52 protein-coding genes and 2 tRNA genes (1 of these 54 cut by a window edge) are annotated in these 56,455 nt (G+C 58.9%); 37 read left to right on the forward strand and 17 right to left on the reverse strand.

The annotated features are described in order from the left end of the window. Positions 1-86, forward strand: an 86-nt coding sequence (locus ACP7E4_RS24670; protein WP_426114669.1) for an IS3 family transposase, incomplete at its 5' end; no start/stop codon positions are given. A 113-nt stretch (positions 87-199) separates the two neighbouring features. Here the strand turns inward: ACP7E4_RS24670 and ACP7E4_RS24675 are convergent. After that, on the reverse strand, positions 200-757 hold the full coding sequence (locus ACP7E4_RS24675) for a hypoxanthine-guanine phosphoribosyltransferase (RefSeq protein ID WP_331151637.1): 558 nt from the start codon (positions 755-757) through the stop codon (positions 200-202). Between the two features lie 185 nt (positions 758-942). Between ACP7E4_RS24675 and upp the strand changes: the two genes are divergently transcribed. Beyond that, positions 943-1,581 (forward strand): uracil phosphoribosyltransferase, encoded by a 639-nt coding sequence (gene upp, locus ACP7E4_RS24680; protein ID WP_426118260.1) that lies wholly within the window; start codon positions 943-945, stop codon positions 1,579-1,581. Beyond that, positions 1,581-2,858 carry a uracil-xanthine permease family protein gene (locus ACP7E4_RS24685; protein ID WP_426118262.1) on the forward strand — a complete coding sequence of 426 codons (1,278 nt, stop codon included), beginning with the start codon at positions 1,581-1,583 and terminating at the stop codon, positions 2,856-2,858. The genes upp and ACP7E4_RS24685 overlap by 1 nt, the downstream gene beginning before the upstream one ends. A 79-nt stretch (positions 2,859-2,937) precedes the next feature. Here ACP7E4_RS24685 and hemH read toward each other — a convergent pair whose 3' ends face one another. Both hemH and ACP7E4_RS24695 read right to left on the reverse strand, forming a co-directional pair. Beyond that, positions 2,938-3,963, reverse strand: coding sequence for a ferrochelatase (hemH, locus tag ACP7E4_RS24690; RefSeq protein WP_426118264.1), 1,026 nt, complete (start codon positions 3,961-3,963; stop codon positions 2,938-2,940). 13 nt (positions 3,964-3,976) lie between these two features. Beyond that, positions 3,977-4,879, reverse strand: a complete 903-nt coding sequence (locus ACP7E4_RS24695) for a TIGR01777 family oxidoreductase (RefSeq protein ID WP_426118266.1) — start codon at positions 4,877-4,879, stop codon at positions 3,977-3,979. 293 nt (positions 4,880-5,172) lie between these two features. On the opposite strand from ACP7E4_RS24695, the gene ACP7E4_RS24700 reads away from it, so the two are divergent. From ACP7E4_RS24700 to ACP7E4_RS24755, 12 genes are all read left to right on the forward strand, one after another. Next, positions 5,173-6,159 carry an NAD(P)/FAD-dependent oxidoreductase gene (locus ACP7E4_RS24700; protein ID WP_426118268.1) on the forward strand — a complete coding sequence of 329 codons (987 nt, stop codon included), beginning with the start codon at positions 5,173-5,175 and terminating at the stop codon, positions 6,157-6,159. Further along, on the forward strand, positions 6,156-6,371 hold the full coding sequence (locus ACP7E4_RS24705) for a TIGR02450 family Trp-rich protein (protein ID WP_065833270.1): 216 nt from the start codon (positions 6,156-6,158) through the stop codon (positions 6,369-6,371). The genes ACP7E4_RS24700 and ACP7E4_RS24705 overlap by 4 nt, the downstream gene beginning before the upstream one ends. Before the next feature lie 225 nt (positions 6,372-6,596). Continuing rightward, complete coding sequence (locus tag ACP7E4_RS24710) at positions 6,597-7,559, forward strand: YbgA family protein (RefSeq protein WP_426118270.1); 963 nt, start codon at positions 6,597-6,599, stop codon at positions 7,557-7,559. A gap of 3 nt (positions 7,560-7,562) precedes the next feature. After that, positions 7,563-8,492 carry a MerR family transcriptional regulator gene (locus tag ACP7E4_RS24715; RefSeq protein WP_426118272.1) on the forward strand — a complete coding sequence of 310 codons (930 nt, stop codon included), beginning with the start codon at positions 7,563-7,565 and terminating at the stop codon, positions 8,490-8,492. A gap of 9 nt (positions 8,493-8,501) precedes the next feature. Further along, positions 8,502-9,950: a deoxyribodipyrimidine photo-lyase gene (gene phrB / locus ACP7E4_RS24720; RefSeq protein WP_426118274.1), complete on the forward strand. Its 1,449-nt coding sequence runs from the start codon at positions 8,502-8,504 to the stop codon at positions 9,948-9,950. Next, the gene (locus ACP7E4_RS24725; protein ID WP_426118276.1) at positions 9,943-10,365 is read left to right on the forward strand and encodes a nuclear transport factor 2 family protein; all 423 of its coding nucleotides are present in this window, start codon (positions 9,943-9,945) and stop codon (positions 10,363-10,365) included. The genes phrB and ACP7E4_RS24725 overlap by 8 nt, the downstream gene beginning before the upstream one ends. Further along, positions 10,362-11,150 carry an SDR family NAD(P)-dependent oxidoreductase gene (locus ACP7E4_RS24730; protein ID WP_426118278.1) on the forward strand — a complete coding sequence of 263 codons (789 nt, stop codon included), beginning with the start codon at positions 10,362-10,364 and terminating at the stop codon, positions 11,148-11,150. The genes ACP7E4_RS24725 and ACP7E4_RS24730 overlap by 4 nt, the downstream gene beginning before the upstream one ends. Next, entirely contained in the window at positions 11,147-12,394 is a 1,248-nt protein-coding gene (locus ACP7E4_RS24735) for an NAD(P)/FAD-dependent oxidoreductase (protein ID WP_426118280.1), read from the forward strand. Before ACP7E4_RS24730 ends, ACP7E4_RS24735 begins: the two co-directional genes overlap by 4 nt. Then, the gene (locus ACP7E4_RS24740) at positions 12,391-13,191 is read left to right on the forward strand and encodes a DUF1365 domain-containing protein (RefSeq protein ID WP_426118282.1); all 801 of its coding nucleotides are present in this window, start codon (positions 12,391-12,393) and stop codon (positions 13,189-13,191) included. The genes ACP7E4_RS24735 and ACP7E4_RS24740 overlap by 4 nt, the downstream gene beginning before the upstream one ends. Beyond that, on the forward strand, positions 13,178-14,446 hold the full coding sequence (locus ACP7E4_RS24745; RefSeq protein ID WP_426118284.1) for a class I SAM-dependent methyltransferase: 1,269 nt from the start codon (positions 13,178-13,180) through the stop codon (positions 14,444-14,446). Before ACP7E4_RS24740 ends, ACP7E4_RS24745 begins: the two co-directional genes overlap by 14 nt. Further along, the gene (locus ACP7E4_RS24750; RefSeq protein WP_426118286.1) at positions 14,439-14,978 is read left to right on the forward strand and encodes a DUF2878 domain-containing protein; all 540 of its coding nucleotides are present in this window, start codon (positions 14,439-14,441) and stop codon (positions 14,976-14,978) included. Before ACP7E4_RS24745 ends, ACP7E4_RS24750 begins: the two co-directional genes overlap by 8 nt. A 26-nt stretch (positions 14,979-15,004) precedes the next feature. Then, entirely contained in the window at positions 15,005-15,319 is a 315-nt protein-coding gene (locus ACP7E4_RS24755; RefSeq protein ID WP_426118288.1) for a YkgJ family cysteine cluster protein, read from the forward strand. A gap of 166 nt (positions 15,320-15,485) precedes the next feature. Here ACP7E4_RS24755 and ACP7E4_RS24760 read toward each other — a convergent pair whose 3' ends face one another. From ACP7E4_RS24760 to hemA, 6 genes are all read right to left on the reverse strand, one after another. Continuing rightward, on the reverse strand, positions 15,486-16,004 hold the full coding sequence (locus ACP7E4_RS24760) for an acyloxyacyl hydrolase (RefSeq protein ID WP_426118290.1): 519 nt from the start codon (positions 16,002-16,004) through the stop codon (positions 15,486-15,488). A gap of 113 nt (positions 16,005-16,117) precedes the next feature. Next, complete coding sequence (gene murI / locus ACP7E4_RS24765; protein WP_426118292.1) at positions 16,118-16,918, reverse strand: glutamate racemase; 801 nt, start codon at positions 16,916-16,918, stop codon at positions 16,118-16,120. Further along, positions 16,911-17,681 carry a molybdopterin-synthase adenylyltransferase MoeB gene (locus tag ACP7E4_RS24770; RefSeq protein WP_426118294.1) on the reverse strand — a complete coding sequence of 257 codons (771 nt, stop codon included), beginning with the start codon at positions 17,679-17,681 and terminating at the stop codon, positions 16,911-16,913. The genes murI and ACP7E4_RS24770 overlap by 8 nt, the downstream gene beginning before the upstream one ends. Then, entirely contained in the window at positions 17,675-18,508 is an 834-nt protein-coding gene (gene prmC / locus ACP7E4_RS24775) for a peptide chain release factor N(5)-glutamine methyltransferase (protein WP_426118296.1), read from the reverse strand. The genes ACP7E4_RS24770 and prmC overlap by 7 nt, the downstream gene beginning before the upstream one ends. Further along, entirely contained in the window at positions 18,509-19,591 is a 1,083-nt protein-coding gene (gene prfA / locus ACP7E4_RS24780) for a peptide chain release factor 1 (protein ID WP_426118298.1), read from the reverse strand. After that, complete coding sequence (gene hemA, locus ACP7E4_RS24785) at positions 19,588-20,865, reverse strand: glutamyl-tRNA reductase (protein ID WP_426118300.1); 1,278 nt, start codon at positions 20,863-20,865, stop codon at positions 19,588-19,590. Before hemA ends, prfA begins: the two co-directional genes overlap by 4 nt. Before the next feature lie 226 nt (positions 20,866-21,091). On the opposite strand from hemA, the gene ACP7E4_RS24790 reads away from it, so the two are divergent. The 8 genes from ACP7E4_RS24790 to ychF all read left to right on the forward strand — a co-directional run bounded on the left by ACP7E4_RS24790 (position 21,092) and on the right by ychF (position 28,010). Beyond that, entirely contained in the window at positions 21,092-22,819 is a 1,728-nt protein-coding gene (locus tag ACP7E4_RS24790) for a tetratricopeptide repeat protein (RefSeq protein WP_426118302.1), read from the forward strand. Between the two features lie 4 nt (positions 22,820-22,823). After that, on the forward strand, positions 22,824-23,441 hold the full coding sequence (lolB, locus tag ACP7E4_RS24795; protein WP_065833286.1) for a lipoprotein insertase outer membrane protein LolB: 618 nt from the start codon (positions 22,824-22,826) through the stop codon (positions 23,439-23,441). A gap of 2 nt (positions 23,442-23,443) precedes the next feature. After that, positions 23,444-24,295 carry a 4-(cytidine 5'-diphospho)-2-C-methyl-D-erythritol kinase gene (gene ispE / locus ACP7E4_RS24800; protein WP_426118304.1) on the forward strand — a complete coding sequence of 284 codons (852 nt, stop codon included), beginning with the start codon at positions 23,444-23,446 and terminating at the stop codon, positions 24,293-24,295. 37 nt (positions 24,296-24,332) lie between these two features. Further along, positions 24,333-24,407 (forward strand) — tRNA-Gln (locus tag ACP7E4_RS24805). A 45-nt stretch (positions 24,408-24,452) separates the two neighbouring features. Beyond that, positions 24,453-25,394 (forward strand): ribose-phosphate pyrophosphokinase, encoded by a 942-nt coding sequence (locus ACP7E4_RS24810; protein WP_002552145.1) that lies wholly within the window; start codon positions 24,453-24,455, stop codon positions 25,392-25,394. Positions 25,395-25,530: 136 nt separating this feature from the next. After that, positions 25,531-26,139 carry a 50S ribosomal protein L25/general stress protein Ctc gene (locus ACP7E4_RS24815; RefSeq protein WP_426118307.1) on the forward strand — a complete coding sequence of 203 codons (609 nt, stop codon included), beginning with the start codon at positions 25,531-25,533 and terminating at the stop codon, positions 26,137-26,139. 164 nt (positions 26,140-26,303) lie between these two features. Continuing rightward, positions 26,304-26,888 (forward strand): aminoacyl-tRNA hydrolase, encoded by a 585-nt coding sequence (gene pth, locus ACP7E4_RS24820; protein WP_065833289.1) that lies wholly within the window; start codon positions 26,304-26,306, stop codon positions 26,886-26,888. 21 nt (positions 26,889-26,909) lie between these two features. Continuing rightward, complete coding sequence (ychF, locus tag ACP7E4_RS24825; protein ID WP_426118309.1) at positions 26,910-28,010, forward strand: redox-regulated ATPase YchF; 1,101 nt, start codon at positions 26,910-26,912, stop codon at positions 28,008-28,010. A gap of 127 nt (positions 28,011-28,137) precedes the next feature. Here ychF and ACP7E4_RS24830 read toward each other — a convergent pair whose 3' ends face one another. Together ACP7E4_RS24830 and ACP7E4_RS24835 are read right to left on the reverse strand one after the other, a co-directional pair. Further along, a complete protein-coding gene (locus ACP7E4_RS24830) occupies positions 28,138-29,046 on the reverse strand; it encodes a DMT family transporter (RefSeq protein ID WP_426118311.1) in 909 nt (302 codons plus the stop codon). A gap of 172 nt (positions 29,047-29,218) precedes the next feature. Further along, positions 29,219-29,842, reverse strand: coding sequence for a glutathione S-transferase family protein (locus ACP7E4_RS24835; RefSeq protein ID WP_426118313.1), 624 nt, complete (start codon positions 29,840-29,842; stop codon positions 29,219-29,221). An 83-nt stretch (positions 29,843-29,925) separates the two neighbouring features. Here ACP7E4_RS24835 and ACP7E4_RS24840 point away from each other — a divergent pair, with 83 nt between their 5' ends. After that, positions 29,926-30,771: a helix-turn-helix domain-containing protein gene (locus tag ACP7E4_RS24840; RefSeq protein WP_426118315.1), complete on the forward strand. Its 846-nt coding sequence runs from the start codon at positions 29,926-29,928 to the stop codon at positions 30,769-30,771. Between the two features lie 321 nt (positions 30,772-31,092). Beyond that, complete coding sequence (locus tag ACP7E4_RS24845) at positions 31,093-31,722, forward strand: LysE family translocator (RefSeq protein WP_426118317.1); 630 nt, start codon at positions 31,093-31,095, stop codon at positions 31,720-31,722. A gap of 53 nt (positions 31,723-31,775) precedes the next feature. On the opposite strand, the gene ACP7E4_RS24850 is transcribed toward ACP7E4_RS24845, so the two are convergent. Next, positions 31,776-32,684: a LysR family transcriptional regulator gene (locus tag ACP7E4_RS24850; protein ID WP_426118319.1), complete on the reverse strand. Its 909-nt coding sequence runs from the start codon at positions 32,682-32,684 to the stop codon at positions 31,776-31,778. A gap of 144 nt (positions 32,685-32,828) precedes the next feature. Between ACP7E4_RS24850 and ACP7E4_RS24855 the strand changes: the two genes are divergently transcribed. From ACP7E4_RS24855 to ACP7E4_RS24865, 3 genes are read left to right on the forward strand one after another with little or no spacing between them, the layout of a single operon-like run. After that, positions 32,829-33,719, forward strand: coding sequence for an NAD(P)-dependent oxidoreductase (locus tag ACP7E4_RS24855; protein WP_426118321.1), 891 nt, complete (start codon positions 32,829-32,831; stop codon positions 33,717-33,719). A 3-nt stretch (positions 33,720-33,722) separates the two neighbouring features. Further along, positions 33,723-35,240: an aldehyde dehydrogenase family protein gene (locus ACP7E4_RS24860; RefSeq protein ID WP_426118323.1), complete on the forward strand. Its 1,518-nt coding sequence runs from the start codon at positions 33,723-33,725 to the stop codon at positions 35,238-35,240. A gap of 5 nt (positions 35,241-35,245) precedes the next feature. Then, positions 35,246-36,403, forward strand: a complete 1,158-nt coding sequence (locus tag ACP7E4_RS24865) for a M20 aminoacylase family protein (protein ID WP_426118325.1) — start codon at positions 35,246-35,248, stop codon at positions 36,401-36,403. A gap of 104 nt (positions 36,404-36,507) precedes the next feature. On the opposite strand, the gene ACP7E4_RS24870 is transcribed toward ACP7E4_RS24865, so the two are convergent. Then, positions 36,508-37,884: an L-serine ammonia-lyase gene (locus ACP7E4_RS24870; protein WP_426118327.1), complete on the reverse strand. Its 1,377-nt coding sequence runs from the start codon at positions 37,882-37,884 to the stop codon at positions 36,508-36,510. A gap of 119 nt (positions 37,885-38,003) precedes the next feature. Between ACP7E4_RS24870 and ACP7E4_RS24875 the strand changes: the two genes are divergently transcribed. Then, positions 38,004-38,918, forward strand: coding sequence for a LysR substrate-binding domain-containing protein (locus ACP7E4_RS24875; protein ID WP_065833295.1), 915 nt, complete (start codon positions 38,004-38,006; stop codon positions 38,916-38,918). 230 nt (positions 38,919-39,148) lie between these two features. Here the strand turns inward: ACP7E4_RS24875 and ACP7E4_RS24880 are convergent, their stop codons facing one another. Then, the gene (locus ACP7E4_RS24880; RefSeq protein ID WP_426118329.1) at positions 39,149-40,477 is read right to left on the reverse strand and encodes a DUF3100 domain-containing protein; all 1,329 of its coding nucleotides are present in this window, start codon (positions 40,475-40,477) and stop codon (positions 39,149-39,151) included. Positions 40,478-41,101: 624 nt separating this feature from the next. Beyond that, the gene (locus tag ACP7E4_RS24885; protein ID WP_426118331.1) at positions 41,102-43,159 is read right to left on the reverse strand and encodes a methyl-accepting chemotaxis protein; all 2,058 of its coding nucleotides are present in this window, start codon (positions 43,157-43,159) and stop codon (positions 41,102-41,104) included. Positions 43,160-43,471: 312 nt separating this feature from the next. Between ACP7E4_RS24885 and ACP7E4_RS24890 the strand changes: the two genes are divergently transcribed. Next, positions 43,472-44,581, forward strand: a complete 1,110-nt coding sequence (locus ACP7E4_RS24890; RefSeq protein WP_426118333.1) for a molecular chaperone DnaJ — start codon at positions 43,472-43,474, stop codon at positions 44,579-44,581. Positions 44,582-44,702: 121 nt separating this feature from the next. Beyond that, positions 44,703-44,779: transfer RNA gene (locus tag ACP7E4_RS24895), tRNA-Met, on the forward strand. A gap of 338 nt (positions 44,780-45,117) precedes the next feature. Here ACP7E4_RS24895 and ACP7E4_RS24900 read toward each other — a convergent pair. After that, entirely contained in the window at positions 45,118-45,639 is a 522-nt protein-coding gene (locus ACP7E4_RS24900) for a transporter suffix domain-containing protein (RefSeq protein WP_426118334.1), read from the reverse strand. A gap of 191 nt (positions 45,640-45,830) precedes the next feature. Here ACP7E4_RS24900 and ACP7E4_RS24905 point away from each other — a divergent pair, with 191 nt between their 5' ends. The 6 genes from ACP7E4_RS24905 (at position 45,831) to ACP7E4_RS24930 (ending at position 55,692) form a co-directional block, all read left to right on the forward strand. Then, positions 45,831-47,387 (forward strand): efflux transporter outer membrane subunit, encoded by a 1,557-nt coding sequence (locus ACP7E4_RS24905; RefSeq protein ID WP_426118336.1) that lies wholly within the window; start codon positions 45,831-45,833, stop codon positions 47,385-47,387. Then, on the forward strand, positions 47,380-48,528 hold the full coding sequence (locus ACP7E4_RS24910) for an HlyD family secretion protein (protein WP_426118338.1): 1,149 nt from the start codon (positions 47,380-47,382) through the stop codon (positions 48,526-48,528). Before ACP7E4_RS24905 ends, ACP7E4_RS24910 begins: the two co-directional genes overlap by 8 nt. Then, on the forward strand, positions 48,518-49,573 hold the full coding sequence (locus ACP7E4_RS24915) for a DUF2955 domain-containing protein (protein WP_426118340.1): 1,056 nt from the start codon (positions 48,518-48,520) through the stop codon (positions 49,571-49,573). The genes ACP7E4_RS24910 and ACP7E4_RS24915 overlap by 11 nt, the downstream gene beginning before the upstream one ends. A gap of 187 nt (positions 49,574-49,760) precedes the next feature. Continuing rightward, positions 49,761-52,142 carry a TonB-dependent siderophore receptor gene (locus ACP7E4_RS24920; protein WP_426118342.1) on the forward strand — a complete coding sequence of 794 codons (2,382 nt, stop codon included), beginning with the start codon at positions 49,761-49,763 and terminating at the stop codon, positions 52,140-52,142. A gap of 673 nt (positions 52,143-52,815) precedes the next feature. Beyond that, the gene (locus ACP7E4_RS24925) at positions 52,816-55,116 is read left to right on the forward strand and encodes a PAS domain-containing protein (RefSeq protein WP_426118374.1); all 2,301 of its coding nucleotides are present in this window, start codon (positions 52,816-52,818) and stop codon (positions 55,114-55,116) included. A 360-nt stretch (positions 55,117-55,476) separates the two neighbouring features. Next, on the forward strand, positions 55,477-55,692 hold the full coding sequence (locus tag ACP7E4_RS24930) for a DUF6434 domain-containing protein (RefSeq protein WP_426118344.1): 216 nt from the start codon (positions 55,477-55,479) through the stop codon (positions 55,690-55,692). On the opposite strand, the gene ACP7E4_RS24935 is transcribed toward ACP7E4_RS24930, so the two are convergent. Then, positions 55,689-56,455, reverse strand: partial view of a LysR substrate-binding domain-containing protein gene (locus tag ACP7E4_RS24935; RefSeq protein ID WP_426118346.1) — the 3' portion only. It continues 136 nt past the right edge of the window; 767 of the gene's 903 nt are visible here — the last part of the coding sequence; its start codon lies beyond the right edge, outside the window; the stop codon is at positions 55,689-55,691. The genes ACP7E4_RS24930 and ACP7E4_RS24935 overlap by 4 nt on opposite strands.

Here is a 56,455-nt window from a genome sequence, read left to right on the forward strand (position 1 = left end):
TCCGTTATTACAACTATGATCGAATCAAGATGAAGCTGGGCGGGCTAAGCCCTGTAGCGTACAGGGCCCAGTCCGCGATAGCCTAATCAACAGCTGTCCAACTTTTGGGGCGCACTTCAGTTTGCCTGGCACACCGCTTCGCGAGCAAGCTCGCTCCCACACAAGTTCGCTCCCACAGGATTGGGTTCAATCCAACGAATTACATCCCTTTAACCGCGTAAATCCCGGCCGCGTTGCGCCAGTAGCCTTTGTAATCCATGCCATAACCGAAGATGTAACGGTCGATGCACGGCAGGCCGACGAAATCGGCTTTCAGGTCAGGACGGGCTTTGCGGTCGTGGTCTTTATCGATCAGCACGGCGGTGTGGACGGCGCTGGCACCCGCGTGTTTGCAGAAGTCGATGATCGCGCCCAGGGTGTGACCTTCATCGAGGATGTCGTCGATGATCAGCACGTCGCGGTCGATGAACGAGACTTCCGGCTTGGCTTTCCAGAACAGATCGCCGCCACTGGTTTCGTTGCGATAACGGGTCGCGTGCAGGTACGACGCTTCCAGCGGAAAATTCAGATGAGTCAGCAGTTTGCCGGCGAAGATCAGCCCGCCGTTCATCACGCAGAACACTACCGGATTGCGGTCGGCGAGTTCGGCATTGATCTGCGCACCGACCTTGGCGATAGAGGCTTCGACTTCGGCTTCAGTGTAAAGGCAGTCAGCCTCGCGCATGATTTGACGGATATGCTCGAGATCAGCAGACATGACGCTCTCCAATGGGGGCAGTGTGTGAAAAGCGGGCAAAGGTACGCATCCGCTCGGATCAGGGCAAGCAATTCTGGACTAATGTGTCAGGATTCGTAAGAAAACGCCGTATCACCCGTAGGACAGTAACAGCTGAATAGATTAACCTAGGCCGTTTTTTTGCCCCCCGCCCGGAGCCTTTCCTTATGCCTGTCCGTGAAATCCGTCATCCGCTGATCCAGCACAAGCTCGGCCTTATGCGCCGTGCCGACATCAGCACCAAAAATTTCCGTGAGCTGGCCCAGGAAGTCGGCGCCCTGCTCACTTACGAAGCCACCGCTGACCTGCCGCTGGAAACCTACGACATCCAGGGTTGGGCTGGCACTGTCCAGGTCGAGAAGATCGCTGGCAAGAAGATCACCGTAGTGCCGATCCTGCGCGCCGGCATCGGCATGCTCGACGGCGTGCTCACGCTGATTCCGGGCGCCAAGGTCAGCGCGGTGGGCGTGGCCCGCAACGAAGAAACCCTCGAAGCGCACACCTATCTGGAAAAACTGGTCCCGGAAATCGACGAGCGCCTGGCGATGATTATCGACCCGATGCTCGCCACCGGCGGCTCGATGGTTGCAACGATTGATCTGCTGAAGAAAGCCGGTTGCAAGGAAATCCGCGCCATGGTGCTGGTCGCCGCGCCGGAAGGCATTGCCGCCGTCCAGCTTGCGCACCCGGACGTGACGATCTACACCGCGTCCATTGATGAGCGCCTCAACGAACACGGCTACATCATTCCGGGCCTTGGCGATGCCGGTGACAAGATTTTCGGCACCAAGCAAAAGGACGCGTAATGAAGCAGGACGAGTTCAACGATCCACTCTGGCGCACGGTTTTATCGGGCGCGCAGATGCTCTTCGTGGCGTTCGGCGCGCTGGTCTTGATGCCGCTGATCACCGGGCTGGATCCTAACGTCGCACTGTTTACCGCAGGCCTGGGCACGTTGCTGTTCCAGCTGGTGACCGGCCGACAAGTGCCGGTTTTCCTGGCATCGAGCTTTGCCTTCATCACGCCGATCATTCTCGCCAAGGGCCAGTTCGGCCTGGCCGCGACCATGGGCGGGATCATGGCGGCGGGTTTCGTTTATACCTTCCTCGGGCTGGCGGTGAAGATCAAAGGCACCGGTTTCATCGACCGCCTGCTGCCACCCGTTGTGATCGGGCCGGTGATCATTTCCATCGGCCTGGCCATGGCGCCAATCGCCGCTAACATGGCGATGGGCAAAGGCGGTGATGGCGCGGAACTGATTCCGTACAAGATCGCCATGTGGATTTCCATGCCCGCGCTGCTGACCACGTTGATCGTGGCGGTGTTCGGCAAAGGGATTTTCCGTCTGGTGCCGATCATTTCCGGCGTATTGGCAGGGTTCGCCCTGGCGTTTTATTTCGGCGTGGTCGATACCGCAAAAATCGCTGCCGCACCGTGGCTGGCGCTGCCCGCGTTCACGGCTCCGGAATTCAACTGGCAGGCGATTCTGTTCATCGTGCCGGTGGCGCTGGCTCCGGCCATCGAGCATATCGGCGGCGTGATTGCGGTCGGCAGCGTGACCGGCCGGGATTATCTGAAAAAACCAGGCTTGCACCGCACCTTGCTGGGTGACGGCATCGCCACCACGGCAGCCGGCCTGTTCGGCGGACCGCCCAACACTACGTATGCCGAAGTGACTGGCGCAGTGATGCTGACCAAGAACTACAACCCGAAGATCATGACCTGGGCAGCGATCTTTGCCATCAGCCTGGCGTTTATCGGCAAATTCGGCGCGCTGTTGCAGAGCATTCCGGTGCCGGTGATGGGCGGGATTCTCTGCCTGTTGTTCGGTTCGATCGCGGCGGTGGGCATGAACACGCTGATTCGCCACAAGGTCGATCTGGCCGAAGCGCGCAATCTGGTGATTGTCTCAGTGACGCTGGTGTTCGGTATCGGCGGCGTGTTGATCGGCACCGGCAACGGCCCCGACGACTTCGGCCTCAAGGGGATTTCCCTGTGCGCCGTGACCGCGATAGCGCTGAACCTGCTACTGCCGGGCAATGACAGCTGGAAGAATAAGCACCTGGATGATCAGTTGCCGTAACGGCAATCTGTGGGACCGGCTTCAGCCGGGAAGACATTTTCCCAGCTGAACCTGGTCACACGGTGCCGAGCTTGCGGGCTTACAGCATCACCGGCGCACGCTCGCACAGGCGGTTCAGCGCTGCCGCCCAGTTCGGATCGTCGTTCAGGCACGGAATCAACACCAGCTCTTCGCCCCCCGCCGCCTTGAACTGCTCAGCGCCCCGATCACCGATCTCCTCCAGAGTCTCGATGCAGTCGGCGACGAACGCCGGGCACATCACCCGCAACTTCTTCACCCCCTGCGCGGCCAGTTCTTCGAGATGCGCCTCGGTGTAGGGTTCGATCCATTTCGCCCGGCCAAGTCGTGACTGGAACGACACCGACCACTTGCCATCAGCAATGCCCATACGCTTGGCGAACGCTGCGGCAGACTGAATGCACTGCGCGCGATAACAGGTCGCCAGTACTTCCGGTGGCGCGGTCATGCAGCAATCCGGACCTTTAAGGCAATGACTGCGCGTCGGGTCAAGCTTGAGCAAGTGCCGCTCCGGCAAGCCATGAAAACTCAGCAACAGGTGATCATGCGGCTGCTGCAAATGCGGGCGGACGTTTTCCACCAATGCGTCGAGGTATTCCGGCTGGTCGTAAAATGCCTGCAGAACCGAGAACTGCATCTTCATGCCTTTGCTGCGTACGACCCGTTTGGCTTCTTCGATAACGGTGGTCACCGTGCTGTCGGCAAACTGCGGATACAGCGGTGCCAATGTGACCTTTTTGATGCCTTGACCGGCGAGGCGCATCAGCACCGTTTCGATGGAAGGCTCGCCATAACGCATGGCCAGCTCCACCGGCCCGTGCGTCCACTCCTTGGTCATCGCCTGATGCAGGCGTTTGCTCAGCACCACCAGCGGCGAACCTTCGTCCCACCAGATCGAGGCGTAAGCGTGAGCAGACTGCTCGGGGCGCTTGATCAGGATCAGCGACACCAGCAAACGACGAACCGGCCATGGCAGGTCGATAACGTAAGGGTCCATGAGGAATTGATTGAGGTAACTGCGTACGTCCGCCACCGAAGTGGAGGCCGGAGAACCCAGATTGACCAGCAACAGCGCGTGATCGGTCATGCAACATCCTATTTCAGTGGCGGCCCAGCAAATCGTCGAGGGCTGCGTGCAGTTCGGTAAATCGAAAGGTAAAACCAGCCGCTTCAAGCCGCGCCGGGCGAGCCTTTTGCCCTCCCAGGAGCAGCACCGACAGTTCGCCCATCAATACTTTCAGGGCAATGCCAGGCAACGGCATGAACGCCGGGCGATGCAGCACGCCAGCGAGGATCCTGGCGAATTCACGATTGCGCATCGGTGATGGCGCGCAGACATTATACGGACCCTGGGCGTCATCTTTTGTTAACAGAAAATCTATCGCGGCAATCTGGTCCTGAATGTGAATCCACGGCATCCACTGCCGACCGCCGCCAATCGGCCCGCCCATGCCCAACTTGAAGGGCAACAATAATCGCTGTAGAAAACCACCTTCGTTGGACAACACCAGGCCCGTGCGAATCATCACCACGCGAACGCCCAAGGCCTCGGCCCGCTGCGCGGTTTCTTCCCACGCGCCGCACAGCTTGCTGGCGAAATCTTCGTTGACCGGTTGCGAAGTCTCATCCAGTTCACGCTCGCCGCCGTCGCCATACCAGCCTACGGCGGAGCCACTAATCATCACCTGCGGTTTTTGCTCGCGGCGTTCAAGCCAGGCGAGCAGTTGTTCGGTCAGCCCGATGCGGCTGTCCCACAACAGCACCTTGCGCTTGCGGGTCCAGGGACGGTCGGCAATCGGTGCGCCAGCCAGGTTGATGACTGCATCCACGTGCTCTTCACCGAGATCGTTGAGATGCGCAATGCCCCGCACCGAATCGCCGCACAAACGCGTGACTTCTCTGGGGCGTCGACTCCAGACGGTGAGTTGATGACCTTGTTTTTGCCAGAGTCGGCAGAGCTGACGTCCTAGCAAACCAGTACCGCCGGTCAGCAATATGTGCATGGCAGGTTTCCTTGCGTGGCGTTCGGGGCTGTTGCGTAGTCTATTTTTCAGGACCCATGAATTCATAAGCCAAGGCCCTGCTTGAACGATAGGCCAAACCTGAGGAGCGTGAAGCGGGACTATCCGTTCGCATCGCCACTAAAGGCTTTGAGAAACACCCGACTTCAAGCTCGAGCCGTACGAGCAAGGTCAGCAGCCTGCGAACAGCAGACGGCTGCAAGTTATACCAAAAAACAATATTGTACAGGTTTTAACTACGGCGTAGTCTGTGCAGACAAGGTAACGAGGCCCCTATGACTGTACCTATCGCAATCATCGGTACCGGCATCGCCGGACTCTCCGCCGCCCAGGCGTTAAACGCCGCTGGGCATTCCGTACATCTTTTCGACAAAAGCCGCGGCAGTGGCGGAAGAATGTCCAGCAAGCGCAGTGATGCAGGCTCGCTTGATCTGGGCGCCCAATACTTCACTGCTCGCGACCGTCGCTTCATGACTGCTGTTCAGCAATGGCAAGCCCAGGGTTGCGTTGAACAGTGGACACCTTCGCTTTACAACTTTCATGCTGGCCAGCTCAGTCCGTCCCCGGACGAGCAAGTGCGCTGGGTCGGCAAACCCGGCATGAGCGCGATTACCCGCGCCATGCTCGGCGATCTGCCAGTGACGTTTGCCTGCCGCATCACTGAAGTCTTCCAGGGTGAACATCACTGGAATCTGCAGGACGCCGAAGGCCAGAGCCATGGTCCCTTCAGCCATGTAGTGATCGCCACTCCGGCGCCGCAAGCGACGACGCTGCTGGCTGCCGCGCCGAAACTCGCTGGCGTGGCCGCCGGGGTGAAAATGGACCCGACCTGGGCCGTCGCACTGGCATTCAACCCCCCCCTGGAAACCCCGCTGGAAGGCTGCTTCGTGCAGGACAGCCCGCTGGACTGGCTGGCGCGCAACCGCAGCAAACCCGGCCGCGCCGTGACGCTCGATACCTGGGTGTTACATGCAACCAGCAGCTGGAGCAAGCAGCATCTGGACATGCCCAAGGAAACGGTCATCGAGCACCTGCATGGCGCGTTCGCCGAGCTGATCGGCTGCGCAGTGCCCGCCCCGAGCTTCAGCCTGGCCCATCGCTGGCTGTACGCCCGACCCGCCAGCGCCCACGAGTGGGGTGCGTTGTCCGACTCCGATCTGGGCATCTACGTATGCGGCGACTGGTGCCTGTCCGGACGCGTCGAGGGCGCCTGGCTCAGCGGCCAGGAAGCTGCACGACGTCTCATGGAGCACCTCGATTGAACCGCCTCAATCCCGCCAAGCTGCTGCTGTCGAAGTGGACAGCAGCACAGCCGGTCAATCGGGAAAAACACTTTCTGGTTACCGAACTGTTTCGCGATGAAGCAGGCACGGTGCTGGAGATCGAATTACAGGCGGTGCTGACGCAACGCAGCGAGCGCCTGGCGTGGCAAACCTTGCAGAACGCCGACGCGTGGCGGATGGGCTGGAAGTAAATCTATCCTCCATCCAATCCGAACCCCGTTGGAGCGAGGCTTGCCCGCGAATCAATAGATCAGTCGGCACACCATTGCCTGACACGACGCCTTCGCGGGCAAGCCTCGCTCCAACAGCCCTACAAATCCTGTACAAATAATTTGACTTGTACAAATGCGAACCTATGATGAGCTGAAGTTGTACAGAGACTTAAATCTGTATAAGTCCTGATCAGAGGTTTCGCCATGACCACGCCCGCACTCCATAAACCGAAGCTCGGCATCAGCGCCTGTCTGCTGGGCGCCGAGGTGCGTTTCAATGGCGGTCATAAAGAATCCCATCTGTGTACCCGCGCGCTGACCGAATATTTCGAGTTCGTTCCGGCCTGCCCCGAAGTCGCCATTGGCATGGGCATTCCCCGTGAACCGATCCGGCTGGTGGGTGACGCGGAACATCCTCAGGCGCTGGGCAGCGTCAACCGCGAACTGAACGTCACACAGGCGCTGGCCGATTACGGCGTGCAGATGGCCACTGAACTGGGCGACATCAGTGGCTATATCTTCATGCAGAAGTCGCCGTCGTGCGGTCTGGAGCGGGTCAAGGTCTACCGGGAAAACGGCGCACCGGTGGATGGCGGCGGGCGCGGCATCTATGCCCAGGCGTTTTGCGCGCGTCACCCCAATCTGCCAGTCGAAGAAGACGGTCGCCTCAACGACCCGGTGCTACGGGAAAACTTCGTCACCCGAGTCTTCGCCTATGCCGCCTGGCACGAATTGCTCAACGCTGGCCTGACCCGCCGCAGCCTGACCGAATTTCACTCGCGCTATAAATATCAGCTGATGGCCAACGACCCGGTGCAGTACAAGGCGCTGGGCAATCTGCTCGGCAACATGGGTCGCAGCGATCCAAAGGACATCGCCGCGCAGTACTTCAGCGACCTGATGAGCGCCCTGAAAAAATGTGCCACCCGCCGCACTCATACCAATGTCCTGCAACACCTGACCGGCTACCTGAAACAAACCATCAGCCCCGCCGACAAGCAGGAAATCCAGCAACTGATCACCCAATACCATCAAGGCATCGTGCCGCTGATCGTCCCGCTGACCCTGCTCAAGCATCACTTCCGCCAACACCCCGATCCCTATGTGGCGCTGCAGGTGTACATGCAGCCGCATCCGGAAAACCTCAGCCTGCGGAATGCGATCTGAACCATGAATGAAATTCCCCCTCCCGGTCCCGAAGACGACGCTGCCCCCGAGTTTGCAAACGGCTGGCTGCCGATTCGAGAGGTCGCCCGGCAAACCGGCGTCAACGCTGTCACGTTGCGCGCCTGGGAACGCCGCTATGGCTTGATCGTCCCGCACCGCACGCCCAAGGGCCATCGCCTGTATTCCGATTACCACGTGCTGCGGGTCATGAACATTCTGACCTGGCTCAACCGCGGCGTTTCGGTGAGCCAGGTCAAGCACTTGATCGACAGTCGCCAGCCAGAGGCCAGCGTGCCGGGCAACGATTGGGATGCGTTGCGGCGGACCCTGATCACCCACATCGGTGAACTGGCCGAACGACGCGTGGACGACGTGTTCAATCAGGCGATGTCGCTTTATCCGCCGCGCACGCTGTGCGAACAGCTGCTGCTGCCGTTACTGACGGAGCTGGAATGCCGCTGGCAAGGGCAGTTCGGCGGGCAAATGGAGCGCGCGTTCTTTTATTCCTGGCTGCGCAGCAAGCTGGGCGCCCGGATCTACCACAACAATCGCCAGCTAAGCGGCGCACCGGTGTTGCTGGTCAATCATTCCGATCTGCCACTGGAACCTCATCTGTGGCTGACGGCCTGGCTGCTGAGCAACAACGACTGTGCGGTGGAGGTATTCGACTGGCCGCTGCCGGTCGGCGAACTGGCCCTGGCCAGTGATCTGCTCGAACCGCGCGCGGTGCTGCTGTATTCGAGCAAAGCCTTGAATATCAGTCTGCTGCCCAAGTTGCTCGCCAATATCACCTGCCCTGTCCTGCTCGCCGGGTCGGCCGTGCGCATTCATTACAACGAACTCAACGTCGCACCGACCCGCATCGAGGGCCTGGCTCTCGCGGAAGGTCCGCTGGGTGCCCAGACCGCATTGCAAGAACTCGGGCTTATTTAAGGAATGACCATGCAACTGCTTTGGCTGCGCAGCGACTTGCGTACTCACGACAACACTGCACTGACCGCTGCCATGGAGCAGGGTCCGACCGTGGCCGTCTACCTGATCAGCCCCGAGCAATGGCGGCGCCATGACGATGCGCCGTGCAAAGTGGATTTCTGGCTACGCAACCTGGCGGAACTGGAAAAAGTCCTGGGCGAGTTGAATGTGCCCCTATTGATTCGCCACGCTGACACCTGGGACCAGGCGCCGGACGTGTTGCTGCAATTGTGCCGCGAACTGCACATCGAGAGCGTGCACGCCAACGAGGAATACGGCATCAACGAAACGCGCCGCGATCTCGCGGTGGCCAATGCCCTTGAACAGGATGGCATCCACTGGCGCAGTCATCTGGATCAGCTGTTCTTCAAGCCCGGCACGGTGCTGACTAAGACCGGCAATTATTTCCAGGTGTTCAGCCAGTTCCGCAAGGTCTGTTATGCGCGCATGCATCAAGCCATGCCGCGCCTGATTCACACGCCGCAAAAACAGCAAGCGCTGGCCATCGCCAGTGATTCCGTGCCCGCGCAGATCGAGGGTTTTGCGACCCCGAGTGCCGCGCTGCAAGCCTTGTGGCCCGCTGGCGAAGATGAAGCACAGCGGCGACTGCAAGCCTTCAGTGACGAACAGATCAACTACTACCGCAGCGAACGGGACTTCCCGGCCAAGCCTGGGACCAGCCAGCTATCGGCGTATCTCGCGGCTGGGGTGATTTCCCCGCGCCAGTGCCTGCACGCGGCGTTGATCAGCAACCACGGCGAGTTCGAGACCGGCAGTGTTGGCTCGGTTACCTGGATCAACGAGCTGCTGTGGCGCGAGTTCTATAAACATATTCTGGTGGGCTACCCGCGCGTCTCGCGGCATCGGGCATTTCGTCCGGAAACCGAAGCGCTGAAATGGCGCGACGCCCCACATGAGCTGGCGGCCTGGCAACAAGCCCGCACCGGCCTGCCGATCATTGATGCCGCCATGCGCCAATTGCTGGAAACCGGCTGGATGCACAATCGGCTGCGCATGTTGGTGGCGATGTTCCTGACCAAAAACCTGCTTATCGACTGGCGCGAAGGCGAGCGCTTCTTCATGCAGCACCTGATTGATGGCGATCTGGCGGCGAACAATGGTGGCTGGCAGTGGAGTTCCTCCACCGGCACCGATTCGTCGCCTTATTTCCGGATTTTCAACCCACTGGCCCAGTCGGAGAAATTCGATCCCGAAGGACGCTTTCTCAAGCAATGGCTGCCGGAACTGGCCGGGCTGAACAAAAAAGAAGTGCATGCCCCATCAGCGGCTGGCGGCCTGTTTGGTGTGGCTGACTACCCGAAACCCATCGTCGATCTGCGCAGCAGCCGCGCCCGTGCCCTGGCCGCGTTCAAAGCGCTGCCGCATCGCCAACCTGCTGCCGAGCCAGGCCATGAGTGATTTCCTGCGGCGTTTCGCCCATGACTTTGCCGCGCTGGACAAAACCAGCCTGCATCGACTCGGCACCTTGTACAGCGACGACGCGGTGTTCACCGACCCGCTGCACAAGATCCATGGCTTGAAGAACATGCAGGATTACTTCGCCCAGCTGTACGCCAATGTCACTCAGCTGCATTTCGATTTTTACGGCTTCGATGAAGTGGCGACGGGCAGCGGTTATCTGCGCTGGACCATGAGTTACGCACACCCGCGCCTGGCCAAAGGGCGCCTGATCCGCGTCGATGGCTGCTCGCATCTGCTCTGGCGGGACAAAGTTTATCAACACCGCGATTACTTCGATGCCGGCGCTTTGCTGTACGAGCATCTGCCCATCATGGGTCGGGGCATTTCGTGGCTGAAAGGGAGACTGGCATGACCCATCCGAACGCCCGCCGCATCTGGCTGACTGGCGCCAGCAGTGGCATTGGCCTGGCACTGGCCGAGCAACTGCTCAAGGACGGTCATTTGCTGGCCCTGACCGCCCGCACCGTCAAGCCCCTTGAAGACCTGGACAACTTGTATCCCGGACAAGTGTTGCTGGCCCCGGGCGATATCACCGACGGCCAGCAAGTCACGGCAATCGGCGACCGGATCAACCAGGTCTGGGGTGCGCTGGATACCGCGATACTCAACGCCGGCACCTGCGAATACATCGACAGTAGCGACTACGACGCGGCGCTGTTCGAACGTGTGATTCGCACCAATCTGCTGGCCAGCTCCTATTGCGTGCAGGAAGCGCTGCTGTTGCTGCGCCAGGGCCGAGAGCCTCATTTGGTAGGCGTTTGCAGCTCGGTTACCTTCCTGCCGTTGACCCGCAGCGAAGCGTACGGTGCATCCAAGGCCGGGTTGCGCTATTTGTTCGAATCGCTGCGCGTTGATCTGGCCCAGGAAAAGATCGATGTCACCGTGGTCAGCCCCGGCTTTGTCGATACGCCGCTGACCGCCAAAAACGACTTTGCCATGCCTATGCGCTGGTCGGCCCAAAAGGCTGGCACGCACATCGCCGAACGTCTGCAGCGTAGTCGCCGTCCGCTGGAAATCGCTTTCCCCATGCCTTTCATCCTGATGCTGCGCCTGTTGTCGCTGTTGCCGACGCGCCTGCAACTGGCGTTGGGCAAACGCATGGCGCGCGCTCCGGCTCCGGCCAAGGACGCACGATGAAAATTGCCATCATTGGCAGCGGCATTGCTGGCCTGACCAGTGCTTATCTGCTCAACCGCTCGCATGACATCACGGTGTTCGAGGCGGCGGACTGGATCGGCGGTCACACCCATACAGTGGATGTGCAGGTCAACGGCCGCGAGTACGCCATTGATACCGGCTTCATCGTGTTCAATGACTGGACCTATCCGAATTTCATTCGCCTGCTCGAAACCCTCGGCGTCGGCTTCAAACCCACCGAGATGAGCTTTTCAGTCAACGATCCAAAAACCCGCACCGAATACAACGGTAACAACCTCAACAGCCTGTTCGCCCAGCGCAGTAATCTGTGGTCGCCAAGCTTCTGGGGCATGCTGCGCGACATCCTGCGCTTCAATCGTGAGGCGCTGGATGACCTGCAAAGCCAGCGCATCGCCGCCGACACCACCTTGGGCGCCTACCTGCAAAGCGCGGGTTACGGACAACGGTTTACCGAGCATTACATCGTGCCCATGGGCGCGGCGATCTGGTCGATGTCCCTGGCCGACATGCTGGCCTTCCCATTGCAGTTCTTCTTGCGGTTTTTCAAGAATCACGGGTTGCTGTCCGTCAACCATCGCCCGCAGTGGTGCGTCGTCGAAGGCGGTTCCAGCCAATACATCGAGCCGCTGACCGCTTCGTTTCGCCAACACATTCGCCTGGCCTGCCCGGTTCACAGCGTTCAGCGCGGCGCGCAATGCGTGACGATCAACAGTGCAGCGGGCAGCGAGCGTTTCGATAAGGTGATTTTCGCCTGCCACAGCGATCAGGCCCTCAAGCTGCTGGCGGAACCGACAGCTGCCGAACAGGAAATTCTCGGCGCCCTGCCCTATGCCGACAATGACGTGGTGCTGCATACCGACATCGGCCTGCTGCCCAAACGGCCGTTGGCGTGGGCCAGCTGGAATTATCGACTGGGTGGCGATGCGCAGCAGATGGCCGCCGTCACTTACGCCATGAACATCCTGCAAGGCATCGAAAGCGACACCACCTTTTGCGTCAGCCTGAATCAGACCGCCGCCATCGATCCGCAGAAAATCCTCGCCCGTTACAGCTATTCCCATCCGCAATACAGTCTGGCCGGCGTTGCTGCGCAAGCGCGCTGGCAAGAGCTCAATGGCGCCAACCACAGCTGGTTCTGTGGTGCGTACTGGGCCAATGGCTTCCACGAAGACGGCGTGGTCAGCGCTCTGCGTGTGGCCGCCGAATTCGGAGAATCCCTGTGAACAGCGCCTTGTACAGCGGCTGGATCAGCCATCGTCGATTCGCGCCGAAGGCTCATGATTTCCGGTATCGGATCGGCCTGCTGTACCTGGATCTGGACGAACAAGCAGCGGTGTTCGGTTTGTCGCCGTTGGCGGGGGAGCGACGTTTTGCGGCGTTTTCCTTTCGCGAAACGGACTATCTGCACGCGCTGACCGGACGCGGCGTGCCGCTGATCGAAGCCGTGCGCGAACGGGTCGGCGCGGCGCTCGGCCACATGCCGCTGGGCAAAGTCTGTCTGTTGACCCAGGCGCGTAGCTGGGGCCTGGCATTCAACCCGGTCAGTTTCTTTTATTGCCATGAGCTGGACGGCACGCTCGCGGCGATTCTCTGCGAAGTCACCAACACACCCTGGGGCGAGCGTTATCACTACGTGCTGCCCGCCAACGGCGAAGGTCATCAGCATTTCGCGGTAGCCAAGGCATTTCACGTGTCGCCGTTCCTGCCACGGGACCTTGAATACCGCATGAGTTTTAGCCAGCCCGCCGCCCGGCTTGGTGTGCACATGGCCGACTGGCAGGGCGAGCTGAAGATGTTCGACGCCACGCTGAATCTGGAACGCCAGGATCTGAATCGCCAGACGCTGCATCGCTATCTGCTGACATTCCCCTGGATGACCGCCAAGACCTGTCTGGCTATCTACTGGCAGGCCGTGCGTCTGTTCATCAAACGTATCCCGATTTTTCCGCATCAGGCCGCAGAAGGCGACTATCGCACCGCCGCCGCGCAACCCAAGGATCAGCACAATGAAAAGCAGTAGCAGTGGGTTTTCGGCCAACCTGGGTACCAACAGCCTGACCGCCAACCTCCTGCGCCGTGGAGTGCTGCGCCAGTTGGCAAAGTTGCGCGCCGGGCAATTGGTCGTCGTTGAGGGCGATGAACGTCATGTGTTCGGCAGCACCGGCGCGCCACTGCTGGGCGAGATTCATGTGCTGGATTCGGCCACCTGGGGCATGGTTGCGAGCTCGGGTTCCATCGGCGCGGGCGAAGCGTTTATCCACGGTTACTGGACTTCGCCGGACCTGACCGCCGTGATCCGGGTGTTCGTCAGCAATCTGGATGTGCTCGATGGCATGGAAGGTGGCATGGCCCGTCTTGGGCGGCCGTTCATTCAGAGCCTGCACTGGCTCAATCGCAACACGCGGGAAGGCTCGCAGAAAAACATCGCGGCACACTACGACCTGGGCAATGAGCTGTTCGAACAATTCCTCGACCCGACGATGATGTATTCCGCCGCGCAATTCCTCACCCCCGACGACACCCTGGAACAGGCGCAGCTGAACAAGCTGGAGCGTATCTGCCAGAAACTGGTACTCAAACCGGACGACCACTTGCTGGAAATCGGCACCGGTTGGGGCAGCATGGCGATCTATGCAGCCCAGCATTATGGATGCAGAGTCACCACCACGACCCTGTCGAAAGAGCAATTCGCCTACACCGAACAGCGCATCACTCAACTGGGTTTGCAGGACCGAATCACCTTGCTGCTCAAGGATTACCGCGACCTGACCGGGCAGTTCGACAAACTGGTTTCCATCGAGATGATCGAGGCGGTCGGCCATCGTTTTCTGCCGACTTATTTCAAGCAATGCTCGCACCTGCTCAAGGACAACGGCTTGATGCTGCTGCAAGCCATCACCATTCGTGAGCAGCGCTACGAGCAGGCCAAGCGCAGTGTCGACTTCATCCAGCGCTATATCTTTCCCGGCGGTGCGTTGCCGTCGGTGCACAAAATGATCGAAATCGTCGGCCGCGACACCGATATGAATCTGCTGCACATGGAGGATTTCGGCCTGCACTACGCGCGGACCTTGCGCCTGTGGCACGAGAACTTCAGCCACGCTCATGGCTATCTGATGGAGCTGGGTTACGACGACTACTTCCTGCGTCTGTGGGAGTTCTACCTGTGTTATTGCGAAGGCGGCTTTCTCGAACGCACCATCGGCACGGCGCAATTGCTGCTGGCCAAACCGGCCGCCCTGCCCCAGCCGCTGCTCGGTCGCTTCGATGCTTAAGCAAATCGCCAACGCCGCCCTGTTCCAGGCGGGTTGGTTCGCCTGCGTCATCGGTGGCGACAGCTATTGGTTGCTGATTCCGCTTGGCGTATTGCTCGCGCATCTGCTGTGGATAAGTTCCTGGGCAGCAGAAGGCAAGCTGCTGCTGTGGATAACCGGGTTGGGCACGCTTCTCGACAGTGCGTTGCTGATGCTGGGGGTGTTTGATTTCGATGCGGGCGGGCCGTTGATTCCGCTATGGCTGATGCTGCTGTGGGCGGTACTGGCGACGACGTTGAATCATTGCCTGAGCTGGACCGCCAAGCCTTGGTGGCGCGCCAGCCTGCTGGGCGCGGTCGGCGGGCCGATGTCGTATTACGCCGGCTCGCAATTGGCAGGCGTGCATCTTCCACTGGGCCTGTGGCCGAGCATGCTTATCCTGGCCGTGATCTGGGCCTTGGTGTTCCCGTTGATGCAATGGCTGGCCGGATATTTTCAGGCGTTGCAGCCCGATAAACTGCGCGGGCACCGGTCAGGCATTCCACACGAGTGACCTGCGCTGGCATACACTGCGCGCCTATGACGCTGACCCTGATCCCGACCAATCAAATCCCCACAGAAACCGCAGTGACCTGCTCGACCTGTGCGGCCTGTTGCTGCCAGCTGGAAGTGATGCTGATCACCGATACCGGCGTGCCTGAACGCTACATCGACAATGACGACTGGGGCGGCGAAGTCATGCTGCGCCTGGATGATGGTTGGTGTGCGGCACTGGATCGCAACAGCATGATGTGCACGATCTATGAGCTGCGCCCATTGATCTGCCGTGAATTCGAGACCGGCTCGGAAGATTGCATGAATGAACGGCGGGGGATTGAGACGGCTTATCTGTGACGAGCCCCGCTCACATCAAACACGAACAACCGTTGAATTGAAATGCTCGTTGGAGCGAGGCTTGCCCGCGAAGGCGTCATTCAGACCCAGAAATCAGGTCGGATATGATTGCCTCTTCGCGAGCAAGCTCGCTCCCACAGTTCAATGCCCGATCGACTCGAATAGCTTACAGCGGCATCGTGTAATGCAGCGCGTAGCTTTCAATACCATCGTTTGGCTCTTTGATCCCTGCGTTTGAATAGTGCGTCGCGCGGATACCGACTTCATGTCCGCCGGCAAAGCGTAGACCGAAGCCAATCCGGTCTTCAAAGTTGAAGGCCGAACCCAGTTTGTTGTTCTCTACTTGCGTGTGGGAAAAAACCGCTACACCAATGCCCGCTTCGATGTAGGGCTTGACCGTTTCGCCGGAAAACTCATAAACGAACACCGGCGAAAACGACAAGCTGTTGTTGCTGGAGCGTTTGTCGCCATCCCAGTACGTGTAAGCCCCGTCCCAATAGCCAGTCAGACGGCCTACATCGCTCTGCAGCCAGCTTTTGTCCCAGTCAAACTTCATACCCAGCCGATAGGTTTGTGTCTCTTCGCCGGTTTGACCCACCGAGAACTCGACACCTGCGGCTTGAGCGGTTGTATTGACCCCCGCGAGTGCGGCCGCAATCGCGGCCAAACAAAGAAGACGCTTCATCAGAAACTTCCTACTCGATTGCAGTTATAAGGATTTCTTACTTCACCAGATTCGCTATAGAAATCCGGAGCCGCACGATAGTTCAGTGCAAAACAGTGCAATTCACGATTTTTTTACAAATCGAAGCTTCTCACACTGTCAGATTTTTTCCAGAGTACCGGTAGGATGTTTCTGAATTTATTTGGATTCGAACTAGTCCAGAACAGCGTTTCCCGGGCAGGAATATCGGCCAACACGTCGTTCTGGGTCAGCAGCCGCTGGAGTTGCCGGGCAACTGCGCCGCCCGTATCAATCAAGCTGATCGACTCCGGGATCATTTCGCGCAGCAGTGGCTTGAGGAAGGGATAGTGGGTGCAGCCGAGAATAATCGTGTCACAGCCTTCGGCCAGCAAGGGATCAACGTAGCTTTGCAGCAATGCGCGAATGGTCGGGCTGACCAGATCGCCGCTTTCGATCAGCTCCACCAGGCCGGGGCATGGCTGGGTGACGACTCGCACATCGCCGGCAAAGCGATCAAGCAAAGCTGCAAATTTGGCGCTTTGCAGGGTTCCGGTGGTGGCCAATACACCGACCACGCCGCTGCGCGTGGCAGCCGCTGCCGGTTTTACTGCGGGCTCCATGCCGACAATTGGCCAGTCCGGATAACGCTCGCGCAATTGGGCGGCAGCCGCAGCGGTCGCCGTATTGCACGCCAGGACCAGCGCCTTGGCACGTTGCTGATGAAAAAAGTCGGCGATGATCAAGCAGCGCTGACGAATGAATTCCGGGGTCTTCTCGCCATACGGGATATGCCCGCAATCGGCGACGTACAGCAGCGATTCGTTTGGCAGCAGGCTGCGGATTTCACCCAGCACTGAAAGCCCGCCAACGCCTGAATCGAAAACACCCACCGGCGCATCACTCGCTCTACTCATGCTGGTCCTGTTCGCTGGCTGCGCCACAGACGCTGCATTCCGGATCACGCTTGACCTTCAATTCGCGAAAACGGGTGGTCAACGCATCGATCAACAACAGGCGTCCCACCAACGGTTCGCCGAATCCAGCCAGCAGCTTCAACGCCTCAAGGGCTTGCAGACTACCGACCAGGCCCACTAACGGCCCGATCACGCCGGCTTCGCTACAGGTCAGTTCCGCTTCGCTGCCGTGGCCGTATAAACAGTGGTAACACGGGCTCTCCGGACGGCGCGGGTCGAATACCGACAGCTGCCCTTCCAGACGAATTGCCGCGCCGCTGACCAAGGGTTTGCGCCCCGCAACACAGGCCGCATTGACCGCGCCGCGGGTGGCGAAATTATCCGAGCAGTCCAGCACCAGGTCCACGGCATCGACGGCCGCAGCGAGGGAATCATCGTCCAGGGCGCGGCGATGCGCGACCAGCTTGATTTCCGGATTGATCGCCGTCAGCCGGGCAATGGCCGAATCGACCTTGCTCAGCCCGACGCTGGACGTGTCATGAATGATCTGGCGTTGCAGGTTGGTCAGGTCAACCGTATCGAAATCCGCCAGATGAATCTCGCCGACACCCGCCGCCGCGAGGTACAACGCCACTGGCGAACCCAGACCACCGAGGCCAACGATCAATACCCGGCTTTGCTTGAGGCGCAACTGACCGTCGATGTCGACATGCTGCAACAGAATCTGTCGGCTATAGCGCAACAGCTCCGCGTCAGTCAGCACGGCATACGTCCGAAGGTGATGCGTTCATGCTCACCCAGATCGCGACGGGTCTGGATTTTTTCGAAACCATGGCTGCTCAACAGATCGCGCACGGCGACGCCTTGATCGTAACCATGCTCCAGCAGCAACCAGCCACCGGCATGCAGATGCGCTGGCGCCTGATCGACGATCAAGCGCAGGTCATCCAGACCATCGGCACCGGCTACCAGTGCGCTGCTGGGCTCGAAACGCACGTCCCCGGCGTCCAGATGCGGATCTGCCGAAGCAATATAAGGAGGGTTGCTGATGATCACGTCAAACTGCTGGCCTTCGATGGCGCTGAACCAATGGCTGTTCAGGATCTTGGCGTTGTCCAGGTGCAGACGCTGGCGATTGCGCTCGGCAAGGGCAACGGCTTCGATGACGCGATCCACCGCAGTCACCTGCCAGAGCGGGCGCTCGCTGGCCAGTGCCAAGGCGATTGCGCCGGTCCCGGTGCCCAGATCCAGAACTTTGGTCGGCGCAAAGCCCGGTACCAGTTCCAGTGTCGCCTCGACCAGCATTTCGGTTTCCGGACGGGGGATCAGCGTGTGTGGCGCCACTTCCAGGTCCAGCTTCCAGAAACCCTGCTGACCCAGAATGTAGGCCACCGGTTCGCCGGTCCGGCGGCGTTGCAGGTACGACGCGAAGGTCAGCGCCGCTTCGCTGCTGACGATGCGCTCGGGCCAGGTGTGCAGAAAACTGCGCGGTTTACCCAGCGCGGCGGCCAGTAACAATTCGACATCCAGACGCGCGGTAGGTGAATCGGGAAGCTCTGCGCTTCTTAACAAGCTGGCGATGATGGTCATTTACTCACCCAATGCCGCAAGTTGATCTGCCTGATATTCGGCGAGCAGCGGCTCTATCACTGCATCGACTCCGCCGGCCAAAACTTCATCCAGCGAATACAAGGTCAGATTCACGCGGTGATCCGTTACTCGCCCCTGAGGGAAATTGTAGGTACGAATGCGTTCGGATCGATCACCCGAACCCACCAGCAGTTTACGCTCGCTGGCAATAGCGTTGGCCGCTGCGCTGGTTTGCTGGTCATTGAGTTTGGCAGATAACCAGGACATCGCGCGGGCGCGGTTCTTGTGCTGCGAACGCTCTTCCTGACATTCGACGACGATACCCGATGGAAGATGGGTAATGCGCACCGCCGAGTCGGTCTTGTTCACGTGCTGACCGCCGGCGCCGGAAGATTTGTAGGTATCGACGCGCAAGTCCGACGGATTGATCTCGATGACTTGATGTTCATCGGGCTCCGGCAATACCGCGACGGTACAGGCCGAGGTGTGGATGCGACCCTGGGATTCGGTTTCGGGCACCCGCTGCACGCGGTGCGCGCCGGACTCGAACTTGAGCTTGCCGTAGACGTTTTCGCCTTCGACCCGGGCAATCACTTCTTTATAGCCGCCGTGCTCACCGATGTTTTCCGAGAGGATTTCCACCCGCCAGCCCCGCCGCTCGGCGTAACGCGAATACATGCGGAACAGGTCGCCGGAGAAAATCGCCGCCTCGTCGCCGCCGGTACCGGCACGAATTTCCAGGAACACGTTGCGCCCGTCGTTGGGGTCCTTGGGCAGCAGCATGCGTTGCAGCTGGCTTTCCAGTTCCACCAGCAATTGCTTGGTTTCGCGGACTTCCTCGACGGCCATCTCACGCATGTCCGGATCGCTGTCCTTGAGCAGCGCCTGCGCGCCGTCCAGATCAGCCAAGGCCTTGAGCAGCTGTTTATAGGCCTCGACGATCGGCTCCACCTCGGCGTATTCCCGGGAATAGGCGCGAAACTTGTTCTGATCGGAGATGACTTCCGCGTCGCCAAGCAACGCAGTCAATTCCTCGAAACGGTCGCTGAGGATATCCAGCTTATTGAGCAGTGACGCTTTCATTGCGGGGGTTTATCCGTCGAGCCCTCGTTAAGGGCAAAAAGTTCCTGGGCCATGGCCAGCGCATCGAGGCGACCTTCAGCAGACAGTTTTTTCAGTTGCACACTGGGTGCATGCAGCAATTTGTTGGTCAGGCCACGCGCCAGTTGCACCAGCACCTCTTCGGCATTGGCACCGTTGGCCAGCATGCGTTGCGCCTTGAGCAGCTCTTCGTCACGCAGGCGTTCGCTCTGCTGGCGGTAAGCCCGGAGCACATCGACCGCTGCCAGTTCGCGCAGGCGAAACATGAACTCGTCGGCGCCAATGGTCACCAGCTGCTCGGCAGCCATCGCGGCGCCCTGACGGCTTTTCATGTTTTCGGCGACCACTTCGTGCAGGTCGTCGACGGTATACAGGTAAACGTCGTCCAGCTCGCCGACTTCCGGCTCGATATCCCGGGGTACGGCGATATCGACCATGAAAATTGGCTTGTGCTTGCGCAACTTGAGCGCGCTTTCCACCGCGCCCTTGCCCAGAATCGGCAACTGGCTGGCCGTGGAGCTGATCACGATGTCGCTGTTGACCAGTTCGGCCGGAATATCCGCCAGCAACACCGCGTGGGCGCCGAACTCTGCGGCCAGGATGCTGGCGCGTTCCAGAGTCCGGTTGGCGACCACGATGCGCTTGACGCCCAGGTCGTGCAAATGGCGGGCGACCAGGGTGATGGTCTCCCCGGCGCCAATCAGCAAGGCCTGGCTGCGTTGCAGATCACTGAAGATCTGCTTGGCCAGGCTGACGGCGGCAAACGCCACGGAAACCGGGTTTTCGCCGATGGCCGTGTCGGTGCGCACCTGTTTGGCGGCGCTGAACGTGGCCTGGAACAGCCGGCCCAGCAGCGGACCGATGGTTCCGGCTTCCCGGGCCACGGCATAGGCTGATTTCATCTGGCCCAGGATCTGCGGTTCGCCCAATACCAGCGAATCGAGGCCGGACGCAACGCGCATCATGTGGCGCACGGCAGCATCGTCCTCGTGCACATAGGCACTGGCACGCAATTCTTCAAGGCTCAGCTGGTGATAGTCGGCCAGCCAGGCCAGGATGGATTCGGACGCGAGTTCATCGTGTTCGATGTACAACTCGCTGCGGTTGCAGGTCGAGAGGATCGCAGCTTCGCGGCTGTTGGTCAGGCGGCAGAGCTGCTGCAAGGCCTCAACTAACTGTTCAGGCGTAAATGCAACGCGCTCGCGGACGTCTACCGAGGCAGTCTTATGGTTAATACCAAGTGCAAGGAAGGCCATTCAAGGTCGCTGATGGTGACGTGAAGCCGGCAATTGTCCTACTTCAATAGATTCAGAACAACCACCGCAGACTATTGTCCTAACAGAGCCGCTGCATAAACGCCTCAAAACGGGACCTGCGGCCTGCAAAAAATCGCACGCCCAGCAGTTTTCCAACCGGCTGTGGGTTTGCTTCCAGCCTTGTGTCATGATGCCCAGACCGCAGGTAAGTCGTCCCTTCTTATATATGAATAGATCCTCCGCGTTATTCCTCGCCCTTGTCTTTCTGAGCGGCTGCCAGTCGATGGCCCCCGTTGAACCACAGGCAACGCCTGTGCCGAAGGACACGACTCCAGCGCCTGACGCCAAGCCTCAGGTCTATGGATCGTTCACTCAGGAAACCTTTGTCAGCCTGCTGAGCGCCGAGCTCGCGGGACAGCGCAATCGCTTTGATATCGCGCTGGACAACTACGTCACCCAGGCGATCAATACTCAGGATCCGGGTGTTTCCGAGCGCGCTTTCCGTATTGCCGAGTACCTGGGCGCCGATCAGGCTGCGCTGGACACCTCGCTGATCTGGGCCAGGAACGACCGAACCAATCTGGAAGCCCAGCGCGCCGCCGCGATTCAGCTGGCCCGCGCCGGTCGCTATGACGACTCCATGGTCTACATGGAAAAAGTCCTTCAGGGCCAGGGCGACACGCACTTCGATTTTCTTGCGTTGTCCGCTGCCGAAACCGACCCCGAGACGCGCAGTGCGCTGCTCAAAAGTTTCGACCGGCTGCTCGCCAAATACCCGAATAACGGCCAGCTGATTTTCGGCAAGGCGCTGCTGCTGCAACAGAACGGCGACGCCGAAAACTCCCTGAAGCTGCTCGAAGACAATCCGCCGAAAGAAGGTGAAGTGGCGCCGATCCTGCTGCGCGCCCGCCTTCTGCAAGGCATGAATCGCGGTAAGGAAGCGCTGCCGATCCTCGAAAAAAGCATCAAGAAATACCCGGACGACAAACGCCTGCGCCTGACTTACGCGCGCATGCTGGTTGAACAGAACCGCATGGCGGACGCCAAGGTTCAGTTTTCCAGCCTCGTTGAGCAGTTTCCCGAAGACGACGATCTGCGCTACTCCCTGGCGCTGGTATGCCTGGAAGCCAAGGCCTGGGACGAAGCGGCTGGCTATCTGGAAGACTTGATCGCCCGTGGCGCGCACGTCGACTCGGCGCACCTGAATCTGGGGCGCATCCACGAAGAGCGCAACGATCCACAAAGCGCTCTGGCTGAATACGCCCAGGTTGGACCCGGTTCCGACTTCCTTCCCGCGCAACTGCGTCAGGCCGATATCCTGATGGGCAACGGCAGCGCCGCCGAAGCCTCGAAACGCCTGGCCGAGTCTCGTGAAGCGCAGCCTGATTACGCCATTCAGCTGTACCTGATCGAGGCCGAAACCCTGGCCAACAACAACCAGGCCGAACGTGGCTGGCAAGTGTTGAACCAGGCGCTCAAGCAATATCCGGATGACCTGAACCTGCTGTACACCCGGGCGATGCTGGCCGAGAAGCGCGACGATCTGGCGCAGATGGAAAAAGACCTGCGCACGATTCTCAAGCGCGAGCCGGAAAACGTCATGGCCCTGAACGCCCTGGGCTACACCTTGTCCGACCGCACGACGCGTTACGCCGAAGCCAAGGACCTGATCGAAAAGGCTCACACCCTGAACCCGGACGACCCGGCCGTTCTCGACAGCCTCGGCTGGGTGAATTACCGCCTGGGCAACCTGGATGAAGCCGAACGCCTGCTGCGCCTGGCCCTGGAACGCTTCCCGGACCATGAAGTCGCCGCCCACCTGGGCGAAGTGCTCTGGGCCAAAGGCGAACAGCGCGAAGCCCGTAAAATCTGGGGCAAGGCCCTGGAACAGCAACCCGATAGCCCTATTTTGCGCAGCACCATGAAGCGCCTGACCGGATCCGAGACTCTTTAATTCTATGTTTTTGCGCCACGTAATCGTATTCAGCCTCATCGCCCTGCTCGCCGGCTGCGCCGGTATTTCCTCCCGTGAAGCCCTGGAGGGCAAGGGCGACCCGGCGCAATGGCGCCAGCACAAACAGCAACTGAGCAGCCTTGATGGCTGGCAGATCAACGGCAAGGTCGGTATCCGCGCCCCCAAGGATTCCGGCAGCGGCACGCTGTTCTGGCTGCAACGTCAGGACTACTACGACATTCGCCTGTCCGGCCCGCTGGGACGTGGCGCGGCACGCCTGACCGGCCGTCCTGGCGCCGTCAGCCTGGAAGTCGCCAACCAGGGCCGCTACGAATCGCCGGACCCGGAAACACTCTTGCAGGATCAACTGGGCTGGAAACTGCCAGTCTCGCACCTGGTCTGGTGGGTACGCGGCCTTCCCGCGCCGGACAGCAAAAGTCGTCTGCAGCTGGACGGCGACAGCCGCCTGGCGAGTCTCGAACAGGATGGCTGGCAGGTTGAATACCTGAGTTACGTCGAACAGAACGGCTACTGGCTGCCCGAACGCGTCAAGCTGCATGGCCAGGACCTCGATGTCACGCTGGTGATCAAGGACTGGCAACCGCGCAAATTGGGGCAATAAGCATGAGCGCTCCCCGCCTGACGTTGCCCGCCCCGGCAAAACTGAACCTGATGCTGCACATTCTTGGCCGTCGCCCTGACGGCTATCACGAACTGCAAACCATTTTTCAGTTTCTCGATTACGGCGACGAACTCAGTTTCGCCGTTCGCGAAGACGGCGAGATTCGCTTGCAAACCGACATTCCCGGTGTTGCGCACGACAGCAATCTGATCGTCAAGGCGGCCCGCGCGCTGCAACAACAATCCGGCTGCACCCTCGGCATGGACATCTGGCTGGAAAAACGCCTGCCCATGGGCGGCGGAATCGGCGGTGGAAGCTCCGATGCGGCGACGACGCTGCTCGGCTTGAATCATTTGTGGCGGCTGGGCTGGGACGAAGACCGGCTTGCCGCACTGGGCCTGACGCTCGGCGCGGACGTACCGGTTTTCGTGCGTGGACACGCCGCATTTGCTGAGGGTGTGGGCGAAAAACTCACCCCCGTAGACCCCGAAGAACCGTGGTATCTGGTGCTCGTGCCGCAAGTATCTGTAAGTACAGCAGAAATTTTTTCAGATCCGCTGTTGACACGTAACACTCCTCCCATTAAAGTGCGCCCCGTTCCCAAGGGAAACAGTCGAAATGACTGCTTACCGGTTGTAGCAAGGCGTTATCCAGAAGTACATAACGCTTTGAATTTGTTAGGTAATTTTACTGAAGCAAAATTAACCGGAACTGGAAGTTGTGTGTTTGGGGCCTTCCCAAACAAAGCTGAAGCTGATAAAGTCTCGGCCCTTCTGACAGAGACCCTTACAGGGTTTGTAGCAAAGGGAAGCAACGTGTCAATGTTGCATCGCAAGCTGCAAGACCTGCTCTAAAAGGAACCGAGTACTGGGTACTCGATGCAACAAATACAGGGGCGTCGCCAAGCGGTAAGGCAGCAGGTTTTGATCCTGCCATGCGTTGGTTCGAATCCAGCCGCCCCTGCCATTTTCTATACTCATCCAGGTTACCCTCAGCCTCTAGGTACTGCGCGTGTCCAAGATGATGGTCTTTACGGGGAACGCTAACCCCGATCTGGCTCGACGTGTCGTACGTCAGCTGCATATCCCACTAGGTGATGTCTCCGTCGGCAAGTTTTCCGATGGCGAAATCAGTACTGAGATAAATGAAAACGTCCGCGGTAAAGACGTCTTCATCATTCAGCCGACTTGCGCTCCGACCAACGATAACCTGATGGAACTCGTCGTGATGGCTGATGCCTTCCGTCGCTCCTCAGCGTCCCGAATCACTGCGGTGATTCCTTACTTTGGTTATGCCCGTCAGGATCGCCGTCCGCGTTCCGCACGTGTGGCTATCAGCGCGAAAGTCGTCGCTGACATGCTTACCGTGGTCGGGATCGATCGTGTTCTCACGGTTGATCTGCATGCTGACCAAATCCAGGGTTTCTTCGATATTCCGGTAGATAATATCTACGGCTCCCCGGTTCTGGTGGATGACATTGAAGATCAACGCTTCGAAAACCTGATGATTGTCTCCCCGGATATCGGTGGCGTCGTGCGTGCACGGGCCGTTGCCAAATCCCTGGGCGTCGATCTCGGGATCATCGACAAGCGCCGTGAGAAAGCCAATCACTCTGAAGTGATGCATATCATCGGTGATGTCGAAGGGCGTACCTGTATTCTGGTCGATGACATGGTCGATACCGCCGGCACTCTGTGCCACGCGGCTAAAGCCCTGAAAGAGCATGGCGCTGCCAAGGTCTTTGCCTACTGCACACACCCTGTGCTGTCGGGTCGGGCCATCGAAAACATTGAAAATTCCGTGCTGGACGAACTGGTGGTAACCAATACCATTCCGTTGTCCGCTGCTGCACAGGCCTGTAGCCGTATCCGTCAACTGGATATCGCTCCGGTAGTCGCCGAGGCGGTCCGCCGCATCAGCAACGAAGAATCGATCAGCGCGATGTTTCGCTAGGGTTTAGCCCGGCAGATATCTCGTTGACGAAAAGCGCCCCGCCCTGACATTCGGTCAGGGCGGGGCTTTTTTGCCCATACCGTCTTAGCGCTGGTCGCAAACGCGAAGACGAATGTGGTTAATTTGGAGAAACAACATGAACGATTTTACTTTGAATGCTGAACTGCGTTCCGACCTGGGGAAAGGTGCGAGCCGCCGCCTGCGTCGTCTCGCAAGCCTGGTTCCAGCTGTCGTCTACGGTGGCGAAAAAGCCCCTGAGTCCATCAGCATGCTGGCTAAAGAAGTTGCCAAGCTGCTGGAAAACGAAGCTTCGTACAGCCACATCATCGAGCTGAACATTGCTGGCAAAAAGCAAAACGTCATCATCAAAGCTCTGCAACGTCACCCGGCCAAAGGCCACGTGATGCACGCTGACTTCGTACGCGTTGTAGCTGGCCAGAAACTGACCGCTATCGTGCCTGTACACTTTGTTGGTGAAGAAGCGCCAGTCAAGAAAGGCGGCGAAGTTTCGCACGTGACTTCCGAACTGGAAGTAAGCTGCCTGCCGAAAGATCTGCCTGAGTTCATCGAAGTAGACGTGTCTGCTCTGGAAATCGGTTCGATCATTCACCTGTCCGACCTGAAAGCGCCTAAAGGCGTTGAGTTCGTGGCACTGGCGCACGGTAACGACCTGGCTGTTGCCAACGTTCACGCTCCACGCGTTGCACCGACCGAAGACGCAGCAGAAGAAGGCGCCGCCGAGTAATTCATTACTTGGTAACGCCGGAGTTGCTCGGGAAGCATCGTGAAAGACAGCAGGCAAATCGGGCAGGATCGCGGAGTTTACATCATGGTAAATGAGCAGTTTTTGTCCCCGTTTGCCGCTGTCATCAGCGGTGTTATCCACAGCTCAAAAGAAGGGCCCCTGTCGTGACTGCCATACAACTGATCGTTGGCCTGGGAAATCCAGGCGCTGAATACGAACAGACCCGGCATAACGCAGGGGCTCTTTTTGTTGAACGTATCGCCGACGCGCAACGAGTCAGTCTCGTCGCCGAGCGCAAATTTTTTGGCCTGACCGGGCGCTTCAGTCACCAGGGTCAGGATGTTCGTCTATTGATCCCCACCACGTTCATGAACCGCAGCGGCCAGTCCGTCGCGGCACTCGCCGGTTTCTATCGTATTCCGGTCGAGGCGATCCTGGTGGCCCATGACGAACTCGATCTGCCTCCGGGCGTCGCCAAGCTCAAGCAGGGCGGCGGCCATGGCGGTCACAATGGGCTGCGCGACATCATCGCGCAGCTTGGCAATCAGAATACTTTTCACCGTCTGCGACTTGGCATCGGCCACCCGGGCGACGCCAGCAAGGTCTCCGGTTTTGTCCTCGGTCGAGCGCCTCGCGCCGAACAGGAAAAACTGGACGCCAGTATCGACTTTGCCCTCGGCGTGCTGCCGGATATCTTCGCCGGGGAATGGAACCGAGCGATGAAAAACCTGCACAGCCAGAAGGCCTGACATCACTCGAGGGGAAACATCATGGGCTTCAATTGCGGCATCGTCGGCCTGCCCAACGTCGGCAAATCCACTCTGTTCAACGCCCTGACCAAGTCCGGGATTGCAGCGGAGAACTTCCCCTTCTGCACCATCGAACCGAACACCGGGATCGTGCCAATGCCGGATCCGCGCCTGGCGGCACTGGCGGCCATCGTTAACCCGAAGCGCATCCTGCCGACCACCATGGAATTCGTCGACATCGCTGGCCTGGTTGCCGGTGCGTCCAAAGGCGAAGGCCTGGGCAACAAGTTCCTGGCCAACATCCGTGAAACCGATGCTATCGCACACGTTGTGCGCTGCTTTGAAGACGAAAACGTGATCCACGTTTCCAACAGCGTCGATCCAAAGCGCGACATCGAAATCATCGACCTGGAACTGATCTTCGCCGACCTCGACAGCTGCGAAAAACAGCTGCAGAAAGTCACGCGCAATGCCAAGGGCGGCGACAAGGACGCAGTGGTCCAGAAAGGCCTGCTGGAGCAATTGATCGCTCACTTCACCGAAGGCAAACCAGCGCGCACGCTGATGAAAACCATGAACGCCGACGACAAGGCAGTGGTTCGTGGCTTCCATCTGCTGACCACCAAGCCGGTCATGTACATTGCCAACGTCGCTGAAGACGGCTTCGAAAACAACCCGCTGCTGGACGTCGTCCGCGCCATCGCCGAAGAAGAAGGCGCAATGCTGGTGCCGGTCTGCAACAAGATTGAAGCCGAAATTGCCGAGCTTGATGACGGCGAAGAGAAGGACATGTTCCTCGAAGCTCTCGGCCTCGAAGAACCCGGCTTGAACCGCGTGATCCGCGCCGGTTATGAAATGCTGCACTTGCAGACTTATTTCACTGCTGGCGTCGAAGAAGTCCGCGCCTGGACTGTCCGCGTCGGTGCCACCGCACCACAAGCCGCTGGCGTGATCCACACCGACTTCGAAAAAGGCTTCATCCGCGCCGAGTGCATTGCCTACAACGACTTCATCCAGTACAAGGGCGAAGCCGGTGCCAAGGAAGCAGGCAAATGGCGCCTGGAAGGCAAGGACTACATCGTCAAAGACGGTGACGTGCTGCACTTCCGCTTTAACGTGTAACGGTGACCGTGGATTTACACGGAACTCGATAGACCGAAGATCCCCGTAATCACTTGCTGATACGGGGATTTTTGCGTCTAGGGATCACCATCCTCCTCCATTGTGATCTGGGTTGTTGATGGGTACGCTACCGGGTCGCTTCGGGTAAAGGGTGCGCTTTCTCAGGCGGCTTGATTGAGCCGATGTAAACCGCAACGATAGTCACCAGCGCGCCGCAAATCTGCAGCGTGGAGCTGGCCTTGCCGAGAAAGGTGACATCAATGAAATACGTGATCACCGGCTCCAGTAACAGGATCAGTCCGGCCAACCCCAGGCTGATGGCTCCGATCGAACGGTTGACCAGCAACCAGCCTACAAACTGCACCAGTACCCCGTATATGATCAGCATCAGCAAGGTTTGCCCATCCACGATGGCCAGGCTTTCCCCAGTTGCCAACGCGTATGTCAGCAGAACCAGTGCCGCCCAAAGACTCAAATTGAGCATCTGTGCGATCTTGTCACCCCCGCCGTCAGGCAACTGGGTGTTGATCTTCAGGAAGTACACACAGATGGCATACGCCAGCCCCGACAGCACGCCATACACCACGCCCTTGATCCCTACCGCACTGGTCATCTCGGGTAGCAACAACAGATAGAGCCCAACAAATGCCAAGGTAATGGATACCAGAAAGTAGATCGAAGGTTTTTCCTTCAACAGATACAACCCCAGCAGGGTCATGAAGAACACCTGACAGTTGGTCAGGATCGAGCCGATACCCGGGCCGACGATATAGATGCTCTGGTGCCAGAGCACCAGGTCAATGGCCAAAAATACCCCAGCCAACGCGGTGTACAGTTGCGCCTTGGCGCTTTTGAGCAGCACCGGTGTTTTGCGCACCTTGAGCAGCAGGAAGAACAGGATCGAGGCGAACACCATCCGATAGAACCCTGCGCCACCCGCGCCGATATGGGCGAAAGCGACGGCTAGAGCAGACAGACTGAGCATCAGTCCACCGATGGTCAATTCAATGATTGCCCGATTGTTAGTAGTCGACATGAGAAACCTCATTGATAAATACCGGTATTAATTTTATGAACACTCACAACTCCCCCGGGCAACAAACATCAGACTCGACAAAGCAGAAAAGCCCCAAAGGGCTTTTCTGCCACGGGCCCGAAAAAACAACTGACTTTTAATTGGCTTTAATAGTCAGCAGCAACACAACGCTTTAAACTTCTTGCGCGGCCAACTTCAACCATTGTTGTACCGGTGCATAACCCAGAATATTTTCAACATAGCACTGAAGTTGTGCGGGGATGGCAATACCATAACGACGGAAGCGGAACACCACCGGAACAAACATCGCATCCACAATGCCGAAGTCACCGCAGAGGAATTGTGTTGAACCACTCACCTCACGGAGCTGGTTCCAGATAGCGAATACCCGCATGATTTCCTCTCGGGTCTCGGCGGTCAGGCTTTCCGGGATGTCACCGCTGTTCAGGCCAAACGACATCTGCGTGCGTAAGTGGGTGAAACCGGAGTGCATCTCTGCCACAGCGGCTCGTGCCAACGCCTTGACCCGTGAATCCTGGGGCCAAAGGTTGGCGGCCGGATACGTGTCGGCAGTGTATTCGCTGATGGCGAGGCTGTCGCTGATGACGACATCATCAAGCAGCAGCGCCGGCACCTTGCCGGAAGGCGAGTGCTCCAGAATGCGCTGGTGGGTGTCGCTTTGTTCCAGTTTGATCTGAAGGGTTTCAAATGCAACATCCGCTGTCACAAGAACCAGCCACGCACGAAATGACCATGAAGATTTATTAAAATCCCCAACCACCAGTTTTGTAGACATCGCATCCCCTAGCCTGTTTTATGAAATAGGTGCTAAATTTAGCGACCTTTTTTTCATACGTATTGCACAAAACTGGACAATTCATGGACGAGAATCGCCATAACAAAGCCCCTCAAAAAGACAAGGACTTTGTTCAATTCTGGCGTATACCAGAAGGTGACTGTGAGTTGCTATCTGCCCGTTACAGCACTCAAACTTTCGGCCGACATTCGCATGACCGGTACGCTATCGGCGTTATAAGTAGCGGTATTGAAAAACTTTTTTATCGCGGCAGTTACTACATGGGTGGCGCTGGCAGTGTGGTCACCATTACCCCCGGGGAGATCCACGACGGCTTGCCAGGCAATGATGAGGGCTGGATGTATCGAATGCTCTATATCGACCCCGAATGGGTCAATCGGATGGTGTTTCAAGGGCGCTTTTCCGACGATCATATTCATCTTTTTCAAACAGCTCTGAGCCAGGTCCCCGACTTCGCCCGGACCTTTTTGCATCAACATCAAATCATTGAAAAATCCCCCTCCAGCCTTGAACGGGAAACTATCCTGCTGGATCTGGTGACGCAGGTCTTCGAGCGTAGCGGAGCGCCCATCGAACCAGTCAGTGCGGCTGAGCAGCATGCCGTGCAAAAGATCAAGAAGAAGCTCGAAGACGAGTTCGACAAACATCTTTCTCTGGAAGAACTGGCGCAACTGGTGAACCTCGACCCTCTTTACCTGATCCGGGTGTTCAAAAAAAGCGTTGGCGTCTCTCCCCACAGCTATCAAATCCAGAAAAGAATTGCCCAGGTACAAAACCTGCTGCGCACCGGGTCCAGTCTCGCAGAAGCGTCATTCACTTGCGGCTTCTTCGATCAAAGCCACATGACCCGAGCCTTCAAAAAAGTAGTCGGCATCACACCCGGCAGTTTCCGCAACAGCAGTATCTGAGCCTGTCAGCGACCCCATAGCCCGACTCGTTTGTCAGCCCTGAAAGGCCTTGTGGGATATGATTTTACAAGGTCTAAACCCCATGACTTCTGGTTTAACGCGTGACCAGAAAGTGGCGCTTTCCGGGGTTTCCAGAGATCGCATGGAACCCTGACGAAGACCGCAGAAGCCCCGTACATCCGGGCTTTTGCGTATCAGAGAAGTCATTCGCTGACCAACACACCTTCTTGATCACAGCGTTTAGGACTATGGTGAGGATCCGTTCAAGCAGCTGGCCCGGCATCAGGTTATTACCGATCACCGTTGAAGAAGGATGCTTCCATGTTAGGCATAGTCCAGTTTCCGCTGTTTGTATTAGCAGTCATGGCCCTCAATGCTACGCCAGGGCCAGATGTCGCCTATGTCGCGGGCCAAAGTATGGTGCATGGCCGGCGCGCAGGTATTCTTTCCGCCCTGGGCGTTGCCTTGGGCGGATGCCTGCACACGATTTGTTGTGCGGTCGGGCTCACCGCCCTGCTGGCTGCTTCACCTTCAGCGTTCATCGCGATCAAGTACCTGGGCGGGCTATACCTCATATATCTGGGCCTGCGAACACTCTTCGCAAAAGCCACGCCAGGCCACATCCGTGGTGCGCCTCCCCGGCTCAACCATCGGGCGCTTTTGTTTCGTGGTTTCCTGACGAACGCGTCGAACCCCAAAGTCCTGCTGTTTTATGTCGCATTCTTTCCACAATTCGTTACGCCCGACAGCGTCGACAAAACTGCGGCATTTCTGGTGCTCGGTGCAGTGTTCGTGTTCCTGGGGCTGGTCAATGATATTGCCGTCGCGTGGTTAGCCGCGAAAGCCGCACGTGCTGTCGGCGGACGTCCGCAGGTCAGGCAATGGATAGATAGAGTGATCGGTATCACATTCATCGGACTGGGCGTTCGACTCGCGCTGACTCACAAGTGAACACAGGTTTGCAGAGGATTGCCGCCCTGGCCACAAGCGGGCGGCAGGACAGCTCAATGCTTCTGAAACGCCGTCATTTCCTGCATCAGTTGATTCAATAAGCGACTTGATCCCACGCTGAGTTGCCTACCCAGGCGGCTGATCAGATGCACCTGAGAATTGCTGAACACCTCGGACTCCAGTGGCAGCGCCCGCAACTTGCCACTTTCCAGCTCATCGACCATGACGAAGGTCGGCAGCAAGGTCACGCCGCCTTGCATGGCGAAGCGCTTGAGCATGGCGAAGGTGTTGCAGGTCAGGGTCGGAATCAGGGAAACCCCGGACTGCTGCTCGGCCTGAGTCAGGATCTGGCGAATGCCGTAGGACACGCCAAGCAATCCCAGACGATACGCGTCCAGCCCCTTGAGCGGCAGCGGGCCCTGCGTCTGTGCGAGCGGATGCTCGGGGCTGACCGCCACGCAAACCGGCTGCTTCTGATGGGCGTGTGAACGGATTTTCGGATCGGTCGGTGGATTGAACACCAGGCCGATATGCGCCTCGTCTTCAACGACCTGGCGAATCACTTCGTTGGTGCCGCACACATTCACTTGCAGCTCGACCTTGGGGTAAAGCGTCGAGAATTTGGCCAGCGGTTCGGCCAATCCGTCGATGAAGCCCTCGCCGATTGCGAGGATCACCGAGCCGCTTTGCAGCCCGCGCAGGGCTTGTAGCGATTCGAGCAAAACTTCCTGTTGCGACAGGCGCTGGCGGTAATAACCCAGCACCTTCTCCCCCGCCTCCGTCGGCTTCACGCCGCGTCGATGCCGCTCAAGCAGCGGCGTGCCCAGCTCGTGTTCAAGCTGAGCGATTTGCCGGCTGACCGCTGACGGCGCCACGTCGAGAAAATCCGCAGCGCCGCGCACACTGCCCAATCGCACGGCTTCGAAGAAATACAGGATGCGTCGATCTTGAACCAGACTCATAACCACCTGCGTTGCGCTGAACGCAACAAAAATGAATTTAGCGATTATTGCTGCGTGGGCAGACCGATGTCCATACTCGGGCCATCCGCAATTAAAACTGAACATGCGGCCTTGCGTGTCAAACAGCTAAGCGAGCATTTCTAGATGACTATAAAAGTAGGTGTGATTGGCCTGGGCAACATGGGCGGCGGCATGGCTGCGACCCTGGCGAGCAAGGGCTTCGATGTCAGCGGTTTCGACTTGTCGGCCGCAGCGCTGGCCACTGCCGAGAGCAAGGGCGTCAAACCTGTAACGGACCGTACTGCGCTGATCAAACAGGTCGACGTGCTGATTCTGTCGCTGCCCAAGGCCGAACACGTCGAAGCGGTATGTCTTGGCGCTGACGGCATCCTCGAACAAGGCAACCGTGGCCTGATCGTCGTCGACACCACCACTTCCACACCTGAGGCCAGCCGCAAGGTCGCCGCTGCCCTGGCAGAAAAAGGCATTGGCTTCATCGACGCACCGGTTTCCGGCGGCCCTAAAGGCGCAGCCACCGGCACCATGTCGATGGTGATCGGCGCTGAAGACGATGATCTGGCTAAAGTCATGCCGGTCCTCGAAGGCATGAGCGGCACTCGCGTACACGTCGGCAAATGCGGCGCAGGCAACGTGGCGAAAATTGCCAACAACATGCTTGCTGCTTGCCACCTGATCAGCACTGCCGAAGCGGTAAGCATGGCAGCCAAGGCCGGCGTCGATCCGGAAAAGCTCATGCTCGGCCTCAACGCCGGTTCCGGCCGTAGCGGCGCGACCCAAGTGATGTTTCCGACCTGGGTGCTGAACAAAACCTACAACTCCGGTTTCACCATGGGCCTGATGCGCAAAGACGTCGGCCTGGCGACCGATCTGGCTGCAAGCCTCGATCTGGACTTGCCATTGGCACGCATCGTCGCGCAACTGTGGGCCGCCAGCAGCGAAACGCTGCCGGATGGCGAAGACTTCAACTGCATCGTGCAGCGCACCGATGCCCAGCTATTCGGCAAAGGGGAATAACCCATGAGCACGCAAAAAATCCTTGAACTGATGCGCCCGTATTGGGGCGACCGCAGCACGGTTGGCAGCTATGTCGGTGGCGAATTCGTCGCCGGCCATGGCGCCCCGGTTGAAGTGCGCAACGCTCACGATGACAGCCTGATGCTGAGCTACGCCGATGCCGACACTTCGCTGGTCGACGTGACCGACAAGGCAGCGAAAACCGCTCAAATCCAGTGGGCCGCATTGACCGCCCAGGCGCGCGGCCGCTTGATGTATCAGGTCGGCGCGCTGATTCGCCAGGAAGCCGCCAACCTGGCACAGATCGAATCCCTGACCGCCAACAAGCCAATCCGCGACGCAACGGTTGAAGTGGCGAAAGTCGCCGAGATGTTCGAATACTACGCGGGCTGGGCCGACAAGCTGCACGGCGAAGTGATTCCGGTGCCGACCTCGCACCTCAATTACGTGACCTACGAACCACTGGGCACGGTCCTGCAGATCACCCCGTGGAACGCACCGATTTTCACCTGCGGCTGGCAGATCGCTCCGGCTATCGCTGCCGGTAACGCAGTGATTCTCAAGCCGTCCGAGCTGACTGCGTTGTCTTCACTGGCGGTTGCCGTTTTGATTGAACGCGCGGGCATCCCCAAAGGGCTGGTTAACGTGATTGCCGGGTTCGGCCATACCATCGGCCAGGCGCTGATCGCCAAGGCCGATATTCGTAAAGTGGTGTTTGTCGGCTCGCCAGCCACTGGCCGCCACATTGCCATTGCCGCCGCGCAACGCTGTATCCCGTGCGTGATGGAACTGGGTGGCAAGTCCGCCAATATCGTCTTCGAAGACGCTGACCTGGAAGTCGCCCTGCGTGGCGCGCAGGCGGCGATTTTCTCCGGCGCCGGACAAAGCTGCGTGTCCGGTTCACGACTGCTGATCCAGGAGTCGATTTTCGAGCGATTCACCACCGCCCTTGCGGCGGCTGGCAAGCAGTTCAAGGTCGGCGATCCGAGCAACCCGGAAACCCAGATCGGCCCGATCAACAACGCCAAGCAATACGCCCACGTTAAAAACATGGTTGAAGGCGCGTTGAAAGACGGCGCCAAACTGGTCGGCGTCGATGCCGATCCGCTGCCGGATGGGCCGGGTTACTACGTCAACCCGACAGTGCTGGCAGGTAATAACGCGCTGTATTGCGCTCAGGAAGAAATTTTCGGTCCGGTGGTCGTGGCCATCCCGTTCAAGGACGAAGCCGACGCGATCCGCATTGCCAACGACAGCCGCTTCGGCCTGGCGGGCGGCGTGTGGACCCGTGATGTCGGGCGCGCTCACCGCGTCGCCAAACAAGTGCGGGCCGGGACCTTTTGGGTCAACGGCTACAAGACCATTCATGTCAGCTCGCCGTTCGGCGGCTATGGCGAAAGCGGTTATGGCCGTTCGTCTGGCCTTGATGCATTGCGCGAGTACAGCGAAGTCAAAAGTGTCTGGGTCGAAACCGCTGCCGTGCCTGCGGTCAGTTTTGGCTACGGCGCGAGCCTGGAGTAAATCGCATGACTGTTTCCAAGAATCTGATCGAAGACGCCATCACCTGGCGTCGCGACTTTCACTCGGCACCGGAGCTGGGTTTCGAAGAGCTGCGCACCTCTGAACGGGTCGCGCAGTTGCTGGAAAGCTTCGGCATCGAGGTCCATCGCGGCCTCGGCGGCACCGGCGTGGTCGGTACGCTGCGCACCGGCGATGGCCCGACGATTGGCATCCGCGCCGACATGGACGCGCTGCCGATTCAAGAGTTGGCGAAGCATTCCCACAGTTCGAATCACAAGGGCTGCATGCACGCTTGTGGTCACGATGGGCATACCGCCATCTTGCTCGCCACCGCGCGCCATCTGAGCGAGACGCGCAATTTCAGCGGCACCGTGCATTTCGTGTTTCAGCCTGCCGAGGAAAATCTCGGCGGTGCCGGCAAGATGATCGAGGACGGTTTATTCAAGCGTTTCCCGATGCAGGCGATATACGGTCTGCATAACTGGCCGGGCGTGCCGGCCGGGCACGTGGTGATCAATCCGGGGCCGATGATGGCGTCGCTGGACACCTTTGAGATCATCCTGACCGGCAAAGGCAGCCACGCCGCCATGCCGGACAAAGGCGCCGACCCGATTGTTGCCGCAGCAGAATTGGTGCTGGGCTTGCAGACCATCACTTCGCGACGCCTCTCGCCGCTGGATTCGGCGGTGATCAGCATCACCCAGTTCAATGCGGGCGAGGCGATCAACGTGATCCCGGAAGTCGCTGTCCTGCGCGGCACCGTACGCTGCCTGCAATCGCCGGTACGCGACAAGGTCGAAAAACTGATCGGCGAATTCGTCGAGCAGCTGCCGACGGCGTTCGGTGTCAGCGGCAAGCTGGCCTACAAAGTCGGTTACCCGGTCACGGAAAACAATGTCGATGCAGCCGCGACGATTCGTCGAGCGGCCATTGCGGCTGTCGGCGAAGAGAAGGTTCAGTGGGGCTGCAATCCGTCCATGGCGTCCGAAGATTTCGCGTTCATGCTCAATGAATGTCCGGGTGCGTATGTCTGGCTCGGCGTAGATGGCGAACAACCTTCAGCGGCGCTGCACAACCCGTACTACGACTTCAACGACCAGGCCATCGAGCCCGGTGTTGCGGTGTGGACGAGCCTGGTGGAGCAGGAATTGCCGCAGCGCTAACAGCATTATAGGAGCGAGGCTTGCCCGCGAAGGCGTCAGATCAGGCGATGGAGATGCCTCCTGATAGGTCCATTCGCGGGCAAGCCTCCAACGAATCAAATCAACTAGCACTCCACCCACTTCACCGCCAACCCGCCGCGTGATGTTTCCTTGTATTTGTCGAGCATGTCGGCACCGGTGTCGCGCATGGTGCGAATGGCTTGATCCAGGGAAATGAAGTGCTCGCCGTCGCCGCGCATGGCCATTTGCGCGGCATTGATCGCTTTGACGGCGGCGATGGCGTTGCGCTCGATGCATGGCACTTGTACCAGACCACCCACCGGATCGCAGGTCAGCCCCAGGTTATGCTCCAGACCGATCTCCGCCGCGTTTTCCACTTGCTCCGGGGTCGCGCCGAGAATCTCCGCCAACCCCGCCGCCGCCATGGCGCACGCCGAACCGACTTCGCCCTGACAGCCGACTTCCGCACCGGAAATCGACGCGTTCTTTTTGCACAGAATCCCCACCGCTGCCGCGCTCAGAAAAAACCGCACCACGTCATCTTCGTTGGCATCGGGATTGAATTTCATGAAGTAATGCAGGACTGCCGGGATGATCCCCGCAGCACCATTGGTCGGTGCAGTGACCATGCGCCCGCCTGCTGCGTTCTCTTCATTGACCGCCAGAGCAAACAGGTTGACCCATTCCATGGCGCTCAAGGTCGAGCTGATCACGTTGGGCTTGCCCAGCTCCTGGAGGCTGCGATGCAGACGGAACGCACGACGCCGCACATTCAGGCCACCGGGCAGAATGCCTTCCTCGCTCAAGCCTTTGTTCACGCAGTCCTGCATCGCGCTCCAGATATGCATAATCTTCGCGCGGATTTCTGTCTCGGTGCGCCAGACTTTTTCGTTCTCCAGCATCAGACCGGAAATGCTCAGCCCGTGCTTTTTGCACAGACGCAACAATTGCGCGCCGCTGGAAAAATCGTAAGGCAGCTCGGTGGTATCACTGTCCAGGACGCCGCTGGCCGCCTGTTCGGCATCAATGACAAAACCGCCGCCCACCGAATAATAAGTCTGCTCATACAGCTCGCCAGTGGCACCATAGGCGCAGAGCGTCATGCCGTTGGGGTGATAAGGCAGGCTCTCTTCCAGCAGGCGCATGTCACGCTGCCAGTCGAAGGTGATCTGATGGTCACCCGCCAGCAGCAACTCCTGCGCCTCAAGCACCGCTTGCACACGCGGGGCGACTTGAGCCGGGTCGACCTGATCGGGCCATTCGCCCATCAAGCCGATGACCACGGCCCGGTCGCTGCCATGCCCAATCCCGGTTGCCGACAACGAGCCGTACAAACGCGCTTCGACGCGCTCGACCTTGTCCAGCAGCTGCATTTCACGCAGTTGGGTGCTGAAGATCGCTGCAGCCCGCATCGGTCCCACGGTATGAGAACTGGACGGGCCGATGCCGATTTTGAACATGTCGAAGACGCTGATAGCCATACAGATTTCTCGATTCGTGAGAGGCTTGAGGAACCACTTTTCTATGCTTGGCATTCTTGGCATTGCCCGGCTGATCGACAAACGAAACTTCCTAAGCCACGGTTAAGCAGAACTGATCAATGAGCAAAATCCTCAACGCGCAAATGCACGCCTGGCTTCAAGTCTTCGCCTGCGCAGCCCGGCACCTGTCATTCACCCGCTGCGCGGATGAGCTGCATGTCACGCCCGGCGCCATCAGCCAGCAGATGCGCCAGCTGGAAGAACGCCTGGGGTTCGCGTTGTTTCATCGGGTCGGACGCGGGCTGGAACTGACCGCTGAAGGCCAGCGCCTGGCGGTGGTCGCCAACGAAGTGCACAGCCGCATCGATGACGAACTGCGCCTGCTGCACTCCGGCCGTATCGGCGGGGTGTTCAAGCTGCGCTGCATTCCGTCGTTCCTCAGCAAGTGGCTGATGCCGCGCTTGCCATTGCTGGAACAGGCGTTCCCGGACATTCAATTGCGTATCGTTGCCGAAGACAGCAGCGGCTCGCTGCGCGACGACGACTTCGATCTGGCCATCGACCTGAACGACGGCAGTTATCCGGGCCTGATGACTACGTCACTACTGGAAGAGGAACTGTTTCCGGTCTGCTCCCCTGCCCTGCAGCAAGGCAAGCCACCGTTGGATACGCCCAGCCAATTGGTGCATTACCCGTTGCTGCACGACATCACCGCCTGGCGTGGCAGCTACGAATATGCGGAGTGGGAGTTTTACCTGAACGCCATTGGCGCATCCGGCATCGATGTGCGGCGCGGCCACACGTTCAATCGCAATCACCTGACCATCGAAGCGGCGATCATGGGCATGGGCGTGGCCATTGCACGCAAGGCGTTGATCACCAACGAGCTGGAAGAAGGCTCATTGATCGTGCCGTTCGGCCATCCAATTGCAGCGCGGAAAAAATACGTATTGGTTTACCGCGAAGGCGCACTCAACACCCCGGCGCGGCGTGCGGTGCATGACTGGTTGGTGGAACAGGCGTTGATGCGTTGATGCCAACTACCGTTGGAGGCTTACCCGCGAAGCTGTTGTTCCGGTTCGCGGGCAAGCCTCCAACGGATCTGGACATACAGCCGATGCATTTGTGTCTACTGGAATGCCGTCTTCCCGGCTAAAGCCGGTCCCACAGTGGGACCGGCTTTAGCCGGGAAGGTGTCGGTTCAGACAATACGTCTGGCGCCTGGCGGTTGCCCCCAGACATAAAATCTCCAACAATCCGTGGTCTAGTGGAAGAACTCGGCAATCATCACGGCACCGATAAACGTGCCGAAGTTCGCCAGGAACGACACCAGCACGATGCGCCAGCCCAGCAGGCGGAAGGCCGGCAAGTCCTTGGCAATCGACAGGCCCGCGAAGGCCAGCATCGGCGTGATCACCGCCAGCATGTTGACCGCGCCGACCATCTGCGACACCTGCGCCGCCCAAGGGCACAGCGGCGAGGTCATGAACATCGCGACCACCGAGACGGTGCAGACCGCCGGGATCTTGCGCCGCAAGGCAACACACAGCATCTCGCCGATGAACACGGCCAGAATCATGATCGCCACACCACCAAAGGCTGCCGACGAAAGCGTCTTGTAGCCCACATAGTTGGCGATCAAGGCCAATGCGCCCGCTGCCAGCCACGCGCTGATCTTGCCGGGCCAGCCCAGTTCGCGAACTTCCAGCTGCACGTCGTCATGCCTGGGCCCGGAGGTCAGGACCGAGGCCTTGGTGGTGCGGCCGATGATCGGCTCCAGCACGCGGTAGCCCCAGACTGCCAACGGCAACGAGATGAACAGCGTGAAGTACGTGCCAATGGTGGTGGTGATCAGGTTCGACGCGGCGGCCAGCGCCATGACTTCCTTGGCCACTTCCGGCGTCTGCTGGGCTGCGATGGCGCCAGCGGCGGCGGCCATCATGCTGCCCGAACCGATGCCGGAGCCCATCGCCAGCGAGTTGGGATGGAAGATCCCCAGGCTGGCAATAAAGCCGGCGACGATAGCGATGAACAGCGCACCGAACAAAGTGCCAGTCAGGTATTCGGCCAACACGCCGCGACCTTCGGGAGAGTCCATGCCGTAACGCTCGCCGATGATCGCCAGGCTAGGCTCGCGACCCACCGAGAACGTCGCACCAATCGCTTCGCGCTTGATACCCAGCACCAAGGCGACCGGCAGACCCAGGATAACCGTGCCGACAAAGTGGCCGAACTCCTGAAACACCAACGCCCAGCCGGAGGCAAACACCACTGGCAAGGAGCCGCCAACCACCATGCCCAGCTTGGCGATGAACACCAGCAACGCAGGTTGCAGAATCGAAGCGGAACGCATTTGATCGCCGTAATCGAGGCCGATGGTGCCCGGTATCCGACGACTGATCAGGCCAATGCCCGCACCGATCAGCAATGCCCAGACCATTGGCAGCAACACGACCTTGCCGGGGCCCAGGGGAATACTGATGGCACCGATCGACTCGGCAATAATCAGGATGACTGCGGCCCAGACGTACAGTTTGACCGTCGACGAAACGGCGCGGCTATCACCCAGTGTCACGGCTTGCGAATGTTGCATGGTAATCCCCTTCACCTGCTGAGCAGCCGTCATGCGGTCGCTCAATAGTTGTTGTTTTTCAGGAGGCGCCGACGGCACCCAGGGCAGTTTCAAATCCATGCCAGGCATGGAGGCTCACGCTAGCGGGCCATATCTCTTATCGCGCGAATCTGTCGAGCAGACCGGCCTTTGGCTACCGCAACGGGCGAGGCGAAAAAATACCCTGTCGAAGGGAACTTCAACGCGCCTGACCACTCTGCGGTGCAGTTCGAGTATGGGTAGCGTGAGGGCTCACACCAATATTGCTGATTGGATTTATTGTTGCCTTAAACAGAACACCAAAAGCGGGACAGCATAAGAATTCGGCGCATTCAACGCGCGGGAAAACAGAAGCTGTGGGAGTGAACGTGTTCGCGAATCAGGTGCCTCGGTGGACGAGATCACCGCGTTATGGTTCTTCGCGGGCAAGCCTTCAACGGGTCTACAGTCGAGCATGTGTTCAGGTCCGTCACCTCACAATCCGTGGGAGCGAGCTTGCTCGCGAAAAGGTCGGCAAACCCGACACATCTTCGGCGCCTGAAACATCGCCTTCGCTAGCAAGCTAGCTCCCACAGGTGGAATACGGTCCCACGATCTGGTTGGTCATCAATCCAGACGGAACCGCGCCGTGTTGTCGCTCAACGCACGGCTGCCTCTGCTCAGGGTATCCGCCGCCTGATTCACCGCACGCGCGCCATCGAGCAAACGCCCCGCCGCCTGATCGACTTGCTGGATATTGCCGCTGACTTCATCGGCGGTACTGGCCTGCTCTTCCACTGCCGTGGAAATCTGCGCGAGGGTGTCGGTCACGCCTTGCACTGCACTGGCGATTTCCACCAGGCGCTGACCCAGCCCGGTCACCGACTCGGCATCGGTGATGGCCTGGCCGCATGCGGCTTCCATCAGCCCGACGGCCTGACTCACTGTCGAGCGCAGGCTGTCGACCGTGCCGGCGATTTGCGCAGTGGACGCTTGCGTACGCTGCGACAGGCTGCGCACTTCATCGGCCACCACTGCAAAACCGCGGCCCTGCTCGCCGGCCCGCGCCGCTTCGATAGCCGCGTTAAGCGCCAGCAAATTGGTCTGTTCAGCGATGCCGCGAATGGCATCCACCACCGACTGGATCTGCTGGCCTTGCTCGCTGACCCGTCCCAACGCAGAAGCGGTATCGGTCAGACGCTGATTGAGCTGCTGAATACTGTCCGTGGTGCGCTGACTGTCGCGGCTGCTCTCCTCGGCAATCTTGCGTGTCTGCCGGGCGCTGTCGGACGCTTGCTCACAGCTTCTGGCCACGCCCTGGGATGTCGCCGCCAATTCGGTGGCCGCTGCGGCAATCTGGCTGATCTGATGCTGCTGCTCTTCGACCTCATTAAGCGTGCCGCTGGACTGGGCATTGAGGGTCAGGACTGCCTGGCCAAGCTGCAAGGTTTCGTGATTGACGCCCAGCAAGCTGGTGCGCAACTGGATCACGGCAACGTTAAGCGCAGTGCTGATTGCGGCCAGCTCATCACGTCCTTCCACTTGCACCTGAACACACAGGTTGCCATCGCGCAGGGACTCCGCCAGGGTCGTAATGCCGCTGGCACTGCGCCGAATCGAAGCCTGCAGACAGGCAAATAGATAAAGCGCCGCCAACAGCAGCAAGCCAAAGCAGATGCCGATGGGGATGAACTGCATGTTGGATTTTTCGCGGTAATACGCCAGGCGCGAATCCAGCGAATCCAAAGAGTGATTACGCAGCGTAGCCAGATCACCCAGCAACGCGTCGACACTTCGCTCAAATGCTGGAGGATCGAGTTTGATACTGCCGCCAAAGACACCGTCATCCAGGACTTTCAGCTCTGTATCCAGGCGCTGCATGGTGGCGTTGTACTCGTCCGCCCAGGTGCGCAACTCCGCAGGCAGCTTGGCCTGTAGCGATGCACCTGTCTTGAGCATCTGATCGCGGGCATCGCTGATCCGGCCACGCAGCTCACGCACTTGCAGGCGGCTTTGCAGGCTGAACTGCCCGGTGACCACCGACGTTTGCCCGATACTCGCCATGCGTCCGATTCGTTCGATCAGCTCCGGGATCTGCTGCGTCGACATTTGCATCAACAGATAGGTTTCAAGCCAGGGATCGAGGATCAAGCCACTGCTTGTGGCGATCTGCTCGCGCAACGCCTGAAGATTGCTCAGTGCCGTGGTGAAACGGTCGTAGCCGTCCGGCCACCAGCCCACCGTACGCAATGACGCGATGTCCATGCCTGTGACTGAAGCTTGCAGCGTTTCATAGCGCTTCGTAACGTCTACGTCGGCACTCTCGGCTGTGAGCGTGGCACCCAACGCTTCAAGCGCCTGCGTAATACGCGGATTTGCCGCATCCATGGCAGACATCGCCGCTTTAGCGGCCGGCGTCGGCTCGCGAAGAATGTCGGCAGCCTTCCAGCGCGCAGCGTTATCACGTTGCCCGGAAAGCTCGCGATCAAGCACATCCAGCGCCAATAACTGGCGAACACCCGAACGCTCGCCCGAAATCAACGCAAGTTTGCTGCGGTAGTCCTGCCCGATCATCCACAGACTGCCCACCAGCGGCAGCATGAATAACAGAAACAAAACCTGAAACTTGCGAGCAAAACGGAATCGTCCTAGCAAACGCATTCCTGGCGACAACACACTGTACATGCCCGACTACTCCCCTGGACGCTCTGCAAACACGGCAGCGGCCGTGGCAGTTATCACTGAAACCCGCTAACGGCAAAATGCCATGTTATTGATTAAACGGCGTTAGTCGCCTGATTTCTTCTGATTCGGACCAACGGAATCTGAGCGGACTGTCGGGAACAACACTTTGACTAATGGGACAACAAAGCAAGATTCGGACCGTAGGACCGGCTGTCACCTCGCTGTAGGAAACCTCGGTTTTTTCAGCGAGCACTGCACATATACATCAATGAAGATTACGCTTTCAGCACTTTAGGCATGAGGGATACGAAAATGGCTGGCGACCATCCGCAACTGAGTGTGACTTCCCAACCCAATGGGCCCAAACCCAGTTCCTATCAGAAACGCTTCAACAGCCTTCTAAAGAAGATTCAAACTCATCGTGGCTCCCTTGAAGCCTGGAACAGCGCCGAATTGGCGTACCAAAAGCTGTGGGCGCAAGAGTTCATCCCAACGCTGGATAAGCTGCAGGATTATCAGCTGGAGTTACTGATCATCCTTGACGTCGCCAGCACACGAATGAAATTCAGCAAAAAAGACCTTGGAACGCTGGAACGAATCGTTCGTGAGCTGGCCGAGGAGCTGATCGCTGGCGATCACCCGGAGAAGGCGGAAGTGAAAGAGATCTTCACCCGGCACGCCGGTGTTGATTTCGACGTTCTTCAAGAAGAAGAGACGGCTCAGTTCAAGGCTATTCTGGAGCGCGAACTTGATGTCGAACTCGACGACGACAGCGCAACTACCCCCGAGGAACTCGCCCAGATTTTATTTGCCAAGCTGAGCGATGATGCGGGCGAAGCTCCCCGACAATCAGCCGACCGGAAGAAAACGACGCGCGAAATCCGCCAGGAAGAGGAACTGGCGAAAGGTAGCCAGTCAGTTCGCGAAATCTATCGAAAGCTTGCCAGCGCCCTTCACCCCGACCGGGAAACCGACGAAGCCGAGCGCAAGCGAAAAACTGCGCTCATGCAGCGGGTAAACCATGCCTATGCCGCCAAGGATCTTTTGGGCCTGCTGGAGCTGCAGCTGGAGATCGAACAGATCGACAGTGATCACGCCAGCAACCTGCCGCAGGAACGCATCAAGCATTACAACCGGATCCTGGCTGAGCAGGTAAAGGAGCTGGAAGAAGAGATCAGCTTTCGCAATTTCATATTCAACGAGCAATTCAACCTGCCGCCGTTCGAGACCACCAAGCCCGCCGGTATCCCCCGAAAATGTGACAGAAAACTGGGCGAACTGGTCGAGGAGCTTTTCGATCTTGAATACGTGGTCGAAGACCTGAAGCTGGATGCGAAGAACATAAAAGCCTTCCTGCGCTCCCAGCGGGAAATGTTCGATGAATGGGACAACCGGAGTGTGCTGGATGATCTGTTCCGCTAGGCCGGGAAGAATCTACACACCGTGGATTGAAGGCGAAAACCTAACCGCTTGATCACACGCATAAATTTTTCAGAACAACGCTTGACACATATCCGTTATCCACGAATAATGCGCGCCACTTGGCTACATAGCTCAGTTGGTTAGAGCATAGCATTCATAATGCTGGGGTCCGGGGTTCAAGTCCCTGTGTAGCCACCAAGTACCGGTTTACAGACATCTTCGGAAGTCTATAGACCCATCAAGAAGCCCGCCTCGTGCGGGCTTTCTTGTGTCTGGCGTATAGCCTTGTATGACTGTCTATCGCATCGCCGCGTATCCCGGCTTGTACCCTTCGCAAAAAATTGAACGGAAGGGATACAAACTCATGCAGCGATCCGACCTCAAACGTCGCTCGCTCTCTGATACGACCTTGGCAGGGCTGGAACCTGACACCAAGGAGTATCGCGAACAGCCTAGCAAAGGCCTCCGATACCCAGGATCAGCGCCATGCACGCTTACCCTCATACCATTATTGTTTGACGTGATTGAGCCCCTGCTCAACCCGCAGCCTCATTCACCACACGTGCGGTTCGGATAAACAGCGCGCGCACTTTGTCCCAGAAATTCCCGCCCAGGACGAAGAAACTGCCGATGAACATTGCATCGCCCAGGGCCTGCGCCTGCCAGAGGTTGGGCCGCAGTCCAGGCCAGATCGTGTCGATATAGGGTTCGAGAAATGCTGCGATGAGCGGCAGGCAGAACATGACGACACCGATCTTGTGGCGCGTCGGACCCACTTCGAGGTCGACAGCGGGGGCCAGATTGGACACATAGCCGAACACGCTGCGTTTCAATTGCTGGAATCCGGACTTGCCCATGATGGCGATGACCAGAATAAGCAGAACCTTGTTGCTGATGAACAGGATGCCGGTCAGGGCTGCAATCCTGGAACCAGGCACGTCGAGCGCCGCCATGATCGGTACTGTCAACCACGAACCTGCCATCACACAGATAATTGCGATGCCTGCCTTGAAGCGCCAACTGGCGGAGTGAGGCGCGACACTGTCTTGGGTGTTCATTGTCATCGTCCCTTTTTTATTGATTTTCAGCTGCTCGTACGACCCTCCGAGTAGCGTAGCAGGGGCTACGCTAAAACGACCGACCCTGCTGAGGCAAACAGGTCCAGGTAGTTTTCAGATCGTGATGACACCATTCGGGTCGCCATCCGGTCCGCCACGCTTCAGTGACCTTCGTTGAAGGAAAACACTTGATGCAGCCAGGCAAAGCCGTGCTGATTGCGCTGGGCCAGCTTCTTCTGCTGGGGATGTTCGGTCTCGCAGGTTGCATGCGCGTGGGACCGGAGTTCCAGCCTCCGGGGCAAGCCTGGGTCGAGCGCTGGACGAGCCCGGCGCTTGAGCAATCCAGCCAACGCGGGGCGGACCCGGATTGGCGCCAGTGGTGGAAAGTTTTCAACGATCCGGTTCTCGACCTGCTGATCGCCGAGTCCGATGCACACAACGCCAACCTGAGAATCGCCGGACTACGAGTGATGCAAGCGCGCGCGCAACTGGGCATCGCGCAAAGCGACCGCTACCCGCAAGTACAGCAGGCCAGTGCCGACGCCTTGTACTTCAATCGCCGGCAATCGGGCGGGAGCAATCCGCAAGACAGCCATTTCTGGCAATACAGCGCCGGCTTTGACCTGGGCTGGGAGCTGGATTTCTGGGGACGCTTCAGTCGCGCCATCGAGTCGTCCGACGCCGCCTGGTTTGCTGCGCAAGCCAACTATGAAGACGCGCTGGTCCTGCTGCGTGCTCAAGTCGCTTCCACTTACTTTGCAGTACGTACTACCGAGGCGCGATTGCGTGTGGCCCGGGAAAACGCCGAGCAGCAAAAACGCAACTTCGAGATAACGCAGCGACTGTTCACCAGCGGCCAGACTGCCGAGCTGGATCTCCAGCAAGCCCGAACCCAGTACCTGGGAACGCTGAGCATCATTCCCAGCCTTGAAGATCAGCTTCAGCGTTTGCGCAATGCGTTGATGGGGCTGATCGGGCGACCTCCCGGTGCCTTTTCGGAGCTGGCCAGCAATGAAGGACTGATTCCGCTGGTCGACCGGGCCGTGTTGCAGGAAGTACCGGCCATGCTGCTGACCCGCCGCCCCGACGTTCGCGCCGCCGAGCTGGATGTCGCGTCCCAGTCCGCGCTGATCGGCGTGGCGCAAAGCGACTTCTACCCGTCGCTGACATTGCTCGGCAGCATCGTCTGGTCGGCTGACTCACTCAGCGGCACGTCGCGCAGCCTGGACAGCGTGGGTGGTCCAAGTCTGCGCTGGAACCTGTTCGACCACGGCCGAATCAGCAATAACGTGCGGGTTCAGGATGCACGATTGCAGCAGTTGATCGAGGTCTACCGCGAAAAGGTGCGCCAGGCTGCACGCGAGGCAGACGATGCCGCCTACGGCCTGATCAAATCCTTGCAGCGCGAACAAATTCTGCAGCAAGCCCAGTCGGCGGCCAGACGCTCGCTGGTCCTGGCCAATACGCAGTATCGCGAAGGTTATTCCGACTTTCAGCGGGTGCTGGACGCGCAGCGGGCCTTGCTCGATCAACAGGACAATTACCTGCTGGCCCGCAGCGATGCGGTCAACAATCTCATCGATTTGTACAAAGCCTTGGGGGGCGGCTGGTACAGCCCTAGACCTAAAGTCGATCCAGCGACCCGCAAGGTCATGCAGGAACGTTCTGACTGGGGCGGACTCCTGGATGAGCCAGAGGTTGCGGCGCCTGTCATTCGCCAACCCGATACGGTGAACGAACATGAGTGAAGTCGCCCCGCCCTCGCCCGATGCCTGCGATGCGCCCGCTGCCAAAGCACCGCCGCCGCCAGCTGATCCGAGCAAAAAAGGCATCAAATGGGTGCTCTTGCTGATCGTCCTGAGCCTGGGATGGTATTTGTTGGCGGACCGCTTCACGCCCTACACGCAACAGGCGCGAGTCAGCGCATTTGTTGTGCCGGTGGCCGCAGAAGTCGCGGGCCGCGTCATCCGGGTGAACGTGCGTAACAATCAGGACATCAAGACCGGCGATGTGCTCTTCGAGGTAGACCCGCAGCCCTATCAGATTGCTGTGGATCGGGCCGTAGCCGACCTCGAATCCACACGTCGGCAAATCGGCGCCAGCAGTGCAGGAATTGTCTCCGCGCAAGCTTCCCTGCGTGCGGCGCAAGCGAACGAACTCAAGGCACGGCAGGACAATCAGCGTCTTGAAGGCTTGTATCGGCAGGATCGCGGAACCATCTCGGTACGCCTGCTGGAAGTGTCCCGCGCCAGCCTCGAACAGGCGGTCAGCCAGGTGGCCGCTGCCCGCGCCGAGGTTCAGCGGGCGCGGGAACAGGAAGGCGGCAACGACGAGGTCAACGCCACTTTGCGCAGTGCTGCCACGGCGTTGTCCAAAGCCCAGCTGGATCTGGCCAATACCAGCGTGCGCGCGCGCTCCTCGGGACTCGTCACTGATTTACGCACTGACGTCGGACAATTCGCCGGCGTCGGGACGCCGGTGATGACCCTGATCGCCATTCATGACGTGTGGATCAGTGCGGACATGACCGAGAACAACCTCGGCCGGATCAAGCCCGAGACGCCGGTGGCAATCATTCTGGATGCCCTGCCCGGTGAGGTGTTTGCCGGGCACGTGCGCAGCATCGGCTTCGGTGTGAGCGTCGGGCAACCACCCGCGCCTGGGACCTTGCCGAGCATTCAGAACAGCCGCGACTGGTTGCGTCCGGCACAACGCTTTCCGGTGATCATCGAGTTTTCGGCTGCGTCGAAGACCCGATTACGTGACAGCGGCGCAATCCGCGCCGGAGGCCAGGCCGAGATAATGGCGTTCCCTACCCAGGGCAATCCACTGAACCTGCTGGGTCGTTTGTTCGTGGCAATGATGAGTTGGCTCTCCTATGCCTATTAAGCGCGGGCCTATTAAGCGCGTGGCTATTGAGCGTGGACCACGTGATCAGCGCGCCCTGCGCCTGGCGACCGGCACGGCGCTGTGCCTGGCGGCCAGTTTCGGCCTGGGATTGCCGATTCCCTTCATGGCTCCGGTATTGGCCTTGTTGCTCTTGTCCACGCTTACTCGCCCGCTGACGTTCAAGGCAGGCGTGGTCCTTGCGCTGGCCGCGTTGCTGACCACCGGTGTCGGCCTGGTGTTGATCCCGATTCTGCGTTATTACCCGCTCAGCGGCGTGCTGCTGGTCAGTGCAGGTCTGTTCCTGGCATTCCGCCTGGGGCTGCGCGGCGGCAACCCCCTGATCGTCACCTTTCTGATCATCGGCCTGACCATGATCTCCTCGGCAGGCATCGCGAGCTTTGCCTTGGCGGCGATGGTCATTGAGGCGCTGGTCAAAGGTTTGATCCTCGCCGTAGTGATGGTTGCCGTCAGTCACTGGCTGTTTCCCGAATCAGCGAACGCAGTCGCGCCACCCGCTCGCCAAAGCTTGCCCGCGATGGTTGTCGGTCAAATGGCACTGCGCGCCACTCTAATCGTCATGCCGACGTTCCTGCTCGCGCTGCACGATCCAGCCAGTTATCTGCCAATCATCCTCAAGGCCGTGAGCCTTGGCCAACAAACCTCCACGACAACCGCTCGCAATGCCGGCCGCGAGCTGGTTGGTTCAACGCTGCTCGGCGGTCTGCTGGCGATCCTGTTCTGGTGCGCCCTCAGTCTGTTTGTCCATCTATGGATGTTTTTTCTGTGGATGCTGCTGTTTGGCCTGGTGCTGGCGCGCAAACTGTATGCCTTGAGCCCCACGCGGCTAACGCCAGGGTTCTGGCTAAACAGCATGATCACGCTGATCATCCTGCTCGGCCAATCGGTTCAGGACAGCGCTGCGGGCAAGGACGTATACACAGCATTTGCGGTGCGAATGGGCCTTTTCATCCTCGTGACGCTGTATGCCTGGCTGATGGTGAACCTTCTGGATCAACGCAACGCATTACCACTGGTCAGCCGATAACCCTTCAAATCTCCGCGCCTGAAAAAACATCTCAACTGCAACTAATTACCATTTACTTAAATGTGAAAATTTCGTAGTCTGCGCCCATTCACCACGTAGTCCAATTCCCAAACATGCGCGAGATAGAGCGCGGCGTAGCTGTTTGTGGGGTCGACACGTGCTTTTCGCTTAACGTAGGAATCACCCGATGCTCCGTCCCGTTTTGCCCGTCTTGACCACTGCGCTCGCGCTCGGATTGTCCACTTCCGTAATGGCTGCTCCGGTTCATCTGGACTTGCCGGCCCAACCGTTGGCGACTTCTCTCACGCAGTTGGGCCAGGCCAGCGGGATGCGGGTGATATTCGACACCAGGCAGGTCTCCGGCAAACAGGCGCCCACCGTGCGTGGCGATCTGGAACCGGCGCAAGCCTTGCAGCGCTTGTTGGCGGGCAGCGGTTTGACGGCCAGCGTCGATGGCAATTCGGCACGCGTGATACAGCCGACGCAGGCAACCCCGGGCGCAATCGCGCTGGACGGCGTAAACATCAATGCTGACTACGGCATTGCTGGCCAAGCGACGACTGAAGACAGCAAGTCCTACACCACGGGGTCCATGAACACCGCGACCAAGCTGCCGCTGTCGATCCGCGAGACGCCGCAGTCGGTGAGCGTGATCACCCGCCAGCGCATCGAAGATCAGGGCATGAATGACCTGAACGACGTGGTCAAATATGCGCCGGGTATCACGCTGCACAAGACCGCTTCGGACCGTCAGGAATTTCTGGCGCGCGGTTTCAAGATCGACAACATCATGTACGACGGCCTGCCGTCGAGTATCAGCACGTACACCCAGGATGTGATTTCCAGTGCTGACCTGAGCATCTACGATCGCGTTGAAGTGGTCCGTGGTGCGACCGGCCTGATGACCGGCGCGGGCAGCCCGGCGGCGACACTCAACCTGGTGCGCAAGCGCCCCACTGCTACTCCTCAAGTAAGCATCACTACGAGCGCGGGCAGCTGGGATCGCTATCGCACCGAAGTCGATGCGTCGAACAAACTCAACGAGTCCGGCACCGTTCGTGGCCGCGTCGTAGCGGCGTACCAGGACGGCAACAGCTTCACCGATGTGCGCGAAAACCAGCGCCAGACCTTCTACGGAATTCTGGAAGCGGATCTCAACGATTCGACGACCTGGACCATCGGCGCCTCCAAGCAGCGCGACGACAACACGTCGGATTGGGGTGGCTTGCCGAGCGGCCCGAATGGCGAAGACCTGCACTTGCCGCGCTCGGCGTTTCTCAGCAACAACTGGTCGTACTGGGATAAAGACAACTACAGCCTGTTCAGTGATATCACCCACCGCTTCGACAATGGCTGGTCCGCCAAGCTTGCCGCCGCGAAGATCTGGGCCAAGGCCGACACGTTCTCTACCTATCTAGGCAACTACAACGGCGCCGGTTTCCAGCAGTACGCCGGCAAATACCGCGACGACGATGACCAGACCAACCTGGACGCCTCGCTGTCAGGCCCCTTCCAATTGTTTGGTCGCGAGCACGAACTGGCCGTCGGCGTCAGCCATCGTCAGGAGAAGTTTGATCAATGGGGCGGCTGGACCGACGGCACTCCGGTGGATATCTGGAACTTCGATCACAGCCGGATCGCCAAGCCTACTGTTGACGAGTCCCTGTACGAAAGCCGCAATACCGCCACCGAAAAAGGCGCGTATGCGGTCGCGCGTTTCAACCCCATCGACCCGCTGCACGTCATCATCGGCAGCCGCGTCAGCTGGTATGAATACAACGACCGGGTTAGCGATGGCGACTATAAAGTCACCCGTGAAGTGACGCCGTACGCCGGGATCATCTATGACCTGAACGATACCTACTCGGCTTACGCCAGCTACACCGAAATCTTCAAGCCGCAGACCCAGAAGGACTCCGGTGGCACTGTGCTGGCCCCGATGACCGGCAAGAACTATGAAATCGGTCTGAAAGGCGAGTACTTCGACGGCGCGCTGAATGCTTCGGTGGCCTTGTTCGAAATGGAACAGGAAAACCGTGCTTACCTGCTCGACAATCAGAACCAGAGCAATTGCCCGTCTTACCCGGCAACCAGTTGCTATGGTGCAGCCGGCAAGGTTCGCAGCCGTGGTATCGACACGGAACTCACCGGCGCCCTGACACCAAACTGGCAGTTCTCTGCGTCTTACACCTATGTGCTCAGCCAGTACGTCAAAGATGCCACCGAAGGCAATGAAGGCAAACTCTTCGCGCCGGATCAGCCCAAGCATCTGTTCAAGGCCGCCACCAGTTATAACCTGCAAGGCGAGCTGAGCAAGGTTCGCGTCGGCGCAGATGTGTTCGCGCAGAGCAAAACCTTCAACCGCGTGGGTAACGGCACTGCGGATCAGGACGCCTACGGCGTTGTCGGCCTGATGGCAGGTTACAAGTTCGACGAGCACTGGGACGGTCGGATCAATTTCAACAACGTGCTCAACACTCGCTACTGGCAGGGCATCCCCAATGCCAGCGGCGCCGGGCAGTATGGCGATCCACGTAACCTGATGTTCTCGTTGAAGTGGTCACTCTGACCCTGAACGACCAAGCCTGGTCCTCAGGCTGAATTAAAAACACCAGGCATCGGCTGCATTCAACGTCCGATGCCTGAAGTTTTACCACCCACCTACGTTTTGTTCTTTGACGCCATCGCTAGCATTTCACCAGCCTCCGCACATTAAATCCCTTCGGGACTTGCGCTCAACCGCCCGCAACTTGTACCCAATTAAATCGATATGAACGGATTAGTACGATGCACGCATCTATTCCGGTGCTTTATATCCTTGTCAAACCTAAGTGATTGAAACCTCAACCATTGCATAAATAAGCAACCCATATATCTGGACACTGCCGTTGGGTGCTGTCGTCCGACAGTTGTCTGTCACAAATAATAAATATCTATTATTAATTGCCAATTTATTGCTTCCGGCAGTGTCAGAACTCTGGATGACTGAATTATCCGAAAAAGCTCGGTAAACCTGCGTTCAAGCCGTTTCACCTGAGTCTGAGTGTCCTGCGCATCTGAATACCGAGGTGCATGGTCAGCCTGATGAACCGAACGATGAGTTTTATACAGTGAACACTTTATTATCCCTGCTGCCCGGCGGCGGTCAGTCCGGTGAAACGATCCGCGCTCATGACTGGTCGACATCCGGTTTCGGCGCGCTGTCGACCTGGCCGGCGACATTGCGCCATGCGCTCGGGCTCATGCTCAACTCGCCAGACAGCATGTATCTGATCTGGGGTCCGGAACTGCGGTTCTTCTTCAATGATGCCTATCGTCCGGTGCTGAGTGGACGCGAACGCGACGCCATGGGACAGCCTGTTGCTGTACTGTGGGGCGACGTTTGGGAGCAAGTCCGGCCGCTGGTGGAAAAAGCCCTGGGCGGGTCATCCTGCCGCATCGACAATCATCCGGTGGTCATGCAGCGCTCGGGCGTCGATCAGCAGACCTGGTGGAACCTCTCCTTCTCGCCGATCTACGGCGACGCAGGTTCGGTGGATGGCGTGCTGTGCCAACCCATCGAAACCACCGAGATGGTTCGCTCGGCTGCCCTATTGCGCTCAAGCGAGGAATTCAACAGGAGAGTGCTCGCCAGCAGCACCGACTGCATCAAGGTGCTCGACCTCGACGGCCGGCTGGCCTGGATGAGCGAGGGCGGACAGCGCGTCATGGAAGTCAGCGACTTCAATGCCATCCGTGGTTGTCCGTGGCCGGATTTCTGGAAGGATCAGGGCAATCTCGAAGCAGTGAATGCGGTCGAGCTGGCCCGATCAGGTCGCGAAGGCTTTTTCGAGGGTCAGGCCGCGACGATGACTGGCATCGTCAAATGGTGGGACGTGCGCGTCAGCCCGATTCTGGGCAGCGACGGCCGACCGGAGAAGTTGCTCTGCGTGTCACGGGACATTACCGACACCAAACAGGCTGAAGCCGAACTGCGTATCTTGAATGAGACCCTGGAACAACGGGTCACGGATCGTACCTGCGAGCTCGACCGCCTCTGGCGACTGTCGGCCGACATCATGCTGGTGGCGCGCTTCGATGGATGCATCATGGCAGTCAACCCAGCCTGGACGAAGCTGCTGGGCTGGACAGAAGTGGAATTGCTTGGCCGCGAATTCATGGAGTTTGTACACCCCCAGGATGTTGCAGACACAGAAGCCGCTGCCACCGAACTGTCCAATGGCAACAGCATCCCGAACTTCATAAATCGCTATCAACATAAAGACGGTTCATGGCGCTGGTTATCCTGGACGGCGGTGCCCGACCAATCCTGTATCCATGCCGTCGGCCGCGACATTCAGGCCGAACGGGAAGCCACCGAAGCGTTGCGCCTCTCCGAAGAAGCCCTGCGCCAATCGCAGAAACTGGAGGCAGTCGGCTTGCTGACCGGCGGCGTCGCCCACGACTTCAATAATCTGCTGACGGTCATCAAGTCATCCACCGACCTGCTCAAGCGCCCTAATGTCCAGGAAGAGCGCCGCATCCGCTACGTTGAAGCCATCTCCTCGACCGTGGACCGGGCCGCGAAACTGACCGGTCAGCTTCTGGCCTTTGCCCGGCGCCAGGCGCTGAAGCCGGAAATTTTCGACGTCTGCCAGAACATCCACTCCATCGGCAACATGCTGGATTCGTTCACCGGCACACGGGTCAAGGTGGTCATCGAAGTACCTGATTACGCCTGCTTTATCAAAGCTGACACCAGTCAGTTCGATAACGCGCTGGTCAACATGGCGGTCAACGCCCGGGATGCCATGCAAGGCGAAGGCACGCTGACAATCCAGGTCAGTGCAGTTACCCACTTGCCTGCTGCGCGTTCGCATCCCGGCCGCGAAGAAGACTTCATTCGAATCGACCTTACCGACACCGGCAGAGGTATAAAGCCCGAAGATATCGAGCACATTTTTGAGCCGTTCTTCACCACCAAAGGCGTCGGCCATGGAACGGGCCTCGGGTTATCTCAGGTATTCGGTTTTGCCAAGCAGTCCGAAGGCGACATTCTGGTCCATAGCCAGGTCGGCAGCGGTACGCAGTTTTCACTGTTTCTGCCCCGCTGCGCCACGCAACCGAGCGCCAATGAATTGCGCGCCTTGCGCATCTCCCTCGATGACATCACTGACCTGAGCGTGCTGGTGGTCGAGGACAACGACGACGTTGGCGATTTCGCCACCCAGACGCTGATTGAACTGGGCTTCAGCGCTTACCGCGCCGCCAACGGCCACGAGGCACTGGCCGAACTGTCCAGAAACGCCGCTGCCTACGACGTGATTTTTTCCGACGTCATGATGCCCGGCATCACCGGACTGGAACTGGCACGCAAAGTGGAACATCTTTATCCGACCCTGCCGGTGGTACTGACCACCGGATACAGCGAAGTATTCGTCCAGGAAGGTGTGGAGAAGTTCAGGCTGTTGCCCAAACCCTACTCCATCGAAGCGATGTCCAACGTGCTGCGCGAGGCGGTGCTGGAGAGTCGCAAGGGGGCGGGGAAACAAGGCGTAATCTAATGACCATGTCGCCCATCAAACATCGGCCTGTTGGAGATTCTATGTCTGGGGGCAACCGCCAGGCGCCGCAGACGTATTGTCTGAACCGACGCCTTCCCGGCTAAAGCCGGTCCCACTGGATTGCGCTGATTTTGTGGGACCGGATTTATCCGGGAAGACGGCATTCCAATAGACGCAAATGCATCGACTGTACGTCCTATCGTGAATGGTGCATGCGTAGATCCGTTGGCGAGGCTTGCCCGCGAATCAGGCGCACCGGTGGTGCCAGACCCACCTCGTTATCGATCTTCGCGGGCAAGCCTCGCTCAACGAATCGCAACAGCTTCAGCGCCCACTATCTATCCAAACAGAGATTTGAAAATGACCTTCAACTGGCACAGCGATCCCATTACCCGCACCACCGAAGTCGACAGGCACTACAAAAATACCCAGAACGTGCGGCGGTTTCTGACGGAGCAGTGTGGGGATGGCTTCAAGTTCGACCGACCGCTCATGGCCTGGATCAACGATGGTCGGCCGAAGACTATGGGTGATGTGGCGGATGAGTGGCAGCGTCGGCAGTCAGCCAGCGTTTAGGCAGTCCCGCCCGCGTTCACTGCGCCGCGAATCGCTTCCAGCAGCATGGTGAACGCCGGGTTGTCGTTGTCCGAACGCCAGATCAAATGCAGTTCGCTTTGCACGCCCTCCCCCAGATCGATCTCGCGAAAGGTCACGCCTTTGAACACCACGCTGGCGGCGCAGCGCGGCACCAGGGCCAGACCCATACCGGCGTTGACCAGCGCCAGAATCGTCAACGATGACCCCAGCCATTGCACATACTGCGGCGCCACCCGCGCCGAACGGAACATGCCGGTGAGCAGCTCGTTGAACGGCGGATAAGCTGCGTGGGAGTACATCAGAAATGGCTCGCCATCCAGATCGGTCACCGCGACCGTCGCTGACGTCGCCAGCCGATGCGTGCTGGGCACGGCGAGCAGGAACGGTTCGCGCACCAGGCATTCAGTGGCGAAACCGGGTTGCAGCAACGGCGAGCGAACGATGCCCAGATCGATGCGTCGCGCGCGCATGGCTTCGTGCTGCTGATAGGTGTTCATCTCCTCCAGGGAGATTTTCACGTGGGGCTGCTTGAGTCGCGCCTCGGCGATGACCTTGGGGAGGAATTCGTACACCGCGCTGCCTACGAAACTGATGGTCACCGAGCCGATATCCCCTTCCGCGAAGCGCTTGGCCGCTGCCGCCGCTTGTTGCGCACGCTCCAGCAGGTTCTGCGCTTCGATGAAAAATGCCCGACCGGCGGCGGTCAACGCCACGCTGCGCGTGCTGCGGGTAAACAGCGCCA

This window comes from Pseudomonas sp. DSP3-2-3 (assembly GCF_049898225.1).
Lineage (GTDB): Bacteria > Pseudomonadota > Gammaproteobacteria > Pseudomonadales > Pseudomonadaceae > Aquipseudomonas.

What these genes read in the sequence shown, in the direction of transcription:
- ACP7E4_RS24675 (WP_331151637.1), bottom strand. Translation starts at nt 757, where the DNA reads ATGTCTGCTGATCTCGAGCATATCCGTCAAATCATGCGCGAGGCTGAC.
- upp (WP_426118260.1), top strand. Translation starts at nt 943, where the DNA reads ATGCCTGTCCGTGAAATCCGTCATCCGCTGATCCAGCACAAGCTCGGC.
- ACP7E4_RS24685 (WP_426118262.1), top strand. Translation starts at nt 1,581, where the DNA reads ATGAAGCAGGACGAGTTCAACGATCCACTCTGGCGCACGGTTTTATCG.
- hemH (WP_426118264.1), bottom strand. Translation starts at nt 3,963, where the DNA reads ATGACCGATCACGCGCTGTTGCTGGTCAATCTGGGTTCTCCGGCCTCC.
- ACP7E4_RS24695 (WP_426118266.1), bottom strand. Translation starts at nt 4,879, where the DNA reads ATGCACATATTGCTGACCGGCGGTACTGGTTTGCTAGGACGTCAGCTC.
- ACP7E4_RS24700 (WP_426118268.1), top strand. Translation starts at nt 5,173, where the DNA reads ATGACTGTACCTATCGCAATCATCGGTACCGGCATCGCCGGACTCTCC.
- ACP7E4_RS24710 (WP_426118270.1), top strand. Translation starts at nt 6,597, where the DNA reads ATGACCACGCCCGCACTCCATAAACCGAAGCTCGGCATCAGCGCCTGT.
- ACP7E4_RS24715 (WP_426118272.1), top strand. Translation starts at nt 7,563, where the DNA reads ATGAATGAAATTCCCCCTCCCGGTCCCGAAGACGACGCTGCCCCCGAG.
- phrB (WP_426118274.1), top strand. Translation starts at nt 8,502, where the DNA reads ATGCAACTGCTTTGGCTGCGCAGCGACTTGCGTACTCACGACAACACT.
- ACP7E4_RS24725 (WP_426118276.1), top strand. Translation starts at nt 9,943, where the DNA reads ATGAGTGATTTCCTGCGGCGTTTCGCCCATGACTTTGCCGCGCTGGAC.
- ACP7E4_RS24730 (WP_426118278.1), top strand. Translation starts at nt 10,362, where the DNA reads ATGACCCATCCGAACGCCCGCCGCATCTGGCTGACTGGCGCCAGCAGT.
- ACP7E4_RS24735 (WP_426118280.1), top strand. Translation starts at nt 11,147, where the DNA reads ATGAAAATTGCCATCATTGGCAGCGGCATTGCTGGCCTGACCAGTGCT.
- ACP7E4_RS24745 (WP_426118284.1), top strand. Translation starts at nt 13,178, where the DNA reads ATGAAAAGCAGTAGCAGTGGGTTTTCGGCCAACCTGGGTACCAACAGC.
- ACP7E4_RS24750 (WP_426118286.1), top strand. Translation starts at nt 14,439, where the DNA reads ATGCTTAAGCAAATCGCCAACGCCGCCCTGTTCCAGGCGGGTTGGTTC.
- ACP7E4_RS24755 (WP_426118288.1), top strand. Translation starts at nt 15,005, where the DNA reads ATGACGCTGACCCTGATCCCGACCAATCAAATCCCCACAGAAACCGCA.
- ACP7E4_RS24760 (WP_426118290.1), bottom strand. Translation starts at nt 16,004, where the DNA reads ATGAAGCGTCTTCTTTGTTTGGCCGCGATTGCGGCCGCACTCGCGGGG.
- murI (WP_426118292.1), bottom strand. Translation starts at nt 16,918, where the DNA reads ATGAGTAGAGCGAGTGATGCGCCGGTGGGTGTTTTCGATTCAGGCGTT.
- prmC (WP_426118296.1), bottom strand. Translation starts at nt 18,508, where the DNA reads ATGACCATCATCGCCAGCTTGTTAAGAAGCGCAGAGCTTCCCGATTCA.
- prfA (WP_426118298.1), bottom strand. Translation starts at nt 19,591, where the DNA reads ATGAAAGCGTCACTGCTCAATAAGCTGGATATCCTCAGCGACCGTTTC.
- hemA (WP_426118300.1), bottom strand. Translation starts at nt 20,865, where the DNA reads ATGGCCTTCCTTGCACTTGGTATTAACCATAAGACTGCCTCGGTAGAC.
- ACP7E4_RS24790 (WP_426118302.1), top strand. Translation starts at nt 21,092, where the DNA reads ATGAATAGATCCTCCGCGTTATTCCTCGCCCTTGTCTTTCTGAGCGGC.
- lolB (WP_065833286.1), top strand. Translation starts at nt 22,824, where the DNA reads ATGTTTTTGCGCCACGTAATCGTATTCAGCCTCATCGCCCTGCTCGCC.
- ispE (WP_426118304.1), top strand. Translation starts at nt 23,444, where the DNA reads ATGAGCGCTCCCCGCCTGACGTTGCCCGCCCCGGCAAAACTGAACCTG.
- ACP7E4_RS24815 (WP_426118307.1), top strand. Translation starts at nt 25,531, where the DNA reads ATGAACGATTTTACTTTGAATGCTGAACTGCGTTCCGACCTGGGGAAA.
- ychF (WP_426118309.1), top strand. Translation starts at nt 26,910, where the DNA reads ATGGGCTTCAATTGCGGCATCGTCGGCCTGCCCAACGTCGGCAAATCC.
- ACP7E4_RS24830 (WP_426118311.1), bottom strand. Translation starts at nt 29,046, where the DNA reads ATGTCGACTACTAACAATCGGGCAATCATTGAATTGACCATCGGTGGA.
- ACP7E4_RS24835 (WP_426118313.1), bottom strand. Translation starts at nt 29,842, where the DNA reads ATGTCTACAAAACTGGTGGTTGGGGATTTTAATAAATCTTCATGGTCA.
- ACP7E4_RS24840 (WP_426118315.1), top strand. Translation starts at nt 29,926, where the DNA reads ATGGACGAGAATCGCCATAACAAAGCCCCTCAAAAAGACAAGGACTTT.
- ACP7E4_RS24845 (WP_426118317.1), top strand. Translation starts at nt 31,093, where the DNA reads ATGTTAGGCATAGTCCAGTTTCCGCTGTTTGTATTAGCAGTCATGGCC.
- ACP7E4_RS24850 (WP_426118319.1), bottom strand. Translation starts at nt 32,684, where the DNA reads ATGAGTCTGGTTCAAGATCGACGCATCCTGTATTTCTTCGAAGCCGTG.
- ACP7E4_RS24855 (WP_426118321.1), top strand. Translation starts at nt 32,829, where the DNA reads ATGACTATAAAAGTAGGTGTGATTGGCCTGGGCAACATGGGCGGCGGC.
- ACP7E4_RS24860 (WP_426118323.1), top strand. Translation starts at nt 33,723, where the DNA reads ATGAGCACGCAAAAAATCCTTGAACTGATGCGCCCGTATTGGGGCGAC.
- ACP7E4_RS24865 (WP_426118325.1), top strand. Translation starts at nt 35,246, where the DNA reads ATGACTGTTTCCAAGAATCTGATCGAAGACGCCATCACCTGGCGTCGC.
- ACP7E4_RS24870 (WP_426118327.1), bottom strand. Translation starts at nt 37,884, where the DNA reads ATGGCTATCAGCGTCTTCGACATGTTCAAAATCGGCATCGGCCCGTCC.
- ACP7E4_RS24875 (WP_065833295.1), top strand. Translation starts at nt 38,004, where the DNA reads ATGAGCAAAATCCTCAACGCGCAAATGCACGCCTGGCTTCAAGTCTTC.
- ACP7E4_RS24880 (WP_426118329.1), bottom strand. Translation starts at nt 40,477, where the DNA reads ATGCAACATTCGCAAGCCGTGACACTGGGTGATAGCCGCGCCGTTTCG.
- ACP7E4_RS24885 (WP_426118331.1), bottom strand. Translation starts at nt 43,159, where the DNA reads ATGTACAGTGTGTTGTCGCCAGGAATGCGTTTGCTAGGACGATTCCGT.
- ACP7E4_RS24890 (WP_426118333.1), top strand. Translation starts at nt 43,472, where the DNA reads ATGGCTGGCGACCATCCGCAACTGAGTGTGACTTCCCAACCCAATGGG.
- ACP7E4_RS24900 (WP_426118334.1), bottom strand. Translation starts at nt 45,639, where the DNA reads ATGAACACCCAAGACAGTGTCGCGCCTCACTCCGCCAGTTGGCGCTTC.
- ACP7E4_RS24905 (WP_426118336.1), top strand. Translation starts at nt 45,831, where the DNA reads ATGCAGCCAGGCAAAGCCGTGCTGATTGCGCTGGGCCAGCTTCTTCTG.
- ACP7E4_RS24910 (WP_426118338.1), top strand. Translation starts at nt 47,380, where the DNA reads ATGAGTGAAGTCGCCCCGCCCTCGCCCGATGCCTGCGATGCGCCCGCT.
- ACP7E4_RS24915 (WP_426118340.1), top strand. Translation starts at nt 48,518, where the DNA reads ATGCCTATTAAGCGCGGGCCTATTAAGCGCGTGGCTATTGAGCGTGGA.
- ACP7E4_RS24920 (WP_426118342.1), top strand. Translation starts at nt 49,761, where the DNA reads ATGCTCCGTCCCGTTTTGCCCGTCTTGACCACTGCGCTCGCGCTCGGA.
- ACP7E4_RS24925 (WP_426118374.1), top strand. Translation starts at nt 52,816, where the DNA reads ATGCTCAACTCGCCAGACAGCATGTATCTGATCTGGGGTCCGGAACTG.
- ACP7E4_RS24930 (WP_426118344.1), top strand. Translation starts at nt 55,477, where the DNA reads ATGACCTTCAACTGGCACAGCGATCCCATTACCCGCACCACCGAAGTC.